The following is a 56,387-nucleotide window of genomic DNA, read 5'->3' on the forward strand; positions in this document are numbered from 1 at the left end:
GGTTGATAGGCCAGATATGGAAGCCTGGTAACGGGTGGAGTTGACTGGTACTAATAGGCCGAGGGCTTGTCCTCAGTTGCTCGCGTCCACTGTGTTAGTTCTGAAGTAACGAACTCGCCTTGCCGGCTGGAGTTCATCTTCATAGTGTTTCGGTGGTCATAGCGTTAGGGAAACGCCCGGTTACATTTCGAACCCGGAAGCTAAGCCTTTCAGCGCCGATGGTACTGCAGGGGGGACCCTGTGGGAGAGTAGGACGCCGCCGAACAATTTTTCAGCTCCGGTCCCTGAACCTCTGGTTCAGGGACCGGAGCTTTTTTTGCGTTCCCGTGTTTTTAGGCCCCGCCGGACATGGCGTTTACGCTCGAAGGATGCGTTATGACCTCATCATCTTCGACAACGACGGTGTGCTCGTCGACAGCGAGCCCATCTCCAACACCATCCTTTCCGGCTACCTCACGGAACTCGGCCACCCCACCTCGTACGAGGAATCACTGCGCGACTACATGGGTGCCGCGGTGCACCGGGTGCACGACCTCGTGAAGGAGCGGACGGGGCAGCTCCTCCCCGAGGACTTCGAGACCACGCTGCACGCGCGCGTCTTCGAAGCCTTCGAGCGGGAGCTGGAGCCGGTCGCCGGCGTCGACGAGGTGCTGGGCAAGCTGACGGCGGACGGCACGCCGTACTGCGTGGCCTCCTCCGGCAGCCATGAGCGGATCCGCGTCGGCCACCGCAAGACCGGCCTCGACGAGTGGTTCGAGGAAGAGTGGATCTTCAGCTCGCAGGATGTCGGCAAGGGCAAGCCGGCCCCCGACCTGTTCCTGCACGCCGCCCGCGCGATGGGAGTGGCCCCCGAGCGCTGCGCGGTGATCGAGGACAGCCCGCTCGGCGTCCAGGCCGCCGTCGCCGCCGGCATGGACGTGTACGGCTTCACCGCCATGACCCCCGCGGAGAAGCTGACCGCGGCCGCCGACGTCACCGGGCACTTCGCGCGCATGGAGGAACTGCCGGCGCTGCTCGGGTAAGTCCGGCCGCCCAGCCGCATCCGTCCCGCCTGTCGCACGCCCCGGCCGCGGAGGCCGGCCGTACGCCCCGCGGGGCCCGTGCGGCCCTACCGATACGGTGACGGGCATGAGCGGCCGTGCACACCTGATGTGGGACGAGGCGGTAACGGGCTACGACTTCGGGCCCGGCCATCCGATGGACCCCGTCCGGCTCGCGCTGACCATGCGGTTGGTGGAGGCGTACGGACTCGCCCAGGGGCCCGACGCGGTGAAAGTGGTGGCCGCGAAGGCCGCCGGCATCTCCACACTCCGGCTCGTGCACCGCGAGGACTACATCGACGCCGTACGGAGGGCCTCGGCCGACCCGAAGGCCGCCGACCCGGCCTACGGGATCGGCACCGAGGACGACCCGGCGTTCGCCGGGATGCACGAGGCGTCGGCGCTGATCGCCGGGCAGTCGGTGGGCGCCGCGGAGGCGGTGTGGCGCGGCGAGGCCCTGCACGCGGTGAACTTCACGGGCGGGCTTCACCACGCGATGCCGGGCGGCGCGGCCGGGTTCTGCATCTACAACGACGCGGCGCTGGCCGTCGCGCGCCTGCTGGAGCTGGGCGCCGAGCGCGTCGCGTACGTGGACGTGGACGTGCACCACGGGGACGGCGTCCAGGCCGCCTTCTGGGACGACCCGCGGGTCCTGACGATCTCCCTGCACGAGCACCCCCGGACGCTCTTCCCGCAGACCGGATGGCCGGAGGAGACCGGCGGGCCCGGTGCCGAGGGCAGCGCGGCGAACGTGGCGCTGCCGGCCGGCACCGGCGACGCGGGGTGGCTGCGGGCCTTCCACGCGGTGGTGCCGGAGCTGCTGTCGGCGTTCCGGCCCGACGTCCTCGTCACGCAGCACGGGGCCGACACCCACTTCGAGGACCCGCTCGCGCACCTGGCGGTGAGCCTGGACGCCCAGCGGGCGGTGGCGGCGGCCTGCCACGACCTGGCGCACGAGACCGCCGGCGGCCGGTGGGTCGCGCTGGGGGGCGGCGGCTACGCGGTGGTGGATGTCGTACCGCGTACCTGGACCCACCTGGTGGCGATCGCGGCGGGGCGCCCGATCGAGCCCGCGTCCCCGGTGCCGGAGGAGTGGCGGCACGAGGTGTTCCGGCGTACGCGGCAGGGTGGTCCGCACCGGATGACGGATGGCCGCGGGACGGGCTGGCGCGACTTCGTCGGCGCCGGGTACGACCCGGCCGACCGCCTGGACCAGGCGGTGCTGGCGACGCGGCGGGCGGTGTTCCCCGCGCACGGGTTGCTGCCGTAAGGATTCGGCACCTTCCGGAAACGCACCCGGAGCGCCTCGGTGCCCGGCTGCCCGGCCCGTGCCCGGTCCCTTCGGGGCATGCTGCCCCACACCGGCGGCACCTATGACGCCCTACCTCCGCACTGATGTCCCTTCGGGCCCAATGCGCCCGGATGTGTGACTACCGGGCGGTTCGGGCGCGGGCCGGAACCCGGGGCGCCAGCATGGGACCGTGTGGGGCACCGGTGCGGGCAGGGGCGGGGCGACGGACGCCGACGTGCTGAAGTCGTATGTGGTCAGAGTGCGGCTCGCGGGGACAATCGCGACCTCGCGGGAGAAAAGCCTGACCCGCTACCGCCTCTTCGCGGCCGGCGACCCGCGCGTACTGATCGGTCTTGAGCCTGAGAACGACTGGTCTGTGAATGAAGTGCTTCAGGTGATGGCTGAGCAGTGTGGAGTTTCGGCCGACCCTGGACATACTTCCGGCCCAGATGTGATTGATCCGGACCGTACGCTGGTGGGGCTCGACGCCTTCGCGGACCGGCTGGGCGCGGCGGCCGCCCGGCACGCTCCGGTACTGATTGGAACGGGCCACCCGCACCGGCTGCTGGGCTTCTACGGCGGCCTGGCAGACGCTCTGTCGGCGGCGGGATGCCCCCTTCTCACCCCGGCGTATGGCCACCGTGTCGACATAGCGACCCGATTCGGGGTACGCACGTACAACCTTGACTACGTACGGGGAGTCGCGCTGATGCGCGAACCAGGCGTGCGGCGCACCGCCGGTGAGCCGGGCGTGCACACGCACTCCCCCCTCCCGGTTCGTACCGCCCTCGACGCCGCGGCAGACGCCGGCGGACCCCTCCCGGAGCTGGTGATCGGTGACCACGGCTGGGTCTGCGGAGCAGGTCAGCTAGGCTTTGAGGCCATCGGACTGGCGGATACGGACGATCCCGCGCTGTTCGTCGGGCAGGCGGAGGGGCGGGTGTCCGCCGTAGTTCCGCTTGATGACGCTGTGCGGTCTGATTACTACCGACCGCTTACTCGCTATGTACTCAATCGAGCGTGTCTGTCACAGTAGGCGGCCGATCGCTGCTCCTCTTCCCCACTCGCATCACCCGCCCCTAACCTGGGGAGTGAGCGCACAGCGACGGGGAGTCACCGGAGGGGAAGCCGGTGCCCGTCATGTGCGGAAGGTTCAGGTGTGTCATGGCTGCAGACCAAAGGCCTCTCAACGAGGTCGTGTTCCTGACCGTGGCGGAAGTCGCCACGGTGATGCGAGTGTCGAAGATGACCGTGTACCGCTTGGTGCACAGCGGTCATCTGCCCGCGATCCGAGTGGGGAGGTCGTTCCGGGTCCCGGAGCAAGCGGTCCACGACTACCTCCGTGAGTCCTATGTGGGGGTGGAATCGGCCTGAGGGGCTCAAGGTGACCCTCGGATTACGCCGTAGGCTCGTTGCCGGGTAGGCTGGCCCGATGTAGGTAGTGTGGGCTCGGACGCCCCGCACCGAGTGATACGAAGTGAGCGAGGGTAGTCGTGGGCTCTGTTATCAAGAAGCGGCGCAAGCGGATGGCCAAGAAGAAGCACCGCAAGCTGCTCAAGCGCACCCGTGTTCAGCGTCGCAACAAGAAGTAAGCGACGCTGATCGCGATTCCGCAGCCTCTCACCGCTCAGGCGGTGAGGGGCTGCGGTGCGTTTGGGGGCGGTTTTGCGGTGCACTCGCCGGACCGCGGGGATACCCGGATGGCGTCACCGGGCGGGGGGCTGTGTTCCGGCCCCGGTGGAGTTCCCGTAAGGGGGCCCGGCGGAGTCCCGCGGAAAGCGCGGAGGGCGCAGAACGGGCCGTTCCAGGGCCGCGGAAAAGTCGGCCGACGGCACGGGCAAACCTCGGGCCAAGGCTTGAAATGTAGCTCAGCGCAGCCCGCGGTCATCACAGCGCGACAACGACCCGATAGCGTGGCCGCACAGCTCGGCTCACGCGAGGGACAAAGGGCGGGAAGGAAGGGCTGATCTTGGGAAAGGTCGTGCTCGTCACTGGAGTCGCACGGCAACTGGGGGGCCGGTTCGTACGACGCATTCAGCGCGACCCCGACGTCGGCCGGGTGATCGGAGTCGACGCCGTAGAGCCCGAGCACCCATTGGGCGGCGCCGATTTCCTCAAGGCCGACATCAGGCATCCGGCCATTGCCAAAGTGCTGGCCGAGACCCATGTGGACACGGTGGTCCACATGGACATCAACGGCACGCCCCTGGGCGGCCGCGGCAGCCGGGCGGTGGTCAAGGAGACCAACGTCATCGGCACCATGCAGTTGCTCGGCGCCTGCCAGAAGGCACCCCACGTCAAGCGGCTGGTGGTGAAGTCCAGCGCCAGCGTGTACGGCTCCGCGCCCCGCGACCCCGCGGTCTTCACCGAGACCACACCACCGAAGTCGCTGCCCAGCGGCGGCTTCGCGAAGGACGCGGTCGAGGTCGAGGGGTATGTCCGCGGCTTCGCCCGGCGCCGGCCCGACGTGGCGGTGTGCGTGCTGCGCTTCGCCAACATCCTCGGGGCGTGCGCCGACTCGCCGCTCGCCGAGTACTTCTCGCTGCCCGTACTGCCCACGGTCCTGGGGTACGACCCGCGGCTGCAGTTCGTCCACGAGGACGACGCGATCGAGGCGCTGTGCCTGGCCGCGGGCAAGCCGCGCCGCGGCACGCTCAACAGCGGCACCTTCAACATCGCGGGGGACGGCACGCTGCTGCTCTCCCAGTGTTCGCGGCGGCTGGGCCGGCCCACGCTGCCGCTGTTCCTGCCGACCGTCACCTGGGCCGGCTCCGCGCTGCGCTCGGTCGGCATCACCGACTTCTCGCCGGAGCAGATCCGGATGCTCACGCACGGCCGGGTCGTCCAGACGACCCAGATGCGCGAGACACTGGGGTTTCACCCGAAATATACGACGGCGGAGTCCTTCGCGGAGTTCGCCCGCAGCCGTGGGCCCGGGCTGCTGCCGCCCGAGACCCTCGCCCGTACCGTCGACCGGCTCGCCGCCGTGCTGCCCGCACGCAGCGGCCCGACCCAGTGAGGAGTTCACCCACGATGGCGGACGCCAAGGTCATTCCCTTCGGCGAGGAGCCCCGGTCGCGCAGGAAGGCGAAGCGGCCGGGCCGCGGAGGCCGCCGTACGTCGCTGACGCCCGTACCGGAGCCCCGGCGCCAAGGCGGGCGGGAGCAGGCGGCGGGCGGGCCGCCGGGGGCGCCGGGGGCGTCCCTGGAGCAGCGGATCGCCGGCGGCCTGCGTTTCCTGCGCCGACGGCTCACCGGTGAGTACGAGGTCGACGACTTCGGTTACGACGAGGAGCTGACCGACCAGGTCCTGATGTCGGTGCTGCGGCCCCTGTACGAGAAGTACTTCCGGGTCGAGGTCAAGGGCATCGAGAACATCCCGGCGGACGGCGGCGCGCTGATCGTCGCCAACCACTCCGGGACGCTGCCCCTGGACGGGCTGATGCTCCAGGTCGCGGTGCACGACCACCACCCCGCCGACCGGCACCTGCGGCTGCTCGCGGCCGACCTGGTCTTCGTGCTGCCGGTCATCAACGAGCTGGCGCGCAAGGCCGGGCACACGCTCGCCTGCGCCGAGGACGCCCAGCGGCTGCTGGAGCGCGGCGAGGTCGTGGGGGTGATGCCGGAGGGCTTCAAGGGCATCGGCAAGCCTTTCGCGGACCGCTACAAGCTCCAGCGGTTCGGGCGCGGCGGGTTCGTCTCCACCGCGCTGCGGGCCGGGGTGCCGATCGTGCCGTGCTCGATCGTGGGCGCCGAGGAGATCTACCCGAAGATCGGGGACGCCAAGACGCTGGCGCGGGTGCTGGGCTTTCCGTACTTCCCGCTGACGCCGACCTTCCCGTGGTTCGGGCCGCTGGGTCTGGTGCCGCTGCCGACGAAGTGGACGATCCAGTTCGGAGAGCCGATCCCGACGGACGGCTATCCGGCGGAGGCGGCGGACGACCCGATGCTCATGTTCAACCTGACGGACCAGGTGCGGGAGACGATCCAGCACACGCTGTACAAGCTGCTGGTGCAGCGGCGGTCGGTGTTCTTCTGAGGGACCGCCGGTCTGCTGGAGGGGCGCTGATCCGCTGAAGGACCGGTGACCTGCTGCGGGACCGCGCGGGCCGGGGGCGGCCCGTGGTTACGCGCGACGCCCCGGCGCCGTGTGGGTGGCACCGGGGCGTCGGGGCACGCGTGTGTCGGGTGGTGGCCCGACGCGTGTGGTCAGCCCAGCGGATTCTTGCCGTCGAGACCGATGTCCGGCAGCAGCCCGGGGAGCAGCGGCGGGATGGTGACGTCCGGCTCGTGCGGCGTCTCCTTGGCCTTGCCGGAGCCCTTGCCGTCCGGCTCCGGGGTGCCGTCGTCGGCGGGCGGGTCGAGCAGGCCGCCCGTGCTGCCGCCGAGCAGGCCCTCGTCCTCGTGGGACGGGGACGAGGCCGGTGGTTTCCGCGGCGCGTGCGAGCCGGCGGCCTCGCCGGACGTGGAGGCGCTCTTCCCGGACGGTGCCGGATGGTCCGTACGGCCCTGGGGGGTGCCCGGCGCGGGGGCCTCGGGGGCGCTCTCCCGGTGGCTCTCGGTGCCCGGGTTCTTGGGCAGCAGGGAGCGCAGCGGGCCGACCTCTTCGTCTATGGCGTCGAAGACCGAGCTGACCTCGTCGCGCACGTCCGTCAACTGGGCGGGCAGGCGATCGCGCAGCCGGCTCCAACTGTCGCGGTGCGACTTCGTGAACGAGTTGAGCGTCTGGATGGGGCCGAGGGAGCCGTCGCGCTCGTACTCCTCGTGGAGGAGGCGGTGACCCTCGCCGGCGTCCTGCTTGACGCCGGACAGCGCCTTGCGGATCTCGCCGAGCGACTCATGGTCGAGGGGGCCGGAGCGGACGCGCTCCATGAGGCGGTGGGCCTCGAACATGCGGGTGGACGCCTGGTCGAGGAAGAGACGGCCGCGGTCGGACACGTCGTCCGCCAGGTTCAGCTTCAGGTCCTCCATGCCCCGCTTGAGGGGGTACAGCGAGTCGCCGGGGAGCGCGTCGGAGCTGGCGGCGGCGACGCCGCTGAAGGCGCCGGCCGCGACGCCCACCGTCAGACCGCCCGCCGCGAGCCCCTTCGACAGCCGCGACCGGGGGCGCAGCCGTCCCAGGGACTTCGCCGCGCGGTGCGCGCCGCGCGTCCCGCGCTGCTGCGGCACCCGGGAGCCGTCGGACGCGCCGCTTTCGGCGAAGGCCGCCTCCATCGCCGCGATGAGCTGGGCCCGGTGGACAGTCTTGACCTCGGGGTCCAACTCCGGCTTGGGGAGTTCTCCGAGGGTGTCGGCGACCGCCAACAGCCTTGTTTCTCCGCACGCTTCCGCCGGTGTGCCGACCTCGTCCTCGGCCGCCGCGCCCGGAAGGACCTGATCCTCCAGGGCCTGGGCGAAGGCGTTAGCCCGCCGGTGCACCGATACGTTCGCGATCACGGGCGGCACCTCCTCTCGTCATCCCGCTCGACTCCCCGGACTGGCTTGACTATCCAGACGGGCCGGAAGGTTGCACGCCTTGCTCGCGTCCACTCGATCGAGTGAGAAGGCGCGGGCATGGCGCGACCGCAGGGAGCCTGCGTTCTGCACAACGAGCGCCGCGGCAGTTGGGTTACGCACTCACGATGATCTGACGGAACGGTCACGAACGATCACGCACAGTCGGTTCCCGCGAAGATCCGCGCCGGGCGTGTCACGGGGCGCGGACGACGCACCGGGCGCCGTACGGGAGGTGTGGCCGTCAATGCCGGTCCGGGAGATTCAGGCGATCGGGGCGGTGGTCCAAGCGTTAGTCCTGGCGGGTGGGCCGGAGCGGACGGCCCGGGGCGGTGAGGCAGGCGGACGCGCAGTGGGTACGGGGACGCTGGTGGGGACCGGGGTGCGGCAGGCGGCCGGGGTCGCGGTCCGTGCGCCGTGGCGGCGGTCAGCGGGCGTCGTCCGGGAGCAGCCGCGCCAGGGTCCGTACGGCCCGGTACTGGAGCGTCTTGATGGCGCCCTCGTTCTTCCCCATGACGCGGGCGGTCTCCGCGACCGACAGGCCCTGGAGAAAGCGCAGCGTCACGCACTCCTGCTGCTGCGGGTTGAGCTTGCGGACGGCTTCCAGGAGCGCCGCGTTGGACAGGGACTCCAGGACCGAGTCCTCGGGGCTGCGCTCGACCTCGTTGGCGTCGAGCATCTCACCGGTGGTGACCTCCAGGCGGAAACGCGACGACTTGAAGTGGTCGGCGACCAGGTTGCGGGCGATCGTGACCAGCCAGGCGCCGAAGTCACGGCCCTGCCAGGTGAAGGTGCCGATGCGGCGCAGGGCGCGCAGGAACGTCTCACTGGTCAGATCCTCGGCCGTGGCCCGGCCGCCCACCCGGTAGTAGATGTAGCGGTAGACCGTGTCGGCGTACTGGTCGTAGAGCCGGCCGAACGCCTCTGCCTCGCCGGCCTGGGCGCGCTCGACGAGGTCCATCATGCGGCGGCTGTCGCTGTCGGCGGGGCGCCGGGCGGCGGGCGAGCCCGCGCCGCGGCGGGTTCTGCCGCCGGTCTTGCCGACTGTGGTGGTGCTCCCGTCGGCCAGGGCATAGCAGGAACCGGCGGGGGTGGCTGTGGCGAATGCGGGGACGGCGATCGCGGTGGGGACAAAACTGCGCAGGTGGTCGACGAGTGTCGTACGCAGCGTAGCCAGGCCCGAGGCGTCAACCCCGACGTGTGGGTACACGGGACTCCCAGAGGCAGAGCTTCCATCACGTGCAGTGCGGGACCGTTCACCCGTCGTAGGGACGCGTGGGTACCGGTTTGCGTCTGAGGAGAATAACGCTTCGTACAGGCAGCGCTACACCCAGTTGCTCAAATCATCGATTACTTCTGGTCCGTTACGAATTCATGCCCGATCAAGTATCGAATCCTGAGCAGATATTGATCAGAAAGGAACGTGATCTGCCTGGTTGCGGGGCGTGTTGTGGCGGACCGTCGGTGACGGGACTGTGCGGGGTGGGGCGGGGGTATGCGACGGGGATGGCCGGGGCGCGCTCCGCGCGGAAGAGAAGCGGAAGAGAAGCGGAAGAGAAAGGGCCCCCTTGCGCTGCACGCGGATGGAGCGGCCCCCTCGCGCGCAGCCAGCAGGGGCGGGCCCTCGGGCTGGTGAGAATGCCCCGCCCCATCCCTCGGAAAGCCGCCCGCCGGCCAGGGCTCGGGGCCATTCCGGGGTCTCCCCGCAGGCAGTCCGCACGCTGGTTCACGGACCCCATTTCACGGGGAGTGAAGGATGTCGAGGAGTGACCCCGGAGTGACCCCGGAGTGGCCCCGGAGTGGCCCCGAGCCCCCCGCCACCGGCCCCACCGCGCACAACACGCGCCCACACCGGACCGGCGGTGAAGGCGCGTACGCCCACACCGGGCCGACGGCGAAGACGCCCACACCCGCACCAGGCCGGCCGGAAGAACCGCTTCAGCGGCGCCGCCGCTGAAGCGCCACCGCCGCGGCCGCCCCGCCCGCGAGGGCGCCCACGCCGGCGGCCGCCGGGATGCCGATCTTGACCGCCTTGCGGCCGGTCCGGTAGTCGCGCAGCCGCCAGCCCTGCTCGCGGGCGTGCTTGCGCAGCCGCCCGTCGGGGTTGACCGCGTACGGGTGGCCGACCAGGGACAACATCGGGATGTCGTTGGCGGAGTCGCTGTAGGCGGCGCAGCGCTCCAGGTCGAGCCCCTCGGCGGCGGCCAGGGCCCGTACGGCCTCGGCCTTGGCGGGGCCGTGCAGCGGCTCGCCGACCAGCTTGCCGGTGTAGACGCCGCCGACGGACTCGGCGACGGTGCCGAGGGCGCCGGTCAGGCCGAGCCGCCGGGCGATGATCGTCGCGGCCTCGACGGGGGCGGCGGTGACCAGCCAGACCTTCTGGCCCGCGTCAAGGTGGGCCTGGGCGAGGGCGCGGGTGCCGGGCCAGATCCGCTCGGCCATGTACTCGTCGTAGATCTCCTCGCCGATGGTCATCAGCTCGGAGACGCGGTGACCCTGGACGATCGACAGCGCGCTGTTGCGGGCGTCCGCCATGTGCTCGGGGTTCTCCGAGCCGATGAAGCGGAAGTAGATCTGCTGCCACACGAAGCGGGCCAGGTCGCGCTTGTGGAAAAAGCGCCGCTTGTACAGGCCGCGTCCGAAGTGGAAGAGGGAGGCGCCCTGCATGACGGTGTTGTCGAGGTCGAAGAAGGCGGCGGCGTGCGTGTCGCCGACCACCGGGAACTCCGGCTCCTCGGCGCCCTCGTCCTGGGCGGCGGCTTCCTGCGCCTCGGCTTCCAGCGAGGACTTGCGCGCGGCCTCGGCCGCGGCTTCGCCCGCGAGCACGCTGCGTGCGGTGGCGGGGCGTCTACGGCGGGTGAACCACCCCGTGGGGAGGAGCGCGCCGTAGGTGTTCCTACGGGGACGGCGGGCGGACGACGGGTGGGCCATGTGGCTAGCGTAGCCAGGTTGTTCGGTGCGGCCGGTTACGGCGGGATGTCCGGCGGCCGGGGACCGGCCGACCGGTGCGTTACGGCCATCCCGGGGACGGCGCCGGGCCGCCGGGGCGCGCGCCGCCGTGGAGGCGTACGCCGGGCGGTTCCGATGCCGTACGCGGCCGGGTCCGCCGGGCGTAGACGGGCTCGTACCGTTGCCGGGCCGGGGGGCTCGTACCGTCAGGCGCCCAGGGCCTTGCGCAGCCGCTGGGGATCGACCCGCCAGAAATCGTGCTGCGCTCCGTCCACGAGGACGACCGGAATCTGTTCCCAGTACTTGCGGTACAGCTCCTGGTCCTGGGTGATGTCCTTCTTCTCCCAGGCGGCGCCGGTCTCGGCGCAGACTCTTTCGATCACTTCCTGTGCGACATCGCACAGATGGCAGCCGGGCTTGCCGATGAGGGTGACCGTGCTGTCGGCGGGGTTCTTGCGGGCGCTGCGGCTGAAGAGGGAGGCCATGCCCGCAATTGTGCCTCCGGCCGGGGCGCCGCGTGGCTGCGGCCGGGGCTTCGCACACCGCGCTCCGGCCCGTCCTCGTGTGGCCGGGAAAGTCGCCTGAGTCGACTACCATCGGTGGGCGATTTGTTGGTTTCCGGGGGGATAGCGGTGAGGAGTGAGGGCGCGTGCTGCCGTCGGCGCTCCCGTGTTACCGGCGCGAAACGTGTGAACGGTGCGCCGGGGGAGTTGGTTCCGCGAAGGGGCGCAAAAGGCGCGTGACCCCGGTCACTTTGGCCGGACAAAGCGGACACCATCTTTGTGCACGCGTTCACAAAGACATAGCCTGCTGTCGACGGGGCGGTCGGGAAACCTACGGCCGTCCAGAGCCCCGCTCTACCCGCAGGAGCACCGTGGCAACTGGCCGAACTCACCGACCGGCGACCCGAAGCCGAGGGATTCCCGAGGCCACCGTCGCCCGGCTTCCGCTGTATCTGCGCGCGCTGACCGCGCTCTCCGAGCGCTCGGTCCCCACGGTCTCCTCCGAGGAACTCGCCGCCGCCGCGGGGGTCAATTCCGCGAAGCTGCGCAAGGACTTCTCCTACCTCGGCTCCTACGGCACCCGCGGGGTCGGCTACGACGTGGAGTACCTCGTCTACCAGATCTCCCGCGAGCTGGGCCTGACGCAGGACTGGCCCGTCGTGATCGTTGGTATCGGCAACCTCGGCGCCGCCCTGGCCAACTACGGCGGCTTCGCCTCCCGCGGGTTCCGCGTCGCCGCGCTCATAGACGCCGATCCGGCGATGGCGGGCAAGCCGGTGGCGGGCATCGCCGTCCAGCACACCGACGAGCTGGAAAAGATCATCAAGGACAACGGCGTCTCGATCGGCGTGATCGCGACGCCCGCGGGCGCCGCCCAGCAGGTCTGCGACCGGCTCGTGGCCGCCGGTGTCACCTCCATCCTGAACTTCGCGCCCACCGTACTGACCGTCCCGGACGGCGTGGACGTGCGCAAGGTCGACCTGTCGATAGAACTGCAGATCCTGGCCTTCCACGAGCAGCGCAAGGCGGGCGAGGACGCGGGCCAGGACGACGCGTCCGACGACGCCCGCGCCGTCGCCGCGCGCGAGGCCCGGCGGGCCGTGCGCGAGGTGCGCGAGGCCGCCAAGTCCGCCCCCGCGGCGGACGCCCCCACCGGGCAGTCCGACCGCAAGGGACCCGACGGGGACGTGCCCGCCGTGATGCCGGCATGAGTCTCCTCGTTGTCGGACTCAGCCACCGCAGTGCCCCCGTGAGCGTGCTGGAGCACGCCGCCATCGCCCCCGAGGCGCGCGGCAAGCTGCTCCAGGACACGGTGTCGGCCGAGCCGGCCGCCGAGGCCGCGGTGCTGTCCACCTGCAACCGCATCGAGCTGTACGCCGACGTGGACAAGTTCCACGCCGGTGTCGCCGAGCTGTCCACCCTGCTGGCCAAGCACAGCGGCGCGGGCCTGGACGAGCTGACCCCTTACCTGTACGTGCACTACGAGGACCGGGCCGTCCACCACCTCTTCTCGGTGGCCTGCGGCCTGGACTCGATGGTCGTGGGCGAGGGCCAGATCCTCGGCCAGATCAAGGACGCCCTCGCGGTCGCGCAGGAGCAGCACACCGCGGGCCGGCTGCTGAACGACCTGTTCCAGCAGGCGCTGCGGGTCGGCAAGCGCGCCCACAGCGAGACCGGTATCGACAAGGCGGGCCAGTCGCTGGTCACCTTCGGCCTGGAGCAGTTGGCCGGCGGTATTGACGTCGCCGAGTGGGCCCGGGGCAAGCGGGCCCTGGTCATCGGCGCCGGCTCGATGTCCTCGCTGGCCGCCACCACGCTCGTACGGGCCGGGGTGAGCGAACTGGCCGTGGCCAACCGGACGGTGGAGCGCGCCGAGCGGCTGACGCGGGTGCTGACCGAGCCGGGCTCGGCGGGCGCGCTGAGCGGGCTGACCGCCCGCGCCGTCCCGATGCCCGCCGTCCAGTCCGAGCTGGCCCTGGCCGACGTCGTGGTCTCCTGCACCGGCGCCACCGGCCTGGTCCTGACCGGCGACGCGATCGTGGCCGCCGCCGAGACCCGCGCCGCCCGCATCGCGGCCGGTGACGGGTACGCCGGTACCGCGGGCGGCGCCGGCAGCGCCGTCGCGCCGGCGCCCGAGCTGGCGCTGCTCGACCTCGCCATGCCGCGGGACATCGACGCCGCCGCCCACCGGGCCGAAGGCGTGCGCCTCGTCGACATCGAGTCCCTCGCCGACGCGTCCGCGGACGCTCCGATGGCGGCCGACGTGGACCGGGTGCGCGGCATCGTCTCCGACGAGGTGACCGCGTTCGGCGCCGCGCAGCGGGCCGCGCACATCACGCCGACGGTGGTCGCGCTGCGCACCATGGCGGCCGACGTCGTGGCGAGTGAGATCGCCCGGCTGGACGGCCGCCTCCCCGACCTCGACGACAAGCAGCGCGCGGAGATCACCCAGACCGTGCGCCGGGTCGTCGACAAACTCCTGCACGCGCCCACCGTGCGGGTCAAGCAGCTCGCCAGCGAACCCGGCGGCGCCGGTTACGCGGACGCGCTGCGAGAACTCTTCGATCTCGACCCGCAGACGGTTGCCGCCGTCAGCCGGGCCGACACGCGGGCCGACGGCTCGCACACAGCACGGGAGCGGGCATGACTGACAGCAATCCACGGACCCTGCGGCTGGGGACGCGGCGCAGCAAGCTCGCCATGGCCCAGTCCGGCATGGTCGCCGAGGCGGTGCGCGAGCTGACCGGCCGCCCCGTCGAACTGGTGGAGATCACCACGTACGGCGACACCTCGCGGGAGCATCTGGCCCAGATAGGCGGCACCGGTGTGTTCGTCTCCGCGCTGCGCGACGCGCTGCTCGACGGGACGATCGACTTCGCCGTGCACTCGCTGAAGGACCTGCCGACCGCGCAGCCCGACGACCTGGCGCTGGCCGCCGTACCGCCGCGCGAGGACCCGCGCGACGTGCTGGTGGCCCGCGACGGTCTGACCTTCGAGGAGCTGCCGGACGGTGCCCGGGTGGGTACGGGGTCGCCGCGCCGCATGGCTCAGCTCAACGCCTGGGCGCGTTCGCTGGGCCGGCGGGTGGAGACCGTATCGATCCGCGGGAACATCGACACCCGCATCGGTTACGTCGAGAAGGGCGAACTGGACGCGGTCGTGCTGGCCGCGGCCGGGCTGTCCCGGATCGGCCGGATCGAGGAGGCGACGGAACACCTGTCGCCCGACCTGGTTTTGCCCGCCCCCGGTCAGGGGGCCCTGGCGGTGGAGTGCGCCGCGCACAACGCGCAGCTCGCCGCCCAGCTCGCCGAGCTCGACGACCCGTTCACCCGGGCCGCCGTGACGGCCGAGCGTTCCCTGCTCGCCGCCCTGGAGGCCGGCTGCTCCGCACCTGTGGGTGCGCTGGCCGACCTGCAGGCCGGCGGGCAGGCTGTCACCGAAATGCGCCTGCGTGGCGTCGTCGGCACGACCGACGGCTCGACGCTGGTGCAGCTGTCCACCACCGGACACGTACCCGCCTCTCTCGGCGACGCGGCGACCCCCGTGAACATGGGGCGCGAACTCGCCGCCGAGATGCTCGCGAAGGGTGCGGCCGGTCTTATGGGGGAGCGAGCACTTTGAGCCCCACCGCCCCGAACCACCCTGCCGCCGGACAGGTCACCTTCATCGGCGCCGGTCCCGGAGATCCGGGCCTGCTGACGCTGCGTGCCGTCGAGGCACTGGCGCGCGCCGATGTGCTGATCGCCGACCCGCAGGTGCTCGACGTCATCCGCGCGCATGCGCGGCCGCATGTGGACACGCCCCAGCAGCCGACGGCTGACGAGGCGTCAACCACCGCTGGAGTCCCCGCGCTTAGGGACACCACCAATCTTGTCATGTCGGCTGTGCGCACCGGCAAGCGGGTGGTGCGTGCGGTGTCCGGTGACCCCGGGCTGGACGCCCATGTCGCCGAGGAGATGCTGGCGTGCGCCTCCGAGGGCGTCGTCTTCGAGGTCGTGCCCGGCATCGCCGCCGCGGTCGGCGTGCCCGCGTACGCCGGTGTGCCGCTGCGCGACGCGGACGGCACGGACGTGCGGTTCATCGACGCGCGCACCGCCGACGAGCGCTGCTGGACGGAGGTGGGCTCCAGCGACGCGACCGCCGTCGTGTCCACCTCGCTGGACTCGGTGGCCGCGGCCGCCGGTGAGCTGGTCTCCGCCGGCCGCAAGCCCGACACGCCGATGACGGTCACCGTCGCCGGTACGACGACACGCCAGCGCACCTGGAACGCGACCCTCGGTTCGGTCGCCCAGGTCCTGAAGGCCGCGAAGGTGCTGCCGTCGGCGGACGGCGGGCAGCCGGTCATAGCCGTGGTCGGTGAGCGCGGTGCCGCGGCCCGGCGCGACCAGCTCTCGTGGTTCGAGAACAAGCCGCTGTTCGGCTGGCGCGTCCTCGTACCGCGGACCAAGGAGCAGGCCGCCTCGCTCTCCGACCAGCTCGTCGAGTACGGCGCGGTGCCGCACGAGGTGCCGACCATCGCCGTGGAGCCGCCGCGCACCCCGCAGCAGATGGAGCGCGCGGTCAAGGGCCTGGTCACCGGCCGCTACGAGTGGATCGCCTTCACCTCGGTCAACGCCGTCAAGGCGGTGCGGGAGAAGTTCGAGGAGTACGGGCTCGACGCCCGCGCGTTCGCCGGGATCAAGGTCGCCGCGGTGGGCGAGCAGACCGCCAAGGCGCTGATCGCCTTCGGCGTGAAGCCCGACCTCGTACCGTCCGGCGAGCAGTCCGCCGCCGGGCTGCTGGAGGACTGGCCGCCGTACGACCCGGTCTTCGACCCGATCGACCGGGTGTTCCTGCCGCGCGCCGACATCGCCACCGAGACGCTGGTGGCGGGCCTGATCGAGCTGGGCTGGGAGGTCGACGACGTCACGGCCTACCGGACCGTACGGGCCTCGCCGCCGCCGCAGGAGACCCGCGAGGCGATCAAGGGCGGCGGTTTCGACGCCGTGCTGTTCACCTCGTCCTCGACGGTGCGCAACCTGGTCGGCATCGCCGGCAAGCCGCACAACGTGACCGTGATCGCCTGTATCGGCCCGGCCACCGCCAAGACCGCCGAGGAGCACGGGCTGCGCGTGGACGTCATGTCGCCCGAGCCCTCGGTACACAAGCTGGCCGAAGCGCTCGCGGAGTTCGGCGCGGCGCGGCGCGATGCCGCGTTGGAGGCCGGTGACCCGGTCACGCGTCCCAGTGAGCGCCGGCCCGGATCGCGTAGGAGGGCTCGCAGTTGAGCAGCAGTACGTACGGCACCTTCCCCGGCGCGCGGCCGCGCCGGCTGCGCACCACTCCGGCCATGCGCCGGATGGTCGCCGAACACCGCCTGCACCCGGCGGACCTGATCCTGCCCGCGTTCGTGCGGGAGGGGATCTCCGAGCCGGTGGCGATCGGCGCGATGCCGGGCGTCGTGCAGCACACCCGTGACACGCTGCGGAAGGCCGCCGTCGAGGCGGTCGAGGCGGGCGTCGCCGGGATCATGCTGTTCGGCGTGCCGGAGGACGCGAAGAAGGACGCGCTCGGTACGGCCGGCACGGACCCGGACGGCATCCTCCAGCAGGGCATCCGCGATGTGCGCGCCGAGGTCGGCGACGACCTGGTGATCATGTCGGACCTGTGCCTGGACGAGTACACCGATCACGGCCACTGCGGTGTCCTGGACGCCGAGGGCCGGGTGGACAACGACGCGACGCTGGAGCGCTACGCCGAGATGGCGCAGGTGCAGGCGGACGCGGGCGTCCATGCGGTGGGCCCGAGCGGCATGATGGACGGCCAGATCGGCGTCATCCGTGACGCGCTGGACCAGACCGGCCACGAGGACGTCTCGATCCTGGCCTACACCGCGAAGTACGCCTCGGCCTTCTTCGGACCCTTCCGCGAGGCGGTCGGCTCGTCCCTCAAGGGCGACCGCAAGACCTACCAGCAGGACTACGGCAACTCCCGCGAGTCGCTGCGCGAGCTGGCGCTCGATCTCCAGGAGGGCGCCGACATGGTGATGGTCAAGCCGGGCATGCCGTACCTGGACGTGCTGGCGAAGATCGCGGAAGCGGTGGACGTGCCGGTCGCCGCGTACCAGATCTCCGGTGAGTACGCGATGATCGAGGCCGCCGCCGAGAAGGGCTGGATCGACCGCGACGCGGCGATCCTGGAGGCGCTGACCGGCTTCAAGCGCGCGGGCGCGGACATGATCCTGACCTACTGGGCCACGGAGGTCGCGCGCAAGCTCTAGTTCCCCACACGTACCTCCGCTGTTGTCACGTCGCACAGGTGTACCCAACTCCCGCAAGGGGGAAGGAAAAAGCGACGTAACGCCAGGGAGGGGTACAGGGAATGAGACATCGCCTGAAGAGATGGCGGCGCTCCGTCGGGGGCGCCGCCATCGCGTTGTGTGCGGCGGTCGGCCTCGGCGGGGCGCCGGCCGCTCCGGCGGCCGCGGCGGCCGGGCCGGCGCCCGTCACCTCGTACACGTACAAGAGCGTGGCGGGGGACTACATCGGGCAGGGGCGCGCCGGTACGTACCGGGAGCCCGCCGCGAAGATCACCTCGACCGGGAACGCCGGAGAACTCCGCGTCCGCGTCTCCACCGCCGACGAACGGTGGGACATCGACCTCGCCGCCCCCAAGGGCGAGCAGCTCCGCCCCGGCGTGTACCGCAACGCCGAGCGGGCCGCGTTCCGTACCGGCCGTTCCCCGGGGCTCGACGTCGGCGGCAACGGCCGCGGCTGCAACGAGGTGTACGGACAGTTCACGGTCGACCAGATCGCCACGGACGCGACGGGCGCCATCACGCTGCTCGACGCCTCGTACACACAGAACTGCGAGTCGGCGACGGCGCCGCCGCTCAAGGGGACGGTCAAGTACCGCGCGCTGCCCCTGTCGTACGCGTACCGGAGCGAGGCCGGTGACTGGGTCGGACAGGGCAAGTCGGTGACGCACACCGGCGCCACCAGCACCTTCAGCCTGCGGGACAGCCATGGTGGCGGCGTGGAGTTCGGCGTCGAGGGCAAGCGGGAGTACTGGACGGCGGTGTTCCGGCCGCCGCTGGGCGAGCGGCTGACCACCGGACGCACGTACCAGGTCACCGGCGCCGAGGGCGGCGCAAGCCTGGAGGTCTACGGCAACGGCCGCTCCTGCGGGGACGCCCGGGGCGAATTCACCGTGGACCGCCTGTACTTCACCGACGACGGCAAGGTGACCGGTCTTTCCGCCCGCTACCGCCAGGTCTGCGGCAACGGCACGGCCGGCATGGCGGGCACCCTGCACTACGCCGCCTGACCGAGGCGCGGGGCCGCGCCTTCCGGGGGCGCGGTCTGCCGGATGGAGCGGTCTGCCGGGCGGGCGGACCTCCGGGAATGCCGGCGGAGCGTTTCGGCTTCGACATCAACATGGAGACTTCCGCAGCACTCACGCGACCAGCAGACATCCGCCGTCTCGACCTGGGCGGGACGACGGTGAGCTATGTTCCGGACGGCTACGGCGGGCTCGTACCGCACGGATGGGTCCCTTCCGTGACCGCGGTGGACTGGGACGCGTATCGCCGGCACCTCGATGCCGAGGGCAACTTGACGGCCGGCCTCGGTGGCCTCCTGGTCGAGCGTGGCGGGCGGGCGGTGCTGATCGACGCGGGCATCGGTCCGCACGGGGCGCCGGCGCAGCCCGGCATGGTCACCGAGCTGGTGGGCGGTGCCTTGGTGAAGAGTCTCGCGCGGCTGGGCCGCGCCCCGGCGGAGATCGAGGCCGTGGCCCTCACCCATCTGCACTCCGACCACATCGGCTGGCTGACCACGGAGGAGTTCGCCGCTACGGAGATCCTGCTGTCCGAGCCGGAGTGGTCGCGCCGTACGGACGTGTTCGGGCAGGGGCGGGACGAGGCGATGGCGGCGGCGCTGGCGGCGCGCGGCCGGGTGATCGAGGACGGGGAGGAGATCTTCCCGGGCGTGCGGGTGCGGGAGGCGTACGGGCACACGCCGGGCCACGTGGCGTACGAGATCACCGGCACCGAGCGGAAGCTGATCGCCTTCGGCGATGCCATGCACACCCCCGTACAGGTCGAGCGGCCCGAGTGGCCCGTCGGCATGGACGCCGACCCGGTACGGGCGGTCGCCGTCCGGCGCGCGCTGCTCGGCGCGCTGTCCGAGCCCGGCACGGTCGGCTTCGGCATGCATTTCGCGGACGTGCAGTTCGGGCGGGTGGTGCCGGCTGCCGGGGCGGGCGAGGGCGTGGGGCAGGCGGGGGCGTCGGGGGTGCGGTGGGAGCCGGTGGAGGGGCTGAGGGGGTGAACACGGGGGCCGGAGGGGGTGCAGGGGCTCCTCCGGCATCCCTGCGTCCCACAGGAGGTGATTGGCCGGTTCTGTGGCTGGCGCCCCCTTCGTGGCGTCCACATAATCACAACGCTCTGCCGCGTCGTGGTGCCCCGCCCCCCACGTACGTCCTGTTCCGGTGGGTGCCTCCGACGTGCACTTGGCATGAACCGGTCATCGCTGACCGGCGGTGACCGAAGGAGCACGACCCCCTTGGGAGAGGACGTCCGTTGAGCCGTCACGCGCATTTCCTGAAGAGATCCGTCGCCCTCGCAGCGGTCGCCCTGGCGGCCCTGTCGCTGCAGACCGGCGCGGCCGGCGCGGCCGGTGAGCCGACGCCGTCGAGCGGCACACCCGGCACGAAGGTCGTCGGCGGCGTGCCCGCCGCGCAGGGCGAATTCCCGTTCATGGTGCGGCTGTCCATGGGCTGCGGCGGCGCGCTCTACCGCCAGGACATCGTGCTCACCGCCGCGCACTGCGTGGACGGCAGCGGCAACAACACCTCCATCACCGCCACGGCCGGCGTCGTGGACCTCCAGAGCTCCAGCGCGATCAAGGTGAAGTCCACCAAGGTCCTCCAGGCGCCCGGCTACAACGGCTCCGGCAAGGACTGGGCGCTGATCAAGCTCGCCCGTCCCATCGACCTGCCCACCCTGCGCACCACCACGGACGGCCGTTACGACCAGGGCGACTTCGTCGTCGCGGGCTGGGGCGCCACCCGCGAGGGCGGCGGCCAGCAGCGCTACCTGCGCAAGGCCACCGTGCCGTTCGTCGACACCCCCACGTGCCAGCGGGCCTACGGCAGCGCGTACATCCCCGGTGAGGAGATCTGTGCCGGGATCATGGCGACCGGCGGCGTGGACACCTGCCAGGGCGACTCCGGCGGCCCGATGTTCCGCAAGGACGACGCCGGCGCGTGGGTGCAGGTCGGCATCACGAGCTGGGGTGACGGCTGCGCGCGGCCCGGCAAGCCCGGTGTCTACACACGGGTGAGCGCCTTCTCGCAGGCCATCGCGAAGGCGGCGGACCAGCTCCGCCGCTGATTCCGGGCGGGCGGGTGCCCGCCGCGCACCGGCCGCCGTCGGCCGCTGCGCCGCCCACCCGCCCGTACCCGTACGCCAATTGGTCCGAACCGCGCAGATGCGGATACGTCGGCGTACTCGGGAAGTGGCCGGTTTCAGAACCTTGTGCATCTTTGGGGCGCGTCCACATAATCACAACGCTCCAGTTTCACCACGCACTTCCGGCGCAGTGCTTCGCTCCGGCCGTGCCGCGGTGCGCCGCGGTGTGCCGCGCGGCAGAAGCTGGGGACCGATGTGCCTCCGACGCGAGAGGAAAGTCCTTGAAGCGCTCCGCGAGATGTATCAAGCGATCCATAGCCCTCGGTGCCGCCGTGGCGGCGGCGGTGGCCCTCCAGTCGGCAGGCGGCGCCAGCGCCGCCCCGACCCCGTCGCCCACCCCGGGCCAGCAGATCATCGGCGGGCCGCCCGCCGCGCAGGGCGAGTTCCCGTTCATGGTCCGGCTCTCGATGGGCTGCGGTGGCTCCCTCATCCGGGAGGACGTCGTGCTGACCGCCGCGCACTGCGTGGACGGCAGCGGCCCCAACACGTCCATCACCGTCACCGCGGGTGTGGTGGACCTCCAGAGCCCCAAGGCGATCAAGGTGAAGTCCACCGAGGTCGCGCAGGCCCCCGGGTACAACGGCAAGGGCAAGGACTGGGCGCTGATCAAGCTGGCCACGCCCATCAAGAACCAGGAGACGCTGCATCTCGCCGAGGACGGTACGTTCGACCGCGGCAAGTTCACCATCGCCGGCTGGGGTGCCAGTCGGGAAGGCGGCGCACAGCAGCGCTACCTGCGCAAGGCCAAGGTCCCCTTCGTGAACATGACCGCCTGCAAGCAGGCATACGGCGACCTGCTGACCCCGGGCGAGGAACTCTGCGCCGGCTTCGTGGCGGAGGGCGGCGTCGACACCTGCCAGGGTGACTCCGGCGGCCCGATGTTCCGCCGCGACGAGGACGGCGACTGGGTCCAGGTCGGTATCACCAGTTGGGGCGAGGGCTGCGCGCGGCCCGGCAAGCCCGGCGTCTACACCAAGGTGAGCGCCTTCTCCGCCCAGATCGAAAAGGCCGCCGACAAGCTGACGGCGAGCTGAACGGACGCGCCCCGGACCGCCCGTGCGGTTCGGGGCGCAGGCACGGTCCGGGGCGCCGCCGTGTGTCTGGCGCGGCGGCGGGACTGCGACCGGGGCCCGGGGCTACGCCGGTCGGCCGCTCCGGTACGGGCCTTCGGTCCGCCTCCCGCGCGGCGTCCCCTTCCCCGCCTCTCATATCCGGGATAGATTCCCATTCATGAGAGGCGAAGGCGCGTCTGCCGACGACCCGATGGAGTCCCGACTCGCCGCCCGGCTGGCGGAGTTGCGTACGGAGCGGGGCTGGTCGCTCGACGACCTGGCCCGGCGTGCGGAGGTGAGCCGGTCGACTCTCTCGCGTCTGGAACGGGCCGAGATCAGCCCCACCGCCGCGCTGCTGTCCCGGCTGTGCGCGGCCTACGGGCGGCCGATGTCCCGGCTGCTGGCCGAGATCGAGGCCGAGCCGCCCCAACTCGTGCGCGCCGAGGCGCAGTCCGTCTGGCACGACGAGTCCTCCGGCTTCACCCGGCGGTCGGTCTCGCCGCCCCACCCCAACCTCCAGGGCGAGGTCGTCGAAGGCGTCCTGCGCCCCGGTGCCGACATCGCCTACGACAGCCCGCCACCCGTACCCGGCCTGGAGCAGCACATCTGGCTGCTCGACGGCCGGCTGGAGGTGACCACGGGCGGCGCGGCGCACATCCTCGCCCCGGGCGACTGCCTGCGGTTCCGCCTCTGGGGCCCCACCCGTTTCCGCTGCACGGGCCCCACCCCCGCCCGGTACGTCCTGCTGGTGGTCCTCCCATGAACTGTGCCGGCACCTTCACCATCACCCGTCTCTCTGCCGCCATGTTCGACCGGAGCGTCCCGGAGCTGGCCGAACTCCTCACCGACTCCGTCGCCGGCGGCGCCTCCGTCGGATTCGTGGCCCCCTTCCCCCACGAAGCGGCGGCAGCCTGGTGGCGGGCGCAGCGTCCCGCCGTAGCCGACGGCACCCTCGACATCTGGGTGGCGGAGGGCCCCGAAGGCATCACGGGCACGATCGGTCTCGCCCACCCACGGAAACCGGCCGCCCGCCACCGCGCGGAGATCATCAAACTCGTCGTGCACCGCTCCGCACGCGGCCAGGGCCTCGGCCGGGCCCTTCTCACCACGGCCGAACAGGCCGCCGTCCGCTCCGGCTTCCGCCTCCTGCTCCTCGACACGGAAACCGCCGGCCCGGCGGACCACCTGTACCGCCGCACCGGCTGGACCCCGTACGGCACGGTCCCCGCCTACGCGGCGAACCCGGAGGGAGAGCTGCGGGACTGCACGTTCTTCTACAAGGAGGTGGGGTAGGGCGGGCGTGCTGCTCGGCGGCATTCGTCCCCGTTGGCCCGGGGCCGCGATGCCCGCCTCGGTGGGACACCGGGCTGTTCTGCCGGCCATGCTTGATGACCCGCATCCTCCCGCACGCACCTGCGTCGAGGAGATTGACCACGGCCCGCATCCACAAGCGCTCGAACTGATCGTGGAGCGGTTGCGAGAGGCCTCCGCCCGGACCCAGTTCATCGTGGCGACGCACTCGCCCGCCAACAGGGCTCAGGTGCCCGAGGTGAGGGCCTGGGCAGCGAGCGATGGGGGAGCGGGGGGCCGGTCTAGGCGTGGCCGACCGCCTCGGCCATGAGGGTGGCGGTCTTGATGATGAGGGGGGTGTCGCCCGGGGCGTGGGGGAGCGTCGGCTTGTGGGTGAAGGCGGCGAGGACGATCGGGGTGCCGTCGGGTGTCCAGGCGATGCCCGCGTCGTTGCTCGTCCCGTACGTGCTGCCGCCGCCGGACTTGTCGGCCACCTGCCAGTCCTTGGGCAGGCCCTTGCGGAACCGGTCCGTGCTGGTGGTGCTGCGCAGCAGCCAGTCGGTCAGGAGCGCGCGGTCCGGGCCGTTCAGGGCGTTGCCGAGGACGAGCCTGCGGTAGGAGTGGGCGATGGCGTACGGGGAGGTGGTGTCCGTACGGCGGCCGGGCTCGGCCGAGTTCAGCTCCGGTTCCCAGCGGTCGAGACGGGTCACCGGGTCGCCGAGGGAGCGGCAGAAGCGGGTGACGGCGGTGGGGCCGCCCAGCTCGCGCAGGAGGAGGTTGGCGGCCAGGTTGTCGCTGTGACGGACCGCCGCGTCACACAGGTCCCGTACGGACATGCCGTCGGCGAGGTGCTGGGACGTGATGGGCGTGTGGCCCGCCTTCGCCACGTCGGCCTCGGTGTAGCGCAGGACGCGGGACAGCTCGGTGCCGTCGTGGTCGAGGTCGCGCAGCACGGCCGCGACGGCGAGCCCCTTGAACGTGGAGCACATCGGGAACCGCTCGTGGGCGCGGTGGAGCAGGGACGCGCCGGTGGCGAGGTTGAGGGCGAAGACGCCGACCCGGGCCTGGTGTTCCCGTTCCAGGTCCCGCAGTCGGCGGGCGGTGGTGCCGGGCTCGGCCGCGCCCGCCGTCGTGGCGCCGAGGGCGAGCGCACCGCCGAGGCCCAGGCCGGCGCCGAGCACGGACCTCCGGGTGAGTGACGACGTGTGCTTGCGCATGGTGTGTCCTTTCCCCGGTTGCCCGGTTGCCCGGTTGCCCGGTTGCCCCGGTTCACCGGTTGGCAGTTGCTGGTGAGGACGTTGGGGCGGAGGGGGCGGTTGCACAAGCCGTGAGGTGTCGTGGGGTGGGGCGGTGTCTAGAGGGCGTCGTCCAGCTCGCTCTGCCAGTACGTCACCTGGGCGGAGTCGTCGATGTAGGTGCCCTTCGGGAGCGCGGGGTGGGCGGGCGTGTCGCCGTAGCCACCGTCCCGGTTGGCGAGGAACACGTCCAGGCTGTGCACCGTCCTGCCACCCTCGGCCTCCCCGGTGGCGTCCGACGTGCGCACCGCCGCGTACGCGGACCGGCCCGGCTCGACGGAGACCACGGACTGCGGCTTGCTGCTCTGCAGGACGTCGGTGGGAGCTTGGGCGTCGTCGAAGCGGAGGGCCGGGTAGTGGTAGGCGTCGCATCGGGTCGAGCCGGTGTTGGTGATGGTGAGGAGCAGGTGGTTGATGGGGCGGCTGAGCTTGGAGACGGTCACCTTGGTGTTGGCCGCGGTGCAGGTGGTGGACTTCCCGCCCGGCGTGGCGCCGTGCTTGCCGTTCGTGCTCCCGGAAGCGGTCCTGGCCGGCGTCGCGTGGGCGCCGCGGCCGCCCTGCGCGTCGGCGTCCGAGGGGGACTTCGCCGACGGGCCCGTACCGCCCGCGCCGTCCGTGCCTTCCGCGGGAGCGGCACCGGCCGAGGCTTCCGGGCCGGCCGAGGCCGCGGGCCGGTCGGCACCGGCGGCCTTCTTGCCGTCCTCGCCACCGCCGCACGCGGTCAGCGAGAGGGCGGCGGCGACGGCCGCGGCGGAGGCGGCGACTCGGGCGGTACGGGTGGTGAAGAGACGCGAACGCATGGGTGGTGCTCCCGTGAGGTCATCGGAAAGGAACGGTGGTCGGATGCGGAGAAGTGCGATGGCGGAAAAGAACGGTCGGGTGCGGTCAGGAGCTGTGGAGTACGGCTGCGATGACGACGACACAGGCGGTGAGTACGCCCAGTGCCGCGAAATCGGCCGGTTCGAGAGGACAGCGGAAACGGGTCCGCACGGCTGCTCCCCGGTAGGCCCTGGTCGGGACGTCGTCGGTGGTCACAGCCTGGGCGACGTGCCGTCCCGGCCACAACGGCCGGCCGGACATCCGGGACGCTGGAACGGTTGCGCGTAACCTGACCTGGGGCAATGGGGGTTGCCTGGAACGCGGTCCTGGGACGAGGCAGTAGGGGGAACGGTGGGGACACCTTCCGGCACGGACGGATTCGCGGCGCTGCTGCGTACGCTGAAGACGAGGTCAGGGCTGAGCTACGGCGCCCTGGCCAAGCGCCTGCACATGAGTACGTCCACGCTGCACCGCTACTGCAACGGCGACGCGGTGCCGACGGACTACGCGCCCGTGGAACGGCTGGCCCGGGTGTGCGGCGCGAAGCCCGAGGAACTGGTCGAGCTGCACCGCCGGTGGATCCTGGCGGACGCGGCACGGGGACGGCGGGCGGGGGCGGGCGACGCCACGCCGGAGGGGCCCGGGCCGGGGAGCACCGCTCCGGGGGAGGCCGGGCCGGACGACGAGACTCCGCGGAAGGCCGGGCCGGGCGATGCCACCCCGGAGGGTGCCGGGCCGGGGGCCGCCGCTCCAGAGGAGCCCCGGCCGGGCGACGCCCTACCGGAGGGGCCCGTACCGGAGCCCGTACCGACGGCCCAGGCCGGGAGCGCTGCGCGGACCGAGACCGAACCCACGCCGACCCCTGCCACCACTTCCGCGCCCGAGCCGGACCCCACCCCAGCTCCCGAGCAACCCGCGCCCGCCCCGGGCCGCGCTCCCGAGCCACCCCCCGCCCTCACAAAAGCCTCCACCCCCACCCGCCCCACCCGCCGCCCCGCGCGCCCCAAGCTCCGCCTCGCGCTCATGGCGGCCGCCGTCGTCGCGCTGGCCGTGCCCATCGTCGTCAGCACCACGTCCTCCTCGGGGCCGGGCGGGGCGGTGCAGGCCGGGGCGCGGGTGACCGACCGGGGGGCCGGTGGCGGGCGGGGCCCGGTTCCGGACGGCGGTGCCTCCGGTACGCCGTCCGCGTCCGCGTCGGCTTCGGAGGCGGCCGATGAGCCGAAACCGGGCAGCGCGTCGGCCGGCGCCGGGCCGTCCGGTGCCGCCACCTCGTCCGGCGGGAGCGAGAACGTGGGCGAGGGCAAGGGCAAGGGCAAGGCGGGCGGCAGCAGCGGCCGCAACAGCGGCTCCCCGCTGACCGTCGACGTCCGTACGAACAACTGGGACGACCCCTGCGACCGCTGGTACATGCTCGACAAGCCGTCCACCGAGGTTCCGCCGCCGCCCTCCGGGCCGGACGCGCGCGGCTGGGCGAACGCGCTGGGCGGGGTGCCCGGCGGGCACCTCAGGGTGTCGCTGGCCGTGCAGGGCACCGGTGACCAGGCCGTCGTCCTGCACTCGCTGACCGTACGGACCACCACGCGTACCGCGTCCGTGGCGGGTTCGGCGTACTCCATGGGCAACGGCTGCGGTGGCGGGCTCACCCCGGCCTCGTTCGACGTCGGGCTGGACGCGGCGCAGCCGCTGACGCGGCCGGTGGCCGGGGAGCAGGGGGACCGGAAGATCCCGGCGACCGACTTCCCGTTCAAGGTGTCCGCGTCCGACCCGCAGATGCTGTACGTCGACGCGCACGCGGAGGCGAACGACGTGAGCTGGTACCTGGAGCTGGAGTGGAGCAGCGGCGGCCGGCGCGGCACGCTGCGGCTCGACGATCACGGCAGGCCGTTCCGTACGAATGCGATGAAGGGCCGCCCGTCGTTCGTCTACCGGTACGACAAGAATCTGTGGGAGCCCTCCGAGAACTGAGCGCGCGAACAGCGGGAAGGCCCCGCCGGAACCGATCGTTCCGGCGGGGCCTTCCCTGTCTGCGTACGCGTCAGCCGGGTGTCAGAGCCGCTCGGGGGTCCGGATGCCCAGCAGCGCCATGCCGCGGTGCAGCGTGCGTGCCGTCAGCTCGCACAGGAACAGGCGGTTCTCGACCTGCTCACTGCCGCCCTCGGCCTTCAGGACCGGGCACTGGTCGTAGAAGGTCGTGTAGAGGGAGGCGAGCTGGTAGAGGTACGCGGCCAGCTTGTGCGGCTCGTAGCCGGCCGCCGCTTCCTCCAGGGTCTCCGCGAACTGGTCCAGGTGCAGGCCCAGCGCGCGCTCGGCGGGGGCCAGCGTCAGCTCCGGGTGGGCCTTGGGCGCCGCGGAGTCGCCGGCCTTGCGCAGGATGGACTGGATACGGGCGTACGCGTACTGGAGGTAGACGCTGGTGTCGCCGTTGAGCGAGACCATCTGGTCCAGGTCGAACTTGTAGTCGCGGGACGCCGAGGTGGACAGGTCCGCGTACTTCACGGCGCCGATGCCGACCTGGGAGCCGTTCCCGGCGATCTCCGCCTCGGTCAGGCCGAGCTTCCCGCTCTTCTCGCGGACGACGGCGGTCGCCCGCTCCACCGCCTCGTCGAGCAGGTCCACCAGCCGCACCGTCTCGCCCTCACGGGTCTTGAACGGCTTGCCGTCCTTGCCGAGGACGGTGCCGAAGGCGAGCTGTACGGCCTTGACGTCCTCGCCCAGCCAGCCTGCCCGGCGGGCGGTCTCGAAGACCATCTTGAAGTGCAGCGACTGGCGGGCGTCGACCACGTACAGCAGGGTCGACGCGCCGAGGCCCTGCACCCGGTCGCGGATGGCGGACAGGTCGGTGGCCGCGTAGCCGTAGCCACCGTCGGTCTTCTTGACGATCAGCGGGGTCGGGTTGCCGTCCGGGCCCTTGACGTCGTCGAAGAAGACGCAGAGCGCGCCGTCGGAGCGGACCGCGACGCCGGACTCCTCCAGCAGCCGGCAGGTCTCCTCCAGCATGGCGTTGTAGCCGGACTCGCCGACCACGTCCGCGTCCCGGATCTCCATGTCCAGCTTGTCGAAGACCGAGTAGAAGTAGACCTTCGACTCGTCGACGAAGCGCTGCCACAGGGCGAGCGTCTCCTCGTCGCCGGCCTGGAGGTCGACGACGCGGCGGCGGGCGCGGTCCTTGAACTCCGCGTCGGAGTCGAACAGCGCGCGGGACGCCTTGTAGAGGCGGTTGAGGTTGGACATGGCCTCTTCGCCGGAGATCTCGGCGGAGGCCTCGTCGCTCTTGTGGTCGAGCTCGTGCGGGTGCTCGATCAGGTACTGGATGAGCATGCCGAACTGGGTGCCCCAGTCGCCGATGTGGTGGCGCCGGATCACCTTCTCGCCGGTGAACTCCAGGATCTCGACCATCGCGGCGCCGATCACGGCGGAGCGCAGGTGGCCGACGTGCATCTCCTTGGCGACATTCGGCTGTGCGTAGTCGATGACCGTGGTGCCGGGGTTGTCCGCGTACGGGACGCCCAGGCGGTCGTCGGCGGCGCGCGCGGCCAGGGTCCGCACGATCGCCTCGTCGGAGACGGTGATGTTCAGGAAGCCGGGTCCGGAGACCTCGATCTCCTTGATCACGTCACCGGCGGGGAGCTGTGCGACGACGTCGGCCGCCAGCTCGCGCGGGTTGCCCTTGAGCTTCTTGGCCAGCGCCAGCATGCCGTTGGCCTGGAAGTCGGCCCGGTCGCTTCGTCGCAGCAGCGGGTCCGCGGCGCCGGCCTCCGGCAGGGCTGCCGAAAGGGCGTCCGCGACGCGCTGGTTGACCGTAGCTGCGAGGGAAGGGACCGAGGTCATGGAATGAAGGCCGTTCCGTTGGTGTGGAAAGGGTTTGCCACCGAGTATCCCACGGCGGTTCCATCGGTTTTCCACAGGGAAAAATCGGCTGCCGTTCCGTCTGGGAGAATGGGGCCGTCAGGCACGTCGAGTGGTGAGAAGAGGAAGGGCCGATCGTGGCTCAGCAGAGCACCGAGACCGACTGGGTCTCCAGGTTCGCGGACGAGGTCATTGCCGAGGCGGAGCGCCGCGCCCCCGGCAAACCGATCGTCTGCGCCTCCGGGCTCAGCCCTTCCGGCCCGATCCACCTCGGCAATCTCCGCGAGGTCATGACGCCGCACCTGGTCGCGGACGAGATCCGCCGCCGGGGCCGCGAGGTCCGGCACCTGATCTCCTGGGACGACTACGACCGCTACCGCAAGGTCCCGGTCGGTGTCGCGGGCGTCGACGAGTCGTGGGCCGAGCACATCGGCAAGCCGCTGACCTCGGTGCCGGCCCCGGCCGGCTCCGCCCACCCGAACTGGGCCGAGCACTTCAAGGCCGCCATGGTCGAGGCGCTCGCCGAGCTGGGCGTGGAGTACGACGCCATCAGCCAGACCGAGCAGTACACCTCCGGTGTCTACCGCGAGCAGATCCTGCACGCGATGCGCAACCGCGCGCGGATCGACGCGATCCTCGCCCAGTACCGCACCAAGAAGGCCCCCGCGAAGAAGTCGCAGAAGCCCGTCGACGAGGCCGAGCTGGAGGCCGCCGAGGGCTCCGGCGCGGCCGCCGAGGACGACGGCTCCAGCGGCTCGGCCGGCTACTTCCCGTACAAGCCGTACTGCGGCCAGTGCGACAAGGACCTGACGACCGTCACCTCCTATGTGGTGGAGACGACCGAGCTGACGTACTCCTGCACGGCCTGCGGCTTCGGCGAGACGGTCCGGCTCAGCGAGTTCAACCGCGGCAAGCTGGTCTGGAAGGTCGACTGGCCGATGCGCTGGGCGTACGAGGGCGTGACCTTCGAGCCGTCCGGTGTGGACCACTCCTCGCCGGGCTCGTCGTTCGTCGTCGGCGGCCAGATCGTGCGCGAGATCTTCGACGGCACGCAGCCCATCGGCCCGATGTACGCCTTCGTCGGCATCAGCGGCATGGCGAAGATGTCCTCCTCCAAGGGCGGCGTGCCGACCCCGGGCGACGCGCTGAAGATCATGGAGGCGCCGCTGCTGCGCTGGCTGTACGCGCGCCGCAAGCCCAACCAGTCCTTCAAGATCGCCTTCGACCAGGAGATCCAGCGGCTCTACGACGAGTGGGACAAGCTGGAGGCCAAGGTCGCCGACGGCTCGGTGCTGCCCGCCGACGCCGCCGCGCACTCCCGCGCGGTGCGCACGGCCGCCGGCGAGCTGCCCCGCACCCCGCGCCCGCTGCCGTACCGCACGCTGGCCTCGGTCGCCGACATCACCGGCGGACACGACGGGCAGACGCTGCGCATCCTCGGCGAGCTGGACCCGGCCGACCCGGTCACCTCCCTGGACGAGACCCGGCCCCGGCTGGACAAGGCCGAGTACTGGATCAGCACCCAGGTCCCGGCCGAGCAGCGCACGATCGTGCGCGACGAGCCGGACACCGAGCTGCTCGGCTCGCTCGACGAGCAGGGCCGCGAGTCGCTGCGGCTGCTGCTGGCCGGGCTGGACGACCACTGGTCGCTGGACGGGCTGACCACGCTCGTCTACGGCGTGCCCAAGATCCAGGCCGGGCTGTCGCCGGACGCCAAGCCGACGCCGGAGCTGAAGGTCGCGCAGCGCTCGTTCTTCGCGCTGCTCTACAACCTCCTCGTCGGGCGCGACACCGGGCCGCGGCTGCCCACGCTGCTGCTCGCGGTCGGCGCGGACCGGGTGCGCAAGCTGCTGGGGGCGTGAGCGCCCGGCACCGGCGGGTACGGGTGTCCGGCGCGGTGCGCGCCCGGGCGCCCGGCGGCGCGCGCGTACGGGTATGAGGCCCGGCCCGCGCGGCTGCCACTTTCGAACGAGGACGGGTTCGGCCCCGGGGACGACGATCCCCGGGGCCGCTCGCGTGAGGCTGGACCCATGCGAGGAATCATCGGAATCATCGTCCTGATCCAGGGAGCCCTGGGCGCCCTCGGCCGGACCTTCACCGACAGCACGGGCTGGGGCATCCTGCCGCACTGGTACGACCTGCCGACGCTCGGCTACGTCGCCATGGCCGCGGCCGGTCTGGCCCTCATCGCGTGGGAGGAGGCGGACAAGAAGCGCAGGAAGCGCGTCGGCTCGGGCGGGTGACCGCCCGCCGCACCCCGCCGCGCCTGCCCGCCCGGGGCGTTCCGGGCGGGAATCAGCCGGAACAGACATACGACGAACATCAGGCGGGGACTCGTGTCCCATGACGGATTCGCTGACCCCACTCGGCCTGCCGGACCACATCCGGGCCTGCCTGTTCGACCTCGACGGCGTCCTGACCAAGACGGCCGTCGTGCACACGGCCGCCTGGAAGGAGACCTTCGACGCCTTCCTGCGCCGCCGGGACGGCCCCGGATTCACCCCCTTCGACCCCGTCACCGACTACGACGAGTACGTGGACGGCCGCCCGCGCGCCGACGGCGTCCGCACCTTCCTCCGCTCACGCGGCATCGAGCTGCCGGAGGGCGGGCCCGACGACCCGCCCGACCACGAGAGCGTGCACGGGCTGGGCAACCGCAAGAACGATCTGCTGCTGAAGAAGCTCCGCGAGCAGGGCGCCGAGGCGTACGAGGGCTCCCGCCGCTATGTGCGGGCCGTACGGGACCAGGGCCTGGCCACCGCCGTCGTCTCCTCCAGCGCCAACTGCCGCGAGGTGCTGGCGTCCGTGGACATGGCGGACCTCTTCGACGTACGGATCGACGGCAAGGTGGCCGCCGAGCGGAAGCTGCCGGGCAAACCGCACCCCGACACCTTCCTGGAGGCCGCCGGGGAACTGAACGTCCCCGTCGCGCAGGCGGCCGTCTACGAGGACGCGCTCGCCGGGATGGACGCCGGACGGGCCGGCCACTTCGGTTACGTCATCGGCGTCGACCGGGTCGGCCAGGCCGACGCGCTGCGGCGGCACGGCGCCGATGTCGTCGTCGAGGACCTCGCCGAGCTGCTGAAGGAGGACGGCCAGGCATGATCACTCACTCCTCGTACGCCTGCGACCCCTGGGTACTGCGCGAGACCGACCTCAACCTGGACGTGCTGCCGCAGAGCGAGTCGGTCTTCGCGCTGTCCAACGGGCACATCGGCTGGCGCGGCAACCTTGACGAGGGCGAGCCGCACGGCCTGCCCGGCAGTTACCTCAACGGTGTCCACGAGCTGCGCCCGCTGCCGTACGCCGAGGCCGGCTACGGCTACCCCGAGTCGGGGCAGACCGTCATCAACGTCACCAACGGCAAGCTGATCCGGCTGCTGGTCAACGACGAGCCGTTCGACCTGCGCTACGGGCGGCTGCGCCGCCACGAGCGGGTGCTGGACCTGCGCGCCGGAGTGCTGCGCCGCACCTGCGAGTGGACCTCGCCGGCCGGCTGCACCGTGCGGGTGACCTCCACCCGGCTGGTCTCCTTCACCCAGCGGGCCGTCGCCGCCGTCGCCTACGAGGTCGAGCCCCTGGACGCCGAGGTGCGGGTCGTGGTGCAGTCCGAACTCGTCACCAACGAGCAGTTGCCCGAGTCCGGCGGCGACCCGCGGGTCTCCTCGGCACTGCACAACCCGCTGGAGCCGGAGGAGCACTTCGCCTCCGACGCGCGCCTGCGGCTGATCCACCGCACGCGCCGCAGCGGGCTGCGGGTGGCCGCCGCCGCGGACCACATCGTCGACGGCCCGCAGGGCCGCACCCGCACCGACCGCGAGAGCGGCGACGACGTCGCCCGCTTCACCGTCACCTCGCTCCTGGAGCAGGGCCAGCGGCTGCGACTGGAGAAGACGGTGTCGTACGGCTGGTCCAGCGCTCGCTCGCTGCCCGCCCTGCGTGACCAGGTGGACGCGGCGCTCGCCGGGGCGCGCAGCATCGGCTGGCAGGGACTGGCCGACCAGCAGCGCGCGTACCTCGACGACTTCTGGGACCGGTCGGACGTCGAGGTCGACGGTGACGCGGAGATCCAGCAGGGCGTCCGCTTCGCCCTCTTCCACGTGCTCCAGGCAGGCGCGCGGGCCGAGCAGCGCGCCATCCCCGCCAAGGGCCTGACCGGCTCCGGGTACGACGGCCACACGTTCTGGGACAGCGAGACGTTCGTCCTGCCCATGCTCACGTACACATCGCCCGGCGCCGTCGCCGAAGCGCTGCGCTGGCGGCAGAACACGATGGGCGCCGCCCGCGAGCGGGCCGCCCAACTCGGCCTGCGGGGCGCCGCGTTCCCCTGGCGGACCATCGACGGCTCGGAGTGCTCGGCGTACTGGCCGGCCGGTACCGCCGCCTTCCACGTCAACGCCGACATCGCCGACGCGGTCGTCCGGTACGTGTGCGCCACCGGCGACGAGGAGTTCGAGCGGGAGACGGCCGTACCGATCCTGGTGGAGACCGCCCGGCTGTGGCACTCGCTGGGCCAGCACGACCACCACGGCACGTTCCACATCGACGGCGTCACCGGCCCCGACGAGTACAGCGCCGTCGCGGACGACAACGTCTACACCAACCTCATGGCCCAGGCGAACCTGCGGGCCGCCGCCGACGTGGCCGAGCGCCACCCGCGCGCGGCCGAGGCGCTCGGCGTCGACGACGAGGAGAGCGCGTCCTGGCGGGACGCGGCGGAGGCGGTGGCCGTCCCGTACAACCGCGCCCTGCGGGTGCACGAGCAGTCGGCGGGCTTCACCACCCACCAGACCTGGAACTTCGCGGCCACCCGCCCCGAGCAGTACCCGCTGATGCTGCACTTCCCCTACTTCGACCTGTACCGCAAACAGGTCGTCAAGCAGGCCGACCTGGTCCTCGCCCTCTACCTGCGCGGCGACTGCTTCGACGCGGAGCACAAGGCGCGCGACTTCGCCTACTACGAGCCGCTGACCGTACGCGACTCCTCCCTGTCCGCCTGCGTCCAGGCGGTGGTGGCCGCCGAGGTCGGCCATCTGCGCCTGGCCTACGACTACTTGGGCGAAGCGGCGCTGATGGACCTCCAGGACCTGGAGAACAACACCCGCGACGGCCTGCACACCGCCTCGCTCGCCGGCACGTGGATCGCCCTCGTCGCCGGTTTCGGCGGCATGCGGCACACCGGCCAGGGCCTGTCGTTCGCGCCACGCCTCCCCGAGAAGCTCACCCGCCTGGCGTTCTCGGTGCAGGTCCTGGGGCGGCGGCTCCGCGTCGAGATCACCGCGAAGGCGGTGACGTACAGCATGGTCGAAGGGGCCCCGCTGGAAATACAGCACTACGGCGAACCCCTCACCGTCTCCGACAAGAGTCCCCAGGAACGCGAGATCCCCGAACCGGCGGCCCGCCCGGAACCCACCCAGCCACCGGGACGGCGTCCGCTGCGGCGGCACTGAGGGGGCCCGAGGCGGCCTGATGCGGCACTGAGGCGGTGCCCTACGGGATGTGCTCGGCGGTCTCCACCTCCTCCCGCAGCCGCTGCCGGAACTCCCGCACGAACGCCCGCAGACAGCTCTCGGTCAGCGGCCCGCCCTCCCGGCCGGTGACGCCGTACACCTCCAGCAGGTGGCGGCCGAACTGCCGGGAGTCGGGGAAGTGGTTCCTCTCGGCGACGTACGTACGGAAGGCCTCGTAGTAGGCCTCGTCACGGGGGGCGTCGTCGGGGAGACCGGGGGACCCGGGGAGTTCGGCGGGGGCTTCGGGGGTGGGGAGCGGCGTCGGCTCGGGGATGGGAGCGGGCGTCGGGGCCGGGGGCGTCGGCTCGGGCACGGTGGCCGGCTCGGGCCTGGGGCGCGCCTCGGGCACGGGGCGTGGCTCAGGTGCGGGGTGCGGCTCGCGGGCGGCGCGTGGCTCCGGGATGGGGAGCGGGCCGGGCGTACCCCCGAGCGGCCGCGTACGGCCGGGGCCGACGGGGACGGCCAGTCGCGGCTCGTGCGGCGGGGATTCGGCTGCCGGGCCGGTGGGGCCGGGTGCCGGTGCCCGGTCCGTTGTCGGGGCCGGTTCCGGGGCCGAGGCGGATTCCGGTTCCGGCGCCGGTACTGGAGTCGGGACCGGAGTCGGCGGACGGTCGAGTACAGGCGTCCCGGGGGCGGGCGCGGCCGCGGGCGTCTCGATCCCCGCCGCCGTCAGCCCCGCCGCGCCCGTATCCGTGAGCGGCACCCCGTACCGCGCCAGCCGCAGCGGCAGCAGTGCCTCGACCGGTGCCCGCCGCCGCCAGGCCCGCCCGTACCGGGCCCGCAGCCGCGTCCGGTAGACCAGCCGGTCCCGCTCCAGCTTGATCACCTCGTCGTACGACCGCAGCTCCCACAGCTTCATCCGGCGCCAGAGCCGGAATGTGGACGGGAACGCCAGCAGCCAGCGGGCCAGGCGGACGCCCTCCATGTGCTTGTCGGCGGTGAGGTCGGCGATCCGGCCGACGGCGTGCCGGGCGGCCTCGACGGCGACCACGAAGAGGACGGGGATCACCGCGTGCATCCCCACGCCGAGCGGGTCCGGCCAGGCCGCGGCGCCGTTGAAGGCGATGGTGGCGGCGGTGAGCAGCCAGGCGGTCTGGCGCAGCAGGGGGAACGGGATGCGGGCCCGGGTCAGCAGCAGGTCCAGGGCGAGCAGGACCACGATCCCCGCGTCGACGCCGATCGGGAAGACGGCCGAGAAGGCGCCGAAGCCCTTGCGTTCGGCGAGGTCGCGGACGGCGGTGTAGGAGCCGGCGAAGCCGATGGCCGCGATCAGGGCGGCGCCGGTGACGACCACGCCGATCAGGATGCGGTGGGTACGGCTCGAACGCGTCGCGTGTGTCGTCGCGGGCACCCGCGGTCCCTCCCCGGCTGCGGCTGGTGTGGCGGCTCAGCCTGGCACACCTGTGGTGGCGGGGCCGGGGAGGGGCGGGGTGTTACTGGTTGGCCTTGCCGACGGCGGCGACGGCCTCCTTGGCGGCGGTTTCGGCGGCCTTCAGGAGGTCGCTCGGGTCGGGGGCGTCGGCGCCGGCCAGACCCGCGCCGTTGTAGTTGACGGTGACCACGACGTTCGCGGTGCGGGCGATGACCGTCTGATTCTTGAAGTCGGCGTCGTCCTTCTTCAGGTCGTAGGTGACCCAGGACGACTCGTCGCCGTTGCCCTCGACCGTGCCGGTCTTGGGGTTCTTGGCGCCCTGGGTGGCCTTCGCCGCGTCGACCTGCTTCTTGTAGAAGTCGGTGGCGCGCTTCTCGCCGGTGCCCAGGGTCGGGTCGGAGTCGTAGCGCTGGAAGCCGATGTCCAGCCAGCGGTACTGGGTGCCGTCCACGCCCTGGGAGTCGGAGCTGTTCCAGGCGCAGTAGCCGCGGGCCATGGCGTCGGAGGACTTGCCCTGCTCGCCGTCCGCGTTCTTGGTCTTGGGCACCAGCTTCTTGACCGTGTCCTGGGACACGGCCTGGCAGGGGTTGGGCAGCTTCTTCATCTTGGCGGGCTTGACGCTGGGGGAGGCGCTGCCGCTCTTGCCGGGCGAGGCGGACTTCGATGCGCTGCTGCCCGCGTCCTTCTTGCCGGAGTCGTCGGAGGAGCAGCCGGCGACGAGCATCACCGGTACGGCTGCGCAGGCGAGGAGGCTGGCGAGTCGCTTGGCTGAACGGTGCATGGTTCCTTCGCTGTTCGTCGTCGTTCGGCGCGTCGCACTGGACGCCGTCGGGTGCCGCGTACGGCCGGTGTGCGGTCCGGGCGCGGTACGTCCTTCGGAGCGCGCGGCGACGCTGCCGCGCGCGGGGCTCGGGGGCACACGGTACGCGGCGGAGGGCGGCCGGAGGGTGATTCGTGACGTTACTCGCCGGACAAACCGGACTATTCGTTGAAGCGGTCGGCCAGCTCCTGGGCCAGCGCCTGTGCCTTGTCCTGGAGGTCCTTGCTGTCGGGCAGCGCCGCCTTGTCGGCCGACCACCGGTCGTAGGCGATGGTCACGATGACGTTCGAGGAGCGGAAGACGATCGTGACGTCACGGTGCACACCGCTGTCCGCGGTGATCAGCTTGTCGTTGAGGAACGCGGCGTCGGCGAGGCCGTCCAGGACGCGCGGGGCGGTGTCGGAGCCGGGCGCGCCGCTCGCGCCCTTGCCCGCCGGGCTGGACGGCGGAGCGGATGACGGGGCGGTCGGCGAGGAGGGGGCGGTCGGCGAGGAGGGGGCGGGGGAGGCCTTGCCGCCGGCGGTGACCTTGCCGGTCTCCCGGTCGCCGCCGGGCTTGTCGCCCGTGCCGCTCTTGTCCGTGGACGGGGTGGGGCCGGCGGGCGAGGCGCTGCCGCCGGACGGCAGCTCGGCGGCCAGCTCCTTCTTCCCGTAGACGTCCTGTGCCTTGTCGTCGTCGCTGACCGCGGGGTCGTAGGAGACGACCCGCTCGAAGTCGAGGGTGAGGTGGCGGGTGCCGTCGGGCGCCTCGCGCTTCCAGCGGCAGCCGACCCGGCGGTCCGTGTCGTACGTGATGTCGGCGGTGCCCGCGTAGACCTTCTCGGCGTCCTGCGGGCTCTCCGTGCCGCCGGGCGGCAGCAGCCGGCGCAGCATGCCCTTGGAGGGCAGGCCGCAGGGGTCGGGGAGCGTCTTGTACTTGCCGGGCTCGGCGGACTGCGTCGTGGCGGCCGTGTCGCCGCCCTTGGTGTCGGCGGCGCCGCCGCCGGTCCCGGAGTCGCCGGTGCAGGCGGTGAGCGTGGCGGCCAGTGCTGCCGCGGTCGCCAGCGCGGCACCCGGTACGAACGACCTTCGCTGCACCGTACCCGGCTCCTTCCGTAGGAAAATCTGGTTGCCGCGGGCAGGCGGCGGATGGACACAATGTCTACCGCACGTTCTGCCGCATACGCCGGTTCCCTGTCCTTGATCAGGCTTCTTGTCCGGCTTTTGCTATTTATTACTTTTCGGGGGAATAGGGAAGTCATGTCGTACACCGAAGTGCCCGGAGCGAAGGTTCCGATCCGGATGTGGGCGGACCCGTCCACGGTCGAGGGCGCGGCCATGCAGCAACTGCGCAACGTGGCCACCCTGCCATGGATCAAGGGCCTGGCCGTGATGCCGGACGTGCATTACGGCAAGGGGGCGACGGTCGGCTCGGTGATCGCCATGCACGGCGCGGTCTGCCCGGCGGCCGTCGGTGTCGACATCGGCTGCGGGATGAGCGCCGTACGGACCTCGCTCACCGCCGACGACCTCCCCGGCGACCTCTCCCGGCTCCGTTCCAAGATCGAGGAGGCCATCCCGGTCGGGCGGGCCATGCACGACGATCCGGTGGATCCGGGCCGGCTGCACGGCCTGGCGACGAGCGGCTGGGACGACTTCTGGAGCCGCTTCGGCACGGTCGCGGAAGCGGTCAGGTTCCGTGAGGAGCGGGCCGTCAAGCAGATGGGCTCGCTCGGCGGCGGCAACCACTTCATCGAGTTCTGCCTCGACGAGTCCGGCTCGGTGTGGCTGATGCTGCACTCCGGCTCCCGCAACATCGGCAAGGAGCTGGCCGACTTCCACATCGGCCAGGCGCAGAAACTGCCGCACAACCAGGGGCTGGTCGACCGCGACCTCGCCGTCTTCGTCGCGGACACCCCGCAGATGGCCGCGTACCGCAACGACCTGTTCTGGGCGCAGGAGTACGCCAGGCACAACCGCGCGATCATGATGGCCCTCTTCCAGGACGTGGTCCGCAAGGAGTTCAAGAAGGCCCGGCCGACGTTCGAGCCGGTGATCTCCTGCCACCACAACTACGTGGCGGAGGAGCGGTACGACGGCCTGGACCTGCTCGTGACCCGCAAGGGGGCGATCCGGGCCGGCAGCGGTGACTACGGCATCATCCCCGGTTCGATGGGCACCGGCTCGTACATCGTCAAGGGCCTGGGGAACCCGGCGTCCTTCAACTCCGCCTCGCACGGCGCGGGCCGCAAGATGAGCCGGAACGCCGCGAAGAAGCGTTTCTCGACGCGGGACCTGGAGGAGCAGACGCGGGGCGTGGAGTGCCGCAAGGACTCCGGCGTCGTGGACGAGATCCCGGGCGCGTACAAGCCGATCGAGAAGGTCATCGACCAGCAGCGGGATCTCGTGGAGGTCGTGGCCAAGCTCAAGCAGGTGGTGTGCGTGAAGGGCTGAGCGCGCGTACCTCCGGACCGGGGCCCCGGCCGGCTTCCCGCCGGTCCGGGCCCCGGCGTCGGTCGCGAGGTGCCGGTTCGGGGGCCCCGGCCCGGTCATGGGCTGACCGGTTCGGGGCCCCGGCGCGTCACAGGCTGATCAGCGCCCGTACCGGCATGCTGGTGTCCGCCAGGGGGCGGACGGCCAGGCGTACCAGGGCCAGCGCGTTGTCGTCGCCCGCGGTGCGGTTGGTGCTCAGCTCGCCGCAGGCCAGGCACTGGTGGACCAGCAGCCATTCGCCGTCCGGCCGGGTGGTCAGGCACAGCGCCCGCATCCGGCCGCCGCAGTCCGCGGCCCGGTCGCCCGGGACGCGGCGGTCCAGGTGGCGGCCGGCCAGGCAGTGCGGGCAGTGGTTGCGGTGGGCGGTGCCCGGTGCGGCCAGCGGGACCTCCAGGCGGCAGCCGAGGCAGCGGAACGCGTCTCCCGGCGCGCCGCCCGGCCCGTGCAGGACGTCCTTGGGCCGCTGGGCGCGGCGCCGCCGACCGGAATTGCCGCGTCGTGGCATGGTGTCGTCCCCCCGTCTCACAGGTCGCCGAACGCTTCGAGCGGGAACGGCGGCTGGGCCAGTGGCCGGACCGCCATCCGCATCAGGATGAGCTGGTTGTCGTCCGGGGAGACCGGGTTGGACGTCAGCTCGTCGCAGCGGGTGCAGCGGTGGATGATCATCCAGTCGTCGGTGCGGAGCACCGCGATGGCGATGGGGGACATCCGCGAACGGCAGTCGGACGGGGCTCCCTCGACGGCGTCCCGGACGTGCCGGGAATGCAGGCAGCTCGGGCAGTGGTTGCGGCGGCTGCCGTCGGGGCCGAGCGTGGTGACGGTCAGGCCGCACCGTACGCAGGTGAAGGTGTCGGTACGGGGCAGCGGGCGGGGCGCGGGACGCTCTTCGCGCCGGGCGCCCGGGGTGCCGGGAGCGTGGGAACGGTGGGAACTACCTGAACTAGCTGAACTGTCGGAACTGTCGGAACTGCGTGAACCGTTGGAGCTGTTGGACAGCACTCGGGAACTCCTCGCCGGAATCGTGGGAAGGGCAGCGGGAGCAGGCCGAGCGGCCTCGGTCGTATGGGCAGCGGGCAGCACCGCGCGCAGGCGGTGCGGCCGGGCCGACGCGGCGGACGGCGTCCGGTGAAGCGAGGTTCAGCGGCGGGTTTCGTCCGCGCGGTGGTGAGGCGCGCTCAGCGCCGGCCGGGGCATAGACACTGCTTTCCAGGGCGGGGCCCGAGAGAAGGAGCACGTGCGGGGGCGCGCACATGCGGTGACCTGTGGAACGGTACGGGCGGGGGCGGCCGCGGCGCCAACGATTTTCCGGGTGCGGCGGCGCCGGAGCCGGATCGCGGCGACGGCGAGGTGGCGCAGGAGCGGGAACGTGGGCGGTGGCGCGGCGGCGGGCGGCCCGGCCGTGGCGTGGTGGCCGGCGGTCCGGCCGCGGCCGGGCGCGGGGCCCGGCCGCACCGCGCGCATGACGGTGGCCGGCCCTCAGGAGGTCCGGTGCACCTTGGAGTTGGACGCCTGGGCGCGGGGGCGGACGACCAGGAGGTCGACGTTCACATGGGCGGGGCGGGTGACCGCCCAGCCGATGGTGTCGGCGACGTCGTCGGCGGTCAGGGGCTCGGCCACGCCCTCGTAGACCTTGGCGGCCTTGGCGGCATCGCCGCGGAAGCGGGTGGTGGCGAACTCGTCGGTCCTGACCATGCCGGGGGCGATCTCGATGACGCGGACGGGCTCGCCGCACAGCTCCAGCCGGAGCGTCTCGGCGATGACGTGCGCGCCGTGCTTGGCGGCGACGTAGCCACCGCCGCCCTCGTACGTGCCGTGGCCCGCGGTCGAGGTGACGACCACGACCGTGCCGTCCCCGGAGGCCGTCAGGGCGGGCAGCAGGGCCTGGGTGACGTGGAGCACGCCGAGGACGTTGACCTCGTACATCGTGCGCCAGTCGGCCGGGTCACCGGTGGCGACGGGGTCTGCGCCCAGGGCGCCGCCGGCGTTGTTGACCAGTACGTCCACCGAGGCGTGGCGGTCCTTGAGATGGGCGGCGAAGGCGTCCACCGCGGCGCGGTCGGTGACGTCGAGCTGGTGGGCCTCGGAGCCGGGCAGTTCGGCGGCCAGCGCCTCGACGCGGTCCTTGCGGCGGGCGGCGAGGACCACGCGGTAGCCCTCGGCGGCCAGCCGGCGGGCGGTCGCGGCGCCGATGCCGCTGCTGGCTCCGGTGACGACGGCGGTACGGGTACGGGCGGCGGGCGCGTCGGGTACGGCGGTCATGCGGTGGCTCCTCGGGCGCTGCGGGCGTCGGTCGTGGTGCGTACGCAGGATATGCGCGCGGTCAGCGGAACCTGGACGTGTACATGATCAGCGGCCCCTGGGTGCGTACATGATCACAGCCATGCCGGCCAGACAGATCAGCGCGCCCGCCACGTCCCAGCGGTCCGGGCGGTAGCCGTCGGCGACCATGCCCCAGGCCAGCGAGCCCGCGACGAAGACACCGCCGTACGCGGCGAGGATGCGGCCGAAGTCGGCGTCCGGCTGGAGCGTGGCGACGAAACCGTACGCGCCGAGGGCGAGCACGCCCGCGCCGATCCAGATCCAGCCCCGGTGCTCGCGTACGCCCTGCCAGACGAGCCAGGCGCCGCCGATCTCGAAGAGGGCGGCGAGGACGAAGAGGGCGATGGAGCGGGCGATCGGCATGAGACCAGCGTAAGGAGAGGGGGAGTGAGTCTGGAGTGCTCGGCGGGCCGGGGGAGGCTGCCGGGGCGGCCGGGAGGCGGTCGGGCGGCCGGCGTGCGGGGCGGCTGTCAGTGGTGTGTGAGAGCTTCGAGACATGCTCATCGAACGTGCGTACGTGGATCTCTCCGAGGAAGCGCGGGCGGAGACCGGGGACCGCTGGCCCTGGACGGTTCCGTGTGTACGGCGGTTGGTCGCGGACGGGCTGAAATTCAGCGCGCCGGTCACCTTCCTGGTGGGGGAGAACGGCTCCGGCAAATCCACGCTGGCCGAGGCCCTGGCGGAGGGTTTCGGGCTCGACTCGTACGGCGGCTCGGCCGGTTATCGGTACGCCAGTTCGCGCACCCCGTCCGTGCTGGGCCAGGCCATCCGCTTCGACGCGACGACGGCGGGCCGCCGGATGGTCCGCGGGCCGCGTACCCGCCGGCGCGGCTTCTTCCTGCGCGCCGAGACGGCGTGGGACGCGCTCGGCCGGGAGCGGTTGTCGGCGGCGCCGGAGGCGATGAGCCATGGCGAGGGGTTCCTGATGGCGTTCCGGGAGAAGTTCCGGCAGCCGGGGCTGTATGTGCTGGACGAGCCCGAGGCCGCGCTGTCGTTCTCCTCCTGTCTGGAACTCCTCGGGGTGCTGCACGCATTGGGCGAAAGCGGCGCCCAGGTCGTCTGTGCCACGCACTCCCCGCTGCTCACGGCCCTGCCCGGCGCGGAGATAGTCGAGGTCGGTGAGCACGGAATGCGTGCGGTGGAATGGGACGAGCTGGCCCTCGTCGACCACTGGCGGCGCTATCTCACCGACCCGCGGGCGTATGTGCGGCACATCATCGGCTGAGCCGGGGCGGGGGCTCGGCAGGGACGGGGCGGGGTTCGGAAGGACCGGGAAAGGGAGTGTGGCGCGGCCGGGAAGCGCGTGCGACATGACCGGGTGCGGCGTGCGCGCCCGGCGCGGCCGGACAGCGCCGGCGGTGGCCGGCGCCGGTTGTCCGGAAGCGGGGATTGACGGGAAAGGGAAATGCGCCGGCGGCCACCGCCGTGGGCCGGGCGAAGCACTGGCCAAAAACCATACGGTGCGTCACATGCGCTGGCCGGGCCCCTTGTCAGGCGCCGGGGGTGTCCCTAGATTCCCCTTTTACCGGGGGGTACGACGCTGATCTGCGGGTGCCGGGCAGAGCGGGAAAACGCGGCTTTCCGTGGATCGGGCGACAACTGGTGACCGCCTCGCATTCCTTGCGGTGTATCCGGGTGCGTCGGCGCGCCCGGCCCGCCCCGCGTTTTTTGAGGGCCGGTTTCACCTTCCATCGCGCGCGACCGCACGGACTTCGGTGGCGGGCGGCGGGGCCGGGGAGCTGCGGGACCGGTCCGGCCGCCAGGCCCGGCGAGCGTCCGTCCGCCCGGCCCGGGGACGGCCGGGCGTACAGGGCGGCGCGGACCCGTTCCCCGTTCATGGCCGGGGGACGGGTCCGCGCGGGCCGCACCGGTCACGGGACGGCGCGCTGGTCAGGACCGCGCCGTGGTGCGGGCCGCGGTCCGGCCCGAGCCGTTCACCGCCCGGCCCGAGCCGTCCTTGGCCCGGTCCGAGCCGTTCCCGGCCCGGTCCGAGCCGTTCCCGGTCCGGTCCGAGCCGGTCCAGCGGTCGAGGGCGGCGCGCAGGGACGCGGCGCGTGCGGCCAGGTCGGCGGTGTCGGTGGCCCAGGCGATGTAACCGTCGGGGCGGACCAGGAGCGCGGTGCGCCGGTCGCCGGCCCAGTTGGCCCGTACGAGGCGGGAGCCCCCGGCCGTCCCGTCCGCCGGCAGGTCCTCGGCCCTCGGCAGCCCCCCGACCCCCGGAAGCAGCTCGTCCCGCGGCGTGACGAGGACGAACCCACCGGCCCGCAGCGCCTCGTACAGTCGGGTGCCGCCCGCCAGCCGCAGGTCGGGGGCGCGCTTGCCCACGAGCGGGTGGGCGCCGCGGTCGGCCCGGTACGCGATCCCCACCCCGCTGATGCTCGCCATCACCCGGTCCGCCAGCGGCGGCACCGTGTTCAGCAGCCGGGCCAGCACCGCGCGCAGCGCCCTCGTCGGCGCGCTGCGCACCTGCGCCAGCCGGACGAGCGCGCCGCTGCTGCGCAGCACCTTCTTGCCCACCGGGTGGCGTTCGGTGTCGTAGCTGTCCAGCAGGCTGTCGGGCGCGTCGCCGCGCAGTACGGCGGCCAGCTTCCAACTGAGGTTGGCGGCGTCCTGGAGGCCGGTGTTCATGCCCTGGCCGCCGGCCGGGGAGTGGACGTGCGCGGCGTCGCCGGCGAGGAAGGCGCGGCCGACGCGGTAGCGGGGCACCTGGCGCTCGTCGCTGTGGAAGCGGGAGGTCCAGCGCACGTCGCTCATCCCGTAGTCGGTGCCGAGGGCGAGGCGCATGTACGTGCGGATCTCGTCGGGTTCGACGGGAGTGTCCTCGGAGACCTGACGGTGGCGGTCCCAGCCGATGACGCGGTACCAGCCGTCGCCGTAGTTGCTGATGAGCGCGAAGGAGTCGGCGTTGGCGTTGGCGATCAGCGGGACGTCGGGCCGCTCGTCGAGCCGTACGTCCGCCAGCACGATGGACCGGACCACGGACCGGCCGGGGAAGGGCAGGCCGATGGCCTCGCGGACGGTGCTGCGCACCCCGTCCGTGCCGACCACGTAGGACGCGCGGTACGTCGCGGTGCTTCCGCCCTCCTCCTGTACGTGGACCCGGACACTGTGGGCGTCCTGGTCCAGGCCGGTCACGCGGGCCCCGTGGCGGAAGGTGACGCCGGCTTGCTGCGCGCGCCGCTCCAGCAGCCGCTCGACCTCGTACTGCGGTGTGATCAGCAGGAACGGGAAGCGGGAGGGCAGCCGGGACGGCTTCAGGACGGCACCGGCGAGGAGCCGGAGGCTTGCCAGGGGGTAGCCGGTCGCCACGAGTTCGTCGGCGAGGCCGCGCGCGTCGAGCTGTTCGAGGCTGCGGGCGTGCACGCCCAGCGAGCGGGTCAGGTTGCTGATGCCGGGGGCGCGGCGCTCCAGCAGCGTGACGCGGAGGCCGGCGGCGGCGAGGTCGCCGGCGAGCAGCAGGCCGGTGGGGCCCGCGCCGACCACGAGGACGTCGGCGTCCTCGCCGGCGCGTCCGGCGTTCGTGGGGTTGTGGTCGTCGGTGGTGCCGGGCTTGCGGTGCATGGCCGCCTCCAATGCCAACGTTTGTAGGCCAACGCTCGTTGGTCAACGCTTGTTGGCAACGATAGGCGGGTCGTGCTGGCCGGGTCAACAGGTGTTGGCCTACAGTCGTTGGCATGTCCGATACCGACCCCTCCGCCCCCGAAGCCGCCGCCTCGCCGGAGCACCCCCGCCGCTCCGACGCCACCCGTGCCGCGATCCTCGACGCCGCCCGGGACCGCTTCGCCGCCGACGGCTACGAACGCGCCACCATCCGCGCCATCGCCCGGGACGCGGGCATCGACCCGTCGATGGTCATGCGCTACTACGGCAACAAGGCGGGCCTCTTCGCGGCCGCCTCCGAGATCGACCTGCGGCTGCCCGACCTGGCGGCCGTACCGCGTGACCAGATCGGCGCCAGGCTCGTACGGCACTTCCTCGACCGCTGGGAGCACGACGAGACGCTGACCGGGATGGTGCGCGTCGCCGTCACCAACGAAGCGGGCGCCGAGCGCCTGCGCGGCGTCTTCGCGGAGCAGATCAGACCGGCTCTCGCCGCGCTCTGCCCGGTCCGCGAAGAGATCGACGCCCGCGCGGCGCTGATCGGCTCTCAGCTCGTGGGCATGGGCCTGCTGCGCTACATCCTGTTCCTGCCGCCCGCCGTCGGTCTCGCCCGCGAGGAGATCGTGGCCTGGCTCGCGCCCACCATCCAGCGCTACCTGACCGCCGAACACCCGTAACGGGCCGTCACCCGCCCCGGCCACCGCCTGGCCGGACCACCGCCCGGCCGGGCCACCGACAGATCCGCGCCACCGACCATCGCCGCTCCGCCACGTCCACGCCCGGTTGCCGTGATCCGCGGACGTGGCGGCGGCGCCGTTCTACGGTGGTCGCCGTACGTGCCGTCGTACCCGCAGTGGACCGGGAAGGAGACGTATGGCCCGGCAGCCGTCCGTGTCACCGCCGTCGCCCCAGGAACTCGTCGCGCTCTACGGGCTGGAGCCGCTGCCCAGAGAGGGCGGGCGCTACCGGCGGACCTGGGTGGGCCCGGAACGCCCCGACGGGCGGCCGGCGGGCACCGCGATCATCGTGCTGCTCACCTCGGAACCCGGCGACTACAGCGCCCTCCACCGCCTGCCCACCGACGAGATCTGGCACTTCTACCTCGGCGACCCGCTCTCCCTGCTCCTGCTGGATCCGTCCGGCGGCAGCCGCACGGTCGTCCTCGGCCCGGACGTCCTGGGCGGCCAGCACCTCCAGTTCACGGTGCCGGCCGGCACCTGGATGGCCGCCGAGGTCGCCGACGGCGGCGCCTGGTCGCTGTTCGGCTGCACCATGGCGCCGGGCTTCACCTTCGATGTGTACGAGCACGGGGACGCCGCCGAACTGGCCGCGCGCCACCCCCGAGAGGCGGCGCGGATCACCGCGCTGTCCCGCCCGTGAGCGCCCCCGCGGGCAGCCCGGCGCTGCCGTCCCTCGCGGGCCAGGTGGCCCTGGTGACCGGCGCGGGCGGCTGTCTCGGTACCGGCATCGCGCTGCGCTCCGCCGCGGCGGGCGCCGCGGTCGTCGCCCACTACCGCACGAACGCCACCGCCGCCGACGCGCTCGTCGCCCGGATCGAGGAGCAGGGCGGCAGCGCGCTGGCCCTACAGGCCGATCTTCTGGCCGAGGAGGAGTGCCACCGCCTGGTGCGTACGGCGGCGGAGTGGCGCGGCCGGCTCACCGCCCTGGTGAACAACGCGGGCGTGCAGCCGGATCAGGACCTGGCGTCCATGACCGTCGCCGACTGGCGCGCGGTCGGGGACACCAACACCCTGAGCACCTTCGCCTGCACCCAGGCCGCGGCCGCGGTGATGCGGGACGGCGGGGGCGGTTCGGTCACCCACATCGCCTCCATCCAGGCGCACCAGCCCGCGGCGGGCCACGCCCACTACTGCGCGTCCAAGGCGGCCGTCGTGATGCACGCCCGTTCGGCCGCGCTGGAGTACGGGCCGGACGGCATCCGTGTCAACAGCGTCTCGCCCGGCCTGATCGACCGGGCGGGCCTGGCAGCGGCCTGGCCGGACGGCGTGGCCCGCTACCGGCGGGCGGCACCGGCCGGCCGGCTCGGCCGCCCCGAGGACGTCGGCGACGCGTGCGTCTTCCTCGCCTCGCCGATGGCCGCGTGGGTGAGCGGACACGACCTGGTGGTGGACGGCGGGGTGTCGGCCGGGCCCACCTGGTGACCGCTCGGCGGCCTACTTGCCGCGGCCCCCGGGACCGGCCGGGCGGCCCATGCGCAGGCCGCGTTCCGCGCGGTAGCGCCGGTCGTAGCGGTCCTGGCGGATCCGGCGTTCCCGGTAGGCGCGGTAGTCCGGGTCGTTCACCAGGTAGCCCTGGCGGTAGCGGACGGTGAGGTAGACCAGGATCGCGGCGGCCACCCACCACAGTGGTGTGGAGAATCCGGCGACGACCGTGATCACGATGGCGACGAGAAGGAGCGGGAACACGACACCTCCACTGGGTGTGCGGTGGTCGAGGGCGCCCCGCCCGGAACGCTGCCTAGGCCACGGCCCCGGCCGGTGGGCCGGGCGGGCCGACGGCGGTGGCCCCGGTCGCGGAGCCCAGGCCGGGGAAGACCGGCAGCAGCCGGTTCAGCCCACTGGCCTGCAGCGCCGCGAGGACGGCGGGACTTGGCTGGACGAGTCGCAGGTCACCGCCCTGGGAGCGGGCCCGCCTGGCGGTGGCGACGAGCGGCCCGAGGGCGAGGGCGCAGCAGTCGGTGACCTCGGACAGGTCGACGATCAGCAGGCTGCCGGGGGTGCGGGGCAGCCGCCGCAGGCGTTCGCGCAGGGAGGGCAGGGTGGCCAGGCCCACTCTGCCGCGCACGATGAGGACCGCGAAGTCGGTGTCCGTCACGGGAACCGCCGGCGCGTCGTCCGGGGCGGGCCTCGGGGGCGCGGTGTCCGTGGCGGGCCTGGGGGCCGCGGCCGGCGCGGCGGGCCGGGCCGGTGCGTGCCGGGCGTGGTGACGGGACGGGGGCGTCCGCGAGCCCACCGCGCCGGCGCGCGGGAAGTCGAGGGAGGTTCCGGGATCTGCCATCAGCACGCGCCTCCTCGGGGCGGACGGGCTTCCGCGCTGCCGGGGACTCGGGCTGCACACTCCCAGGGTAGTGCGGGGCGGGTGGCGCGAACAGCGTGCGTGGCCGACCGGTCGCATACGGGGGCGCCATGACGGCGCGTCACCCGCGCGGCGCGCGCCGTACGGATCCGCCGTCCGTCCGCCCTCCGGCCGTCGGCGGCCCGTCGCCCGCCCGCAGGCGAACGCGCCCCCACCGGCATCCGGCAGGGGCGGGCGCGCGGAGCTTTCCGCAGGCCACGGGGCCGACCCGCAGGCCACGGGCCCGACAGCAGGCCACGGGGGCCAACCGCGGGTTACGGCCACACCAGGCAGTACGCCTGGTGTCCGGCCTCGTGCAGCCGGTGGGAGAAGTCCTGCCACTCGTGGAGCAGTTGGTAGACGGTGAAGGCGTCGCGGGGGCCGCCGCGGTCGGGGACCGTGGACCAGATGAAGGCCGCGGCGCCCACCGATTCCTCGCCGACGCCGCGCAGCGGGTCGACGACCGTCATGGGCAGCTTGACGACGGCGTAGTCGGGGTGGAGGACGACCAGTTCGAGCGGGGGGACCTTGTGCAGCGGTATGCCTTCTATACCGGTGAGGACCATCGCGGCCATCGTCTCCGGTTTGATCTTCGTGAACATGCCGCCCATGCCCAGCTCGTCGCCGCCGAGCTCCTCGGGCCGCATCGAGATCGGCACCCGCGCCGCCGTGGCACCGTTCGGCGCGCCGAAGTATTTGTACGTCACCCCCATGCGGCCGCCTCTGTTTCCCCCGCCCTTGGTCTCCTCGCGCCGGTGGCGGCCCCGCTGGGCGCGCTCAGGCCCCCGGTCATCGGTGCCCTCGCCCAGTCCGCCACCGCGATGCATATCTCCACCCGACCACTCGCAGCCCCAGCCGCGCAACCCGATCATCGTCTCAGAGACCTCCCCCGTCACCGGCGCGTGAAACGCCCGGCCGCGCGCCCCCGTGCGCCTCTGAGACCATTGCTTGCGTGACTTACTCGTACGTTGCCCCAGTTTTGCAGACCCGCGGGGTCTGACACCTGGTCGGTAGCGAGGGGATTTCCGCTCCGCGCTCCGCCCGGGTGTCGCCGCCGGCCGCCGCCCCTTCCTACGTTTGTGCAGGTCAGGATCACAGTGCCTTTTCCCTATGAAGCCCCAGTTTCGCAGACGCTCTTCGACCGTGCGGCCGTTGTGACGCCGGGCGGGGTGAACTCTCCCGTACGTGCGTTCCGCGCCGTGGGTGGTTCGCCCCGGTTCATGGTGTCCGGTACCGGTCCGTACCTCACCGACGCCGACGGACGCGAGTACGTCGACCTCGTGTGCTCGTGGGGTCCGATGATCCTCGGACACGCCCACCCCGAGGTGATCGCCGCCGTCCAGGAGGCCGTCGCCCGAGGCACCTCCTTCGGCACGCCCGGCGCGGGCGAGGTGGAGCTGGCCGAGCAGATCGTCGACCGGATCGACCCGGTCGAGCAGGTCCGGCTGGTCTCCTCCGGCACCGAGGCGACCATGTCCGCCATCCGGCTGGCACGCGGTTTCACCGGCCGCGCCAAGGTCGTGAAGTTCGCCGGCTGCTACCACGGGCACGTGGACGCGCTGCTGGCCGCGGCCGGCTCGGGCGTGGCGACGCTCGGGCTGCCGGACACGCCCGGCGTCACGGGCGCCCAGGCCGGTGACACGATCGTGCTGCCGTACAACGACATCGAGGCCGTACGGGCCGCCTTCGCCGCGCACCCCGGCGAGATCGCCTGTGTGATCACCGAGGCATCGCCCGGCAACATGGGCATCGTCCCGCCGCTGCCCGGCTTCAACCAGGGCCTGAAGGACCTCTGCGCCGAGAACGGCGCGCTGTACATCTCCGACGAGGTCATGACCGGCTTCCGGGTCAGCCGCACCGGCTGGTACGGCATCGACGGCGTCCGGCCCGACCTGATGACCTTCGGCAAGGTCATGGGTGGCGGCTTCCCGGCCGCGGCCTTCGGCGGGCGTGCCGACGTGATGGCCCACCTGGCGCCGGTCGGCCCGGTCTACCAGGCGGGCACCCTGTCCGGTAACCCGGTCGCCACGGCCGCCGGTGTCGCCCAGCTCAGGCTGCTGGACCAGGCGGCGTACGAGAAGGTCGACGCGGTCTCGGCGGAGCTGCGCGCGCTGGTCGCCGACGCCTTCACGAAGGCGGGGGTCGCCCACCGCCTCCAGGTCGCGGGCAACATGTTCTCGGTCTTCTTCACCGACCAGGACGTGACCGACTACGACAAGGCCAAGGCGCAGGAGGCGTTCCGCTTCACCGCGTTCTTCCACTCGATGCTCTCCCAGGGCGTGTATCTCCCGCCGTCCGCGTTCGAGTCCTGGTTCGTCTCGACCGCGCACGACGAGCGGGCGATCGAGCGGATCGCCGCCGCCCTGCCGTCGGCCGCGCGGGCCGCCGCGGAAGCGACCGCGTGAGCGGAGCGGGTGGCGGAGCGGACCGGAAGATGGGTGACATGAGCAGCGAAGACATCACCGTCGTACACCTGGTGCGGCACGGCGAGGTGCACAACCCCGAGGGCGTGCTGTACGGGCGGCGGCCCGGCTACCACCTCTCCGAGCTGGGCCGGAGCATGGCCGACCGGGTCGCCGAACACCTGGCGGGCCGGGACGTCACGCACGTCGTGGCGTCCCCGCTGGAACGGGCGCAGGAGACCGCCGCGCCGGTGGCCAAGGCGCACGGCCTCGACCTGGCCACCGACGAGCGGCTGATAGAGGCGGCCAACGTCTTCGAGGGCAAGACCTTCGGGGTCGGCGACGGCGCGCTGAAGAAGCCCGGCAACTGGAAGTACCTGACCAACCCGTTCCGCCCGTCGTGGGGTGAGCCGTACCTGGAGCAGGTCGTACGGATGATGGGGGCGCTCGGCGCGGCGCGCGACGCGGCCCGCGGGCACGAGGCGGTGGCGGTCAGCCATCAGCTCCCGATCTGGATCGTGCGCAGCTTCGCCGAGCGGCGGCGGCTGTGGCACGACCCGCGCAAGCGGCAGTGCACGCTGGCCTCGCTGACGTCGTTCACCTTCCGCGGCGACAAGATCATTTCGGTGGGTTACAGCGAGCCGGCGCTCGATCTGGTGCCGGCGCACCTGCGGGCGGGCGCCAAGCCGGCCGCGGGGAAATCCAAGGCCTTCGGAGCGTGACGTCGGACCGGCTTTTCGCATCTCGTGGTGTGCGGGATGCGAGAGGCCGGTGTGACGTGAGGTCACTGAAGAGCAAAATAATAAGTTTGCGCCAATAGCCCGGAACCTCCGTGTTCGATAAACCCTCTTACTCGATGTCCGTTTATGCGGATATTGAGTATGACGAGTACGGATGGGGACGACGGTATGCGCGCGATCAGTCGGCGGAACGTACTGGGCATGGGAGTGGGTGCCGCCGCGGCACTCGGCGTCGCGAGCTGCTCCTCCGGCTCCGGCTCCGGGTCCGGGTCCGACCAGGACAAGAACGCCGTGCAGGCCAAGGCCAAGCCGATCGGCGACGGCTCGACGGCCGACGCGGGCCCGCAGCCCCACCAGCCGGAGAAGCCGCGCCGGCTGGAGCCCGGTGAGACCCCGCCGCAGTTCGTGATCTTCTCGTGGGACGGCGCGGGCGAGGTCGGCAACGGCCTCTTCCCGCGCTTCCGCAAGCTGGCCAAGGATCACAACGCGGCCATGACCTTCTTCCTCTCCGGCCTCTACTGCCTCCCGGAGTCGAAGAAGCACCTCTACCGCCCGCCGAACAACAAGGTCGGCGCCTCGGACATCGGCTACCTCACCGACGAGCACATCAAGGCGACCCTGAAGAACGTGCGCGAGGCGTGGCTGGAGGGCCACGAGATCGGCACCCACTTCAACGGGCACTTCTGCGGCGAGGCCCGTACCTCGGTCAAGCACTGGACCCCCGCCCAGTGGCGCTCCGAGATCGACCAGGCCATGGACTTCGTCACGAAGTGGCGCACCAACACCGGTTTCACCGATCTTGAGCCGCTGCCCTTCGACTACCAGAAGGAGCTGGTCGGCGGCCGTACGCCGTGCCTGCTCGGCCAGGACAACCTGCTGCCGACCGCCAAGAAGCTGGGCTGGCGCTACGACGCCAGCTCGCCGGGCGGCCTCCAGATGTGGCCCAAGAAGAAGATGGGTCTGTGGGACTTCCCGCTCCAGCAGATACCTTTCCCCGGACACCGGTTCGAGGTCCTCTCCATGGACTACAACATCCTCGCGAACCAGTCGAAGAACTCCACCAAGGGCCCGCCCGCCAACTACCCGGGCTGGCGCAAGGAAGCCACCGGCGCGTACATCAAGGGCTTCGAGCGGGCCTACGAGACCAACCGTGCCCCCCTGTTCGTCGGCAACCACTTCGAGCAGTGGAACGGCGGCATCTACATGGACGCCGTCGAGGAGGCGCTGAAACACATCGCCGACGAGAAGCGCAAGGACGTGCGCCTGGTCTCCTTCCGGCAGTTCACCGACTGGCTCGACGCGCAGGACCCGAAGGTCGTCGCCAAGCTCCAGGGTCTGCGGGTCGGCCAGCAGCCGACGGGCGGCTGGAAGACGTTCCTCTCGGGCGCCTGAGGCGTACGGGGACGGGCCGGGGCGACTCGGACCGCGGCGGTACGGGCCGGGGTGGCGTGCCCCGGCCCGTGTGTCGAAACCGGCGCAGGCCGCCTGACGTGCCCGAACACGCCCGGCACGGCCCCGGCGAGGGGGGCGCGGAAGATCCGTCACCGCCTCATGCGAAACTTTTCACATGAGTGCCTGCCGCGCCCCCCGACGACTCACCAGTCATCGCCGCACCGCGCTGTTCGCCGCGGGAGCCGCGCTCGCCGCGCTGACGCTGAGCGCCTGCGGCGAGGGCACCTCGGGCGGTTCCGAACAGACCCAGTTCGTCGAGGGCAAGGACGGCGTCGAACGGGTCGCGAAGGCGGAGCGCACCCCCGTTCCCGACATCTCCGGCGAAACCACCCAGGGTGCGAAGCTGGACATCGCGGACTACAAGGGCAAGGTCGTCGTCCTCAACGTCTGGGGATCGTGGTGCGCCCCCTGCATCGCCGAGGCCCCCAACTTCGCCAAGGTCGCGAACGAGACCAAGGCCAAGGGCGTGCAGTTCATCGGCATCAACACCCGCGACTCGCAGAAGTCCCAGGCGGTCAGCTTCGAGGAACAGCACAAGGTGCCGTACCCGAGCCTGTTCGACCCGACCGGGAAGCTGATGCTGCGCTTCCCCAAGGGCAGCCTCAACCCGCAGGCCATCCCCTCCACCATCGCCGTCGACCGGCAGGGAAAGATCGCCGCGCGCTCCATCGGCCCGCTCGGCGAGGACGAACTGCGCAAGATGGTCCAGCCGCTGATCGACGAGAAGTGATCACGTGATCACGCTCGCCGCCACCACCGGCCCCGCCTCCACCATCACCTCGGGCGCGCTGCTGCTCGCCGTGCCCGTCGCCCTCCTCGGCGGCCTGGTCTCCTTCTTCTCGCCCTGCGTGCTGCCGCTCGTACCCGGCTACATGTCCTACGTCACCGGCGTGACCGGTACGGACCTCGCCGACGCCAAGCGCGGCCGGATGCTGGCCGGCGCCTCCCTCTTCGTCCTCGGCTTCACCGCCGTCTTCGTCTCCACCGGCGCCCTCTTCGGCTTCTTCGGCAGCAAGCTCCAGGAACACCAGGACCTGCTCAACAAGGTCCTCGGCGTCCTGATGATCCTCCTCGGCCTGGCCTTCGCCGGCGTCCTGAAGAACTTCGGCCAGCGCGAGCTGCGCTTCCACCGGAAGCCCGCCATGGGCCTGGCCGGCGCGCCGGTGCTCGGCGTGCTCTTCGGCGTCGGCTGGACGCCGTGCCTGGGCCCGACCCTCACCGCGGTCAGCTCGCTCGCCATCAACCAGGCCAATGCCGGGCGCGGCGCCCTGCTGACCGTGGCCTACTGTCTGGGACTGGGCCTGCCCTTCATCGCCGTCGCGGTGGCCTTCCGCAAGGTGCTCGGCGCCTTCGGCTGGGTCAAGCGCCACTACGTGTGGGTGATGCGGCTCGGCGGCGGCATGATGGTCGTGCTCGGCGTCCTGCTCCTCACCGGCGTATGGGCCGACCTGATGTCCGGCCTGCAGAGCTGGTCCAGCAGCTTCACCCCAGGGATCTGATTGATGTCCACCAAGACCGACGCCGCCCGCGACGCCGACGACGCCGATGTCGGCGCCGCGGGCTCGCAGATGTCCACCGCGCCCGAGGAGGAGGTCTCCTTCCCGTCCCTCGGGCCGATCGGGTGGGCCCGGTGGTTCTGGCGGCAGCTCACCTCGATGCGGGTCGCGCTGATCCTGCTGTTCCTGCTCTCGCTGGGGGCCATCCCCGGCTCGCTGGTCCCGCAGACCAGCATCGACCCGACCAAGGTCGAGCAGTTCCGGGCCGATCACACGACGCTGGCACCGGTCTACGACAAGCTGGGCCTGTTCCACGTCTACAGCTCGGTGTGGTTCTCCGCGATCTACCTGCTGCTGTTCATCTCGCTGATCGGCTGCATCGTGCCGCGTACGTGGCAGTTCGTCGGCCAGTTGCGCGGCCGCCCGCCGGGCGCGCCGCGCCGGCTGACCCGGCTGCCCGCGTACACGACGTGGCGGACGGACCGGGCGCCCGACGAGGTGCTGGGCGCCGCGCAGCAACTGCTGAAGAAGCGCCGCTTCCGCGCGCACACGGTCGGTGACGCGGTCGCCGCCGAGAAGGGCTACCTGCGCGAGGCCGGCAACCTCGTCTTCCACATCTCGCTGATCGTGATCCTGGTGGCGGTCGCCGTCGGCAGCCTGTGGAAGTCCGAGGGCGGCAAGCTGATCACCGAGGGCGACGGCTTCGCCAACAGCCTCACTCAGTATGACAACTTCAAGTCCGGTGCCTTCTACGACACCGACGACCTGGAACCGTTCGGCTTCTCGCTCAAGAGCTTCGACGCGTCCTACGAGCGCACCGGCCCCCAGAAGGGCACCCCGCGCGAGTTCCGCGCCAACATCTCGTACTTCCAGGGCGCGGACGGCACGGAGCACCAGGGCAAGATCGAGGTCAACCACCCGCTGGAGATCGCGGACTCCAAGATCTTCCTGCTCTCCCACGGGTACGCGCCGGTCGTCGAGGTCACCGACGGCCGGGGCAAGAAGGTCTACAGCGGCGCGGTGCCGTTCCTGCCGCAGGACATGCAGAACTACACCTCCACCGGTGTGGTCAAGGTGCCCAACGCGCAGACCGCGGACGGCAGGCGCAACCAGCTCGGCTTCTCGGGCTTCTTCGTGCCGACGTACGGCGGCAAGGGCTCGGGCTCGATGTTCTCCACGTTCCCCGCGCTGGACAATCCGCGGCTGACGCTGACCGCGTACCACGGCGACCTCGGCGTGGACTCCGGACTGCCGCAGAGCGTCTACCAGCTCGAAAAGAAGAACCTCAAGCAGTACCAGCAGGACGGCCGCGCCGTCGCCCAGATGATGCAGCCCGGCGAGACCATGAAACTGCCCGGCGGTGACGGCAGCATCAAGTTCGTCGGCGTCAAGCAGTGGGCCACCTTCCAGGTCTCCCACCAGCCCGGCAACGGTCTCGCGCTGATCGGCGCGGTCGCCGTGCTGCTGGGCCTGGCCGGCTCGCTGTTCATCCAGCGCCGCCGGGTGTGGGTACGGGCCGTGCGCGGCGCCGACGGGCTGACCGTCGTCGAGCTGGCGGGCCTGGGCCGCAGCGAGTCCGCCCGCCTGCCGGAGGAACTGGCGGACCTGGCCGAGGCCCTCGGGCCGGACGCGCCGCAGACCGCCGGTCCGGAGGCGGGCGCGGACGCGAAGAAACCCGCCGGCCCCGGCGCCGCCGTCCCCGCCCCCACCGAGCCCGACAACGCGGCGAAGCCCTCCGACTCCGCCGATCCTGCTGATCCCTCCGAAGGAGCGCGCGCGTGAACCTCGCTGCCGCAGCCACCAACGAGAACCTGGCCAGTATCAGCAATGTGCTGATCTACTCGGCCATGGCCGTCTACACCCTCGCCTTCCTCGCGCACCTCGCCGAGTGGGCCTTCGGCAGCCGCAGCAAGGTCGGCCGTACGGCCGCGGCCCTGACCGCCACGGTGCCCGCCCCCGCCGAGGCGGCGGCCCGGACGGCGGAGCAGGGCGGCGGCACGGCCGTACTGGAGCGCCCCAAGGTCGTCACGCGCGCGGCGAACGGCAGCCGGGACGTCCCGGACGGGCCGGGCGCCTCGGGCGGCACCGAGAAGGGCGACCTC

The 56,387-nt window shown here is 72.1% G+C and carries 53 protein-coding genes, 1 rRNA gene and 1 pseudogene (1 of these 55 running past the window's edge); 37 read left to right on the forward strand and 18 right to left on the reverse strand.

Going from position 1 to position 56,387, the window contains the following annotated elements; translation table 11 throughout:
• Nucleotides 1-148 precede the first annotated feature (148 nt).
• The 8 genes from rrf to ACH4EB_RS13710 all read left to right on the forward strand — a co-directional run bounded on the left by rrf (nt 149) and on the right by ACH4EB_RS13710 (nt 6,369).
• Nucleotides 149-265 (forward strand): 5S ribosomal RNA (rrf, locus tag ACH4EB_RS13675).
• 103 nt (nt 266-368) lie between these two features.
• Nucleotides 369-1,022, forward strand: a complete 654-nt coding sequence (locus ACH4EB_RS13680; RefSeq protein ID WP_398347635.1) for an HAD family hydrolase — start codon at nt 369-371, stop codon at nt 1,020-1,022.
• A 106-nt stretch (nt 1,023-1,128) separates the two neighbouring features.
• Nucleotides 1,129-2,310, forward strand: coding sequence for an acetoin utilization protein AcuC (locus ACH4EB_RS13685; protein WP_398347637.1), 1,182 nt, complete (start codon nt 1,129-1,131; stop codon nt 2,308-2,310).
• Between the two features lie 256 nt (nt 2,311-2,566).
• Nucleotides 2,567-3,367, forward strand: coding sequence for a phosphatase (locus ACH4EB_RS13690; protein WP_398348100.1), 801 nt, complete (start codon nt 2,567-2,569; stop codon nt 3,365-3,367).
• Nucleotides 3,368-3,495: 128 nt separating this feature from the next.
• On the forward strand, nt 3,496-3,705 hold the full coding sequence (locus tag ACH4EB_RS13695) for a helix-turn-helix domain-containing protein (RefSeq protein WP_014144137.1): 210 nt from the start codon (nt 3,496-3,498) through the stop codon (nt 3,703-3,705).
• Between the two features lie 119 nt (nt 3,706-3,824).
• Nucleotides 3,825-3,923, forward strand: coding sequence for a 30S ribosomal protein bS22 (locus ACH4EB_RS13700; RefSeq protein WP_003948845.1), 99 nt, complete (start codon nt 3,825-3,827; stop codon nt 3,921-3,923).
• Nucleotides 3,924-4,300: 377 nt separating this feature from the next.
• Entirely contained in the window at nt 4,301-5,350 is a 1,050-nt protein-coding gene (locus tag ACH4EB_RS13705) for an NAD-dependent epimerase/dehydratase family protein (RefSeq protein WP_398347638.1), read from the forward strand.
• Between the two features lie 14 nt (nt 5,351-5,364).
• Nucleotides 5,365-6,369, forward strand: coding sequence for a lysophospholipid acyltransferase family protein (locus ACH4EB_RS13710; RefSeq protein ID WP_398347640.1), 1,005 nt, complete (start codon nt 5,365-5,367; stop codon nt 6,367-6,369).
• Between the two features lie 170 nt (nt 6,370-6,539).
• Here the strand turns inward: ACH4EB_RS13710 and ACH4EB_RS13715 are convergent, their stop codons facing one another.
• The 4 genes from ACH4EB_RS13715 to ACH4EB_RS13730 form a co-directional block, all read right to left on the reverse strand.
• Nucleotides 6,540-7,766, reverse strand: coding sequence for a DUF5667 domain-containing protein (locus ACH4EB_RS13715; RefSeq protein WP_398347641.1), 1,227 nt, complete (start codon nt 7,764-7,766; stop codon nt 6,540-6,542).
• A gap of 484 nt (nt 7,767-8,250) precedes the next feature.
• Nucleotides 8,251-9,033 carry an ECF subfamily RNA polymerase sigma factor, BldN family gene (locus ACH4EB_RS13720; protein WP_398347642.1) on the reverse strand — a complete coding sequence of 261 codons (783 nt, stop codon included), beginning with the start codon at nt 9,031-9,033 and terminating at the stop codon, nt 8,251-8,253.
• A 728-nt stretch (nt 9,034-9,761) separates the two neighbouring features.
• Complete coding sequence (locus tag ACH4EB_RS13725) at nt 9,762-10,649, reverse strand: HAD family hydrolase (RefSeq protein WP_398348101.1); 888 nt, start codon at nt 10,647-10,649, stop codon at nt 9,762-9,764.
• Nucleotides 10,650-10,978: 329 nt separating this feature from the next.
• Nucleotides 10,979-11,257 (reverse strand): glutaredoxin family protein, encoded by a 279-nt coding sequence (locus ACH4EB_RS13730; protein ID WP_398347643.1) that lies wholly within the window; start codon nt 11,255-11,257, stop codon nt 10,979-10,981.
• 389 nt (nt 11,258-11,646) lie between these two features.
• Here ACH4EB_RS13730 and ACH4EB_RS13735 point away from each other — a divergent pair, with 389 nt between their 5' ends.
• From ACH4EB_RS13735 to ACH4EB_RS13790, 12 genes and pseudogenes are all read left to right on the forward strand, one after another.
• Entirely contained in the window at nt 11,647-12,486 is an 840-nt protein-coding gene (locus tag ACH4EB_RS13735) for a redox-sensing transcriptional repressor Rex (RefSeq protein WP_398347644.1), read from the forward strand.
• On the forward strand, nt 12,483-13,922 hold the full coding sequence (locus tag ACH4EB_RS13740) for a glutamyl-tRNA reductase (protein ID WP_398347645.1): 1,440 nt from the start codon (nt 12,483-12,485) through the stop codon (nt 13,920-13,922). Before ACH4EB_RS13735 ends, ACH4EB_RS13740 begins: the two co-directional genes overlap by 4 nt.
• Nucleotides 13,919-14,896 carry a hydroxymethylbilane synthase gene (gene hemC, locus ACH4EB_RS13745; RefSeq protein ID WP_398347647.1) on the forward strand — a complete coding sequence of 326 codons (978 nt, stop codon included), beginning with the start codon at nt 13,919-13,921 and terminating at the stop codon, nt 14,894-14,896. The genes ACH4EB_RS13740 and hemC overlap by 4 nt, the downstream gene beginning before the upstream one ends.
• Nucleotides 14,893-16,542 carry a uroporphyrinogen-III synthase gene (locus tag ACH4EB_RS13750; protein ID WP_398347648.1) on the forward strand — a complete coding sequence of 550 codons (1,650 nt, stop codon included), beginning with the start codon at nt 14,893-14,895 and terminating at the stop codon, nt 16,540-16,542. Before hemC ends, ACH4EB_RS13750 begins: the two co-directional genes overlap by 4 nt.
• A complete protein-coding gene (gene hemB / locus ACH4EB_RS13755; protein ID WP_398347649.1) occupies nt 16,539-17,534 on the forward strand; it encodes a porphobilinogen synthase in 996 nt (331 codons plus the stop codon). Before ACH4EB_RS13750 ends, hemB begins: the two co-directional genes overlap by 4 nt.
• A 101-nt stretch (nt 17,535-17,635) precedes the next feature.
• The gene (locus ACH4EB_RS13760; protein ID WP_398347650.1) at nt 17,636-18,580 is read left to right on the forward strand and encodes a hypothetical protein; all 945 of its coding nucleotides are present in this window, start codon (nt 17,636-17,638) and stop codon (nt 18,578-18,580) included.
• Nucleotides 18,581-18,657: 77 nt separating this feature from the next.
• Complete coding sequence (locus ACH4EB_RS13765; protein WP_398347651.1) at nt 18,658-19,584, forward strand: MBL fold metallo-hydrolase; 927 nt, start codon at nt 18,658-18,660, stop codon at nt 19,582-19,584.
• Nucleotides 19,585-19,835: 251 nt separating this feature from the next.
• Entirely contained in the window at nt 19,836-20,648 is an 813-nt protein-coding gene (locus ACH4EB_RS13770; protein WP_398347652.1) for a serine protease, read from the forward strand.
• A 299-nt stretch (nt 20,649-20,947) separates the two neighbouring features.
• Nucleotides 20,948-21,760: a S1 family peptidase gene (locus ACH4EB_RS13775; protein WP_398347653.1), complete on the forward strand. Its 813-nt coding sequence runs from the start codon at nt 20,948-20,950 to the stop codon at nt 21,758-21,760.
• A 196-nt stretch (nt 21,761-21,956) separates the two neighbouring features.
• On the forward strand, nt 21,957-22,541 hold the full coding sequence (locus ACH4EB_RS13780; protein WP_398347654.1) for a helix-turn-helix domain-containing protein: 585 nt from the start codon (nt 21,957-21,959) through the stop codon (nt 22,539-22,541).
• Nucleotides 22,538-23,071, forward strand: coding sequence for a GNAT family N-acetyltransferase (locus ACH4EB_RS13785; protein ID WP_398347655.1), 534 nt, complete (start codon nt 22,538-22,540; stop codon nt 23,069-23,071). Before ACH4EB_RS13780 ends, ACH4EB_RS13785 begins: the two co-directional genes overlap by 4 nt.
• A 79-nt stretch (nt 23,072-23,150) precedes the next feature.
• Nucleotides 23,151-23,360: pseudogene (locus tag ACH4EB_RS13790) on the forward strand (AAA family ATPase); the annotation flags it as partial.
• Nucleotides 23,361-23,370: 10 nt separating this feature from the next.
• Here ACH4EB_RS13790 and bla read toward each other — a convergent pair.
• Nucleotides 23,371-24,285, reverse strand: a complete 915-nt coding sequence (bla, locus tag ACH4EB_RS13795) for a class A beta-lactamase (RefSeq protein ID WP_398347656.1) — start codon at nt 24,283-24,285, stop codon at nt 23,371-23,373.
• Nucleotides 24,286-24,422: 137 nt separating this feature from the next.
• A complete protein-coding gene (locus ACH4EB_RS13800) occupies nt 24,423-25,163 on the reverse strand; it encodes a DUF4232 domain-containing protein (RefSeq protein WP_398347657.1) in 741 nt (246 codons plus the stop codon).
• A gap of 370 nt (nt 25,164-25,533) precedes the next feature.
• On the opposite strand from ACH4EB_RS13800, the gene ACH4EB_RS13805 reads away from it, so the two are divergent.
• On the forward strand, nt 25,534-27,147 hold the full coding sequence (locus ACH4EB_RS13805) for a helix-turn-helix domain-containing protein (protein ID WP_398347659.1): 1,614 nt from the start codon (nt 25,534-25,536) through the stop codon (nt 27,145-27,147).
• An 81-nt stretch (nt 27,148-27,228) separates the two neighbouring features.
• Here the strand turns inward: ACH4EB_RS13805 and argS are convergent, their stop codons facing one another.
• On the reverse strand, nt 27,229-29,010 hold the full coding sequence (gene argS, locus ACH4EB_RS13810; protein ID WP_398347661.1) for an arginine--tRNA ligase: 1,782 nt from the start codon (nt 29,008-29,010) through the stop codon (nt 27,229-27,231).
• A gap of 155 nt (nt 29,011-29,165) precedes the next feature.
• Here argS and lysS point away from each other — a divergent pair, with 155 nt between their 5' ends.
• The 4 genes from lysS to ACH4EB_RS13830 all read left to right on the forward strand — a co-directional run bounded on the left by lysS (nt 29,166) and on the right by ACH4EB_RS13830 (nt 34,478).
• Nucleotides 29,166-30,890, forward strand: a complete 1,725-nt coding sequence (lysS, locus tag ACH4EB_RS13815) for a lysine--tRNA ligase (RefSeq protein ID WP_398347662.1) — start codon at nt 29,166-29,168, stop codon at nt 30,888-30,890.
• Between the two features lie 168 nt (nt 30,891-31,058).
• Entirely contained in the window at nt 31,059-31,271 is a 213-nt protein-coding gene (locus ACH4EB_RS13820) for a hypothetical protein (protein ID WP_398347663.1), read from the forward strand.
• Nucleotides 31,272-31,371: 100 nt separating this feature from the next.
• On the forward strand, nt 31,372-32,133 hold the full coding sequence (locus ACH4EB_RS13825; RefSeq protein ID WP_398347664.1) for an HAD family hydrolase: 762 nt from the start codon (nt 31,372-31,374) through the stop codon (nt 32,131-32,133).
• Nucleotides 32,130-34,478, forward strand: coding sequence for a glycoside hydrolase family 65 protein (locus ACH4EB_RS13830; RefSeq protein WP_398347665.1), 2,349 nt, complete (start codon nt 32,130-32,132; stop codon nt 34,476-34,478). The genes ACH4EB_RS13825 and ACH4EB_RS13830 overlap by 4 nt, the downstream gene beginning before the upstream one ends.
• 40 nt (nt 34,479-34,518) lie before the next feature.
• Here the strand turns inward: ACH4EB_RS13830 and ACH4EB_RS13835 are convergent, their stop codons facing one another.
• From ACH4EB_RS13835 to ACH4EB_RS13845, 3 genes are all read right to left on the reverse strand, one after another.
• Nucleotides 34,519-35,889: a DUF2637 domain-containing protein gene (locus ACH4EB_RS13835; RefSeq protein ID WP_398347666.1), complete on the reverse strand. Its 1,371-nt coding sequence runs from the start codon at nt 35,887-35,889 to the stop codon at nt 34,519-34,521.
• Nucleotides 35,890-35,971: 82 nt separating this feature from the next.
• Nucleotides 35,972-36,691, reverse strand: a complete 720-nt coding sequence (locus tag ACH4EB_RS13840) for a DUF3558 family protein (RefSeq protein WP_398347668.1) — start codon at nt 36,689-36,691, stop codon at nt 35,972-35,974.
• A gap of 200 nt (nt 36,692-36,891) precedes the next feature.
• A complete protein-coding gene (locus ACH4EB_RS13845) occupies nt 36,892-37,806 on the reverse strand; it encodes a hypothetical protein (protein WP_398347669.1) in 915 nt (304 codons plus the stop codon).
• Between the two features lie 162 nt (nt 37,807-37,968).
• Here ACH4EB_RS13845 and ACH4EB_RS13850 point away from each other — a divergent pair, with 162 nt between their 5' ends.
• Entirely contained in the window at nt 37,969-39,162 is a 1,194-nt protein-coding gene (locus ACH4EB_RS13850; protein WP_398347671.1) for an RtcB family protein, read from the forward strand.
• Nucleotides 39,163-39,289: 127 nt separating this feature from the next.
• Here the strand turns inward: ACH4EB_RS13850 and ACH4EB_RS13855 are convergent, their stop codons facing one another.
• The 4 genes from ACH4EB_RS13855 to ACH4EB_RS13870 form a co-directional block, all read right to left on the reverse strand.
• On the reverse strand, nt 39,290-39,706 hold the full coding sequence (locus ACH4EB_RS13855) for an RNHCP domain-containing protein (RefSeq protein ID WP_398347672.1): 417 nt from the start codon (nt 39,704-39,706) through the stop codon (nt 39,290-39,292).
• Between the two features lie 17 nt (nt 39,707-39,723).
• A complete protein-coding gene (locus ACH4EB_RS13860) occupies nt 39,724-40,065 on the reverse strand; it encodes an RNHCP domain-containing protein (RefSeq protein ID WP_398348102.1) in 342 nt (113 codons plus the stop codon).
• A 612-nt stretch (nt 40,066-40,677) separates the two neighbouring features.
• A complete protein-coding gene (locus ACH4EB_RS13865) occupies nt 40,678-41,460 on the reverse strand; it encodes an SDR family NAD(P)-dependent oxidoreductase (RefSeq protein WP_398347674.1) in 783 nt (260 codons plus the stop codon).
• Between the two features lie 87 nt (nt 41,461-41,547).
• Nucleotides 41,548-41,883, reverse strand: coding sequence for a YnfA family protein (locus ACH4EB_RS13870; protein ID WP_398347675.1), 336 nt, complete (start codon nt 41,881-41,883; stop codon nt 41,548-41,550).
• Between the two features lie 133 nt (nt 41,884-42,016).
• On the opposite strand from ACH4EB_RS13870, the gene ACH4EB_RS13875 reads away from it, so the two are divergent.
• Complete coding sequence (locus ACH4EB_RS13875; protein WP_398347676.1) at nt 42,017-42,745, forward strand: AAA family ATPase; 729 nt, start codon at nt 42,017-42,019, stop codon at nt 42,743-42,745.
• Between the two features lie 665 nt (nt 42,746-43,410).
• Here ACH4EB_RS13875 and ACH4EB_RS13880 read toward each other — a convergent pair.
• Nucleotides 43,411-45,081, reverse strand: a complete 1,671-nt coding sequence (locus tag ACH4EB_RS13880; RefSeq protein ID WP_398347677.1) for an FAD-dependent oxidoreductase — start codon at nt 45,079-45,081, stop codon at nt 43,411-43,413.
• A gap of 113 nt (nt 45,082-45,194) precedes the next feature.
• On the opposite strand from ACH4EB_RS13880, the gene ACH4EB_RS13885 reads away from it, so the two are divergent.
• From ACH4EB_RS13885 to ACH4EB_RS13895, 3 genes are all read left to right on the forward strand, one after another.
• Complete coding sequence (locus ACH4EB_RS13885; RefSeq protein ID WP_398347678.1) at nt 45,195-45,797, forward strand: TetR family transcriptional regulator; 603 nt, start codon at nt 45,195-45,197, stop codon at nt 45,795-45,797.
• Between the two features lie 196 nt (nt 45,798-45,993).
• A complete protein-coding gene (locus ACH4EB_RS13890) occupies nt 45,994-46,500 on the forward strand; it encodes a cupin domain-containing protein (protein ID WP_398347679.1) in 507 nt (168 codons plus the stop codon).
• Nucleotides 46,497-47,282, forward strand: a complete 786-nt coding sequence (locus tag ACH4EB_RS13895; protein ID WP_398347680.1) for an SDR family NAD(P)-dependent oxidoreductase — start codon at nt 46,497-46,499, stop codon at nt 47,280-47,282. Before ACH4EB_RS13890 ends, ACH4EB_RS13895 begins: the two co-directional genes overlap by 4 nt.
• Nucleotides 47,283-47,294: 12 nt before the next feature.
• Here ACH4EB_RS13895 and ACH4EB_RS13900 read toward each other — a convergent pair whose 3' ends face one another.
• From ACH4EB_RS13900 to ACH4EB_RS13910, 3 genes are all read right to left on the reverse strand, one after another.
• Nucleotides 47,295-47,546, reverse strand: a complete 252-nt coding sequence (locus tag ACH4EB_RS13900) for a hypothetical protein (protein ID WP_398347681.1) — start codon at nt 47,544-47,546, stop codon at nt 47,295-47,297.
• A gap of 52 nt (nt 47,547-47,598) precedes the next feature.
• Nucleotides 47,599-48,138, reverse strand: a complete 540-nt coding sequence (locus ACH4EB_RS13905; protein WP_398347683.1) for an STAS domain-containing protein — start codon at nt 48,136-48,138, stop codon at nt 47,599-47,601.
• A 332-nt stretch (nt 48,139-48,470) separates the two neighbouring features.
• Nucleotides 48,471-49,022 (reverse strand): hypothetical protein, encoded by a 552-nt coding sequence (locus tag ACH4EB_RS13910; RefSeq protein ID WP_398347684.1) that lies wholly within the window; start codon nt 49,020-49,022, stop codon nt 48,471-48,473.
• Nucleotides 49,023-49,292: 270 nt separating this feature from the next.
• Between ACH4EB_RS13910 and hemL the strand changes: the two genes are divergently transcribed.
• The 7 genes from hemL to ccsB all read left to right on the forward strand — a co-directional run.
• The gene (gene hemL, locus ACH4EB_RS13915) at nt 49,293-50,600 is read left to right on the forward strand and encodes a glutamate-1-semialdehyde 2,1-aminomutase (RefSeq protein WP_398347685.1); all 1,308 of its coding nucleotides are present in this window, start codon (nt 49,293-49,295) and stop codon (nt 50,598-50,600) included.
• Nucleotides 50,601-50,638: 38 nt separating this feature from the next.
• Nucleotides 50,639-51,319, forward strand: a complete 681-nt coding sequence (locus ACH4EB_RS13920; protein WP_398347686.1) for a histidine phosphatase family protein — start codon at nt 50,639-50,641, stop codon at nt 51,317-51,319.
• A 186-nt stretch (nt 51,320-51,505) separates the two neighbouring features.
• A complete protein-coding gene (locus ACH4EB_RS13925) occupies nt 51,506-52,729 on the forward strand; it encodes a hypothetical protein (protein WP_398347687.1) in 1,224 nt (407 codons plus the stop codon).
• Nucleotides 52,730-52,904: 175 nt separating this feature from the next.
• Nucleotides 52,905-53,519: a TlpA family protein disulfide reductase gene (locus ACH4EB_RS13930; RefSeq protein ID WP_398347688.1), complete on the forward strand. Its 615-nt coding sequence runs from the start codon at nt 52,905-52,907 to the stop codon at nt 53,517-53,519.
• Nucleotides 53,520-53,523: 4 nt separating this feature from the next.
• Nucleotides 53,524-54,288: a cytochrome c biogenesis CcdA family protein gene (locus ACH4EB_RS13935; RefSeq protein ID WP_398347689.1), complete on the forward strand. Its 765-nt coding sequence runs from the start codon at nt 53,524-53,526 to the stop codon at nt 54,286-54,288.
• 3 nt (nt 54,289-54,291) lie between these two features.
• The gene (locus ACH4EB_RS13940) at nt 54,292-56,067 is read left to right on the forward strand and encodes a cytochrome c biogenesis protein ResB (RefSeq protein WP_398347690.1); all 1,776 of its coding nucleotides are present in this window, start codon (nt 54,292-54,294) and stop codon (nt 56,065-56,067) included.
• Nucleotides 56,064-56,387, forward strand: the 5' end (the start) of a protein-coding gene (gene ccsB / locus ACH4EB_RS13945) for a c-type cytochrome biogenesis protein CcsB (RefSeq protein WP_398347691.1). Its footprint extends 768 nt past the window's final position; the window shows 324 of its 1,092 coding nt (coding positions 1-324); it begins with the start codon at nt 56,064-56,066; the stop codon falls past the right edge of the window. The genes ACH4EB_RS13940 and ccsB overlap by 4 nt, the downstream gene beginning before the upstream one ends.

It is taken from the genome of Streptomyces sp. NPDC018045 (assembly GCF_044327445.1).
Taxonomy (GTDB): domain Bacteria; phylum Actinomycetota; class Actinomycetes; order Streptomycetales; family Streptomycetaceae; genus Streptomyces.

Bases quoted from the DNA above. Each gene is read 5' to 3' on its own strand.
- ACH4EB_RS13680 (WP_398347635.1), top strand. From the start codon at position 369: ATGCGTTATGACCTCATCATCTTCGACAACGACGGTGTGCTCGTCGAC.
- ACH4EB_RS13685 (WP_398347637.1), top strand. From the start codon at position 1,129: ATGAGCGGCCGTGCACACCTGATGTGGGACGAGGCGGTAACGGGCTAC.
- ACH4EB_RS13695 (WP_014144137.1), top strand. From the start codon at position 3,496: ATGGCTGCAGACCAAAGGCCTCTCAACGAGGTCGTGTTCCTGACCGTG.
- ACH4EB_RS13710 (WP_398347640.1), top strand. From the start codon at position 5,365: ATGGCGGACGCCAAGGTCATTCCCTTCGGCGAGGAGCCCCGGTCGCGC.
- ACH4EB_RS13730 (WP_398347643.1), bottom strand. From the start codon at position 11,257: ATGGCCTCCCTCTTCAGCCGCAGCGCCCGCAAGAACCCCGCCGACAGC.
- ACH4EB_RS13740 (WP_398347645.1), top strand. From the start codon at position 12,483: ATGAGTCTCCTCGTTGTCGGACTCAGCCACCGCAGTGCCCCCGTGAGC.
- hemC (WP_398347647.1), top strand. From the start codon at position 13,919: ATGACTGACAGCAATCCACGGACCCTGCGGCTGGGGACGCGGCGCAGC.
- ACH4EB_RS13760 (WP_398347650.1), top strand. From the start codon at position 17,636: ATGAGACATCGCCTGAAGAGATGGCGGCGCTCCGTCGGGGGCGCCGCC.
- ACH4EB_RS13765 (WP_398347651.1), top strand. From the start codon at position 18,658: ATGCCGGCGGAGCGTTTCGGCTTCGACATCAACATGGAGACTTCCGCA.
- ACH4EB_RS13780 (WP_398347654.1), top strand. From the start codon at position 21,957: ATGAGAGGCGAAGGCGCGTCTGCCGACGACCCGATGGAGTCCCGACTC.
- ACH4EB_RS13785 (WP_398347655.1), top strand. From the start codon at position 22,538: ATGAACTGTGCCGGCACCTTCACCATCACCCGTCTCTCTGCCGCCATG.
- bla (WP_398347656.1), bottom strand. From the start codon at position 24,285: ATGCGCAAGCACACGTCGTCACTCACCCGGAGGTCCGTGCTCGGCGCC.
- ACH4EB_RS13800 (WP_398347657.1), bottom strand. From the start codon at position 25,163: ATGCGTTCGCGTCTCTTCACCACCCGTACCGCCCGAGTCGCCGCCTCC.
- argS (WP_398347661.1), bottom strand. From the start codon at position 29,010: ATGACCTCGGTCCCTTCCCTCGCAGCTACGGTCAACCAGCGCGTCGCG.
- ACH4EB_RS13820 (WP_398347663.1), top strand. From the start codon at position 31,059: ATGCGAGGAATCATCGGAATCATCGTCCTGATCCAGGGAGCCCTGGGC.
- ACH4EB_RS13825 (WP_398347664.1), top strand. From the start codon at position 31,372: ATGACGGATTCGCTGACCCCACTCGGCCTGCCGGACCACATCCGGGCC.
- ACH4EB_RS13830 (WP_398347665.1), top strand. From the start codon at position 32,130: ATGATCACTCACTCCTCGTACGCCTGCGACCCCTGGGTACTGCGCGAG.
- ACH4EB_RS13840 (WP_398347668.1), bottom strand. From the start codon at position 36,691: ATGCACCGTTCAGCCAAGCGACTCGCCAGCCTCCTCGCCTGCGCAGCC.
- ACH4EB_RS13850 (WP_398347671.1), top strand. From the start codon at position 37,969: ATGTCGTACACCGAAGTGCCCGGAGCGAAGGTTCCGATCCGGATGTGG.
- ACH4EB_RS13855 (WP_398347672.1), bottom strand. From the start codon at position 39,706: ATGCCACGACGCGGCAATTCCGGTCGGCGGCGCCGCGCCCAGCGGCCC.
- ACH4EB_RS13865 (WP_398347674.1), bottom strand. From the start codon at position 41,460: ATGACCGCCGTACCCGACGCGCCCGCCGCCCGTACCCGTACCGCCGTC.
- ACH4EB_RS13870 (WP_398347675.1), bottom strand. From the start codon at position 41,883: ATGCCGATCGCCCGCTCCATCGCCCTCTTCGTCCTCGCCGCCCTCTTC.
- ACH4EB_RS13875 (WP_398347676.1), top strand. From the start codon at position 42,017: ATGCTCATCGAACGTGCGTACGTGGATCTCTCCGAGGAAGCGCGGGCG.
- ACH4EB_RS13880 (WP_398347677.1), bottom strand. From the start codon at position 45,081: ATGCACCGCAAGCCCGGCACCACCGACGACCACAACCCCACGAACGCC.
- ACH4EB_RS13885 (WP_398347678.1), top strand. From the start codon at position 45,195: ATGTCCGATACCGACCCCTCCGCCCCCGAAGCCGCCGCCTCGCCGGAG.
- ACH4EB_RS13890 (WP_398347679.1), top strand. From the start codon at position 45,994: ATGGCCCGGCAGCCGTCCGTGTCACCGCCGTCGCCCCAGGAACTCGTC.
- ACH4EB_RS13905 (WP_398347683.1), bottom strand. From the start codon at position 48,138: ATGGCAGATCCCGGAACCTCCCTCGACTTCCCGCGCGCCGGCGCGGTG.
- ACH4EB_RS13910 (WP_398347684.1), bottom strand. From the start codon at position 49,022: ATGCATCGCGGTGGCGGACTGGGCGAGGGCACCGATGACCGGGGGCCT.
- ACH4EB_RS13920 (WP_398347686.1), top strand. From the start codon at position 50,639: ATGAGCAGCGAAGACATCACCGTCGTACACCTGGTGCGGCACGGCGAG.
- ACH4EB_RS13925 (WP_398347687.1), top strand. From the start codon at position 51,506: ATGCGCGCGATCAGTCGGCGGAACGTACTGGGCATGGGAGTGGGTGCC.
- ACH4EB_RS13930 (WP_398347688.1), top strand. From the start codon at position 52,905: ATGAGTGCCTGCCGCGCCCCCCGACGACTCACCAGTCATCGCCGCACC.
- ACH4EB_RS13940 (WP_398347690.1), top strand. From the start codon at position 54,292: ATGTCCACCAAGACCGACGCCGCCCGCGACGCCGACGACGCCGATGTC.